At 36.3% G+C, this 57671-nt stretch carries 44 protein-coding genes, 2 tRNA genes and 1 pseudogene (1 of these 47 running past the window's edge); 38 read left to right on the forward strand and 9 right to left on the reverse strand.

Annotated features, from left to right (window positions below):
• Window positions 1-194, forward strand: a pseudogene (locus ACFIKY_RS03295) (XRE family transcriptional regulator); the annotation flags it as partial.
• Between the two features lie 89 nt (window positions 195-283).
• On the opposite strand, the gene ACFIKY_RS03300 reads toward ACFIKY_RS03295, so the two are convergent.
• Window positions 284-359: transfer RNA gene (locus ACFIKY_RS03300), tRNA-Val, on the reverse strand.
• A 173-nt stretch (window positions 360-532) separates the two neighbouring features.
• On the opposite strand from ACFIKY_RS03300, the gene ACFIKY_RS03305 reads away from it, so the two are divergent.
• The 23 genes from ACFIKY_RS03305 to ACFIKY_RS03415 all read left to right on the forward strand — a co-directional run bounded on the left by ACFIKY_RS03305 (window position 533) and on the right by ACFIKY_RS03415 (window position 27670).
• A tRNA-Asp gene (locus ACFIKY_RS03305) sits at window positions 533-609 on the forward strand.
• 298 nt (window positions 610-907) lie between these two features.
• Complete coding sequence (locus tag ACFIKY_RS03310) at window positions 908-1273, forward strand: NADH-quinone oxidoreductase subunit A (RefSeq protein WP_005773599.1); 366 nt, start codon at window positions 908-910, stop codon at window positions 1271-1273.
• The gene (locus ACFIKY_RS03315; protein WP_375636124.1) at window positions 1264-1845 is read left to right on the forward strand and encodes a NuoB/complex I 20 kDa subunit family protein; all 582 of its coding nucleotides are present in this window, start codon (window positions 1264-1266) and stop codon (window positions 1843-1845) included. The genes ACFIKY_RS03310 and ACFIKY_RS03315 overlap by 10 nt, the downstream gene beginning before the upstream one ends.
• A gap of 17 nt (window positions 1846-1862) precedes the next feature.
• Complete coding sequence (locus ACFIKY_RS03320) at window positions 1863-2456, forward strand: NADH-quinone oxidoreductase subunit C (RefSeq protein ID WP_375636129.1); 594 nt, start codon at window positions 1863-1865, stop codon at window positions 2454-2456.
• Between the two features lie 124 nt (window positions 2457-2580).
• A complete protein-coding gene (locus tag ACFIKY_RS03325; protein ID WP_273787995.1) occupies window positions 2581-3771 on the forward strand; it encodes an NADH-quinone oxidoreductase subunit D in 1191 nt (396 codons plus the stop codon).
• Window positions 3771-4424 (forward strand): NADH-quinone oxidoreductase subunit NuoE, encoded by a 654-nt coding sequence (gene nuoE / locus ACFIKY_RS03330; RefSeq protein WP_015856354.1) that lies wholly within the window; start codon window positions 3771-3773, stop codon window positions 4422-4424. The genes ACFIKY_RS03325 and nuoE overlap by 1 nt, the downstream gene beginning before the upstream one ends.
• Window positions 4425-4589: 165 nt before the next feature.
• On the forward strand, window positions 4590-5897 hold the full coding sequence (gene nuoF, locus ACFIKY_RS03335) for an NADH-quinone oxidoreductase subunit NuoF (RefSeq protein ID WP_375636123.1): 1308 nt from the start codon (window positions 4590-4592) through the stop codon (window positions 5895-5897).
• 63 nt (window positions 5898-5960) lie between these two features.
• The gene (gene nuoG, locus ACFIKY_RS03340; protein WP_375636122.1) at window positions 5961-8030 is read left to right on the forward strand and encodes an NADH-quinone oxidoreductase subunit NuoG; all 2070 of its coding nucleotides are present in this window, start codon (window positions 5961-5963) and stop codon (window positions 8028-8030) included.
• A gap of 21 nt (window positions 8031-8051) precedes the next feature.
• Window positions 8052-9098: an NADH-quinone oxidoreductase subunit NuoH gene (gene nuoH / locus ACFIKY_RS03345; protein ID WP_375644851.1), complete on the forward strand. Its 1047-nt coding sequence runs from the start codon at window positions 8052-8054 to the stop codon at window positions 9096-9098.
• A 14-nt stretch (window positions 9099-9112) separates the two neighbouring features.
• A complete protein-coding gene (gene nuoI, locus ACFIKY_RS03350; protein ID WP_375636121.1) occupies window positions 9113-9604 on the forward strand; it encodes an NADH-quinone oxidoreductase subunit NuoI in 492 nt (163 codons plus the stop codon).
• 94 nt (window positions 9605-9698) lie between these two features.
• Window positions 9699-10319, forward strand: coding sequence for an NADH-quinone oxidoreductase subunit J (locus ACFIKY_RS03355; RefSeq protein ID WP_375636120.1), 621 nt, complete (start codon window positions 9699-9701; stop codon window positions 10317-10319).
• Between the two features lie 14 nt (window positions 10320-10333).
• Entirely contained in the window at window positions 10334-10642 is a 309-nt protein-coding gene (gene nuoK / locus ACFIKY_RS03360) for an NADH-quinone oxidoreductase subunit NuoK (RefSeq protein WP_015856359.1), read from the forward strand.
• A gap of 6 nt (window positions 10643-10648) precedes the next feature.
• Window positions 10649-12613 carry an NADH-quinone oxidoreductase subunit L gene (gene nuoL / locus ACFIKY_RS03365; RefSeq protein ID WP_375644847.1) on the forward strand — a complete coding sequence of 655 codons (1965 nt, stop codon included), beginning with the start codon at window positions 10649-10651 and terminating at the stop codon, window positions 12611-12613.
• The gene (locus ACFIKY_RS03370; RefSeq protein WP_375661403.1) at window positions 12613-14082 is read left to right on the forward strand and encodes an NADH-quinone oxidoreductase subunit M; all 1470 of its coding nucleotides are present in this window, start codon (window positions 12613-12615) and stop codon (window positions 14080-14082) included. Before nuoL ends, ACFIKY_RS03370 begins: the two co-directional genes overlap by 1 nt.
• 17 nt (window positions 14083-14099) lie before the next feature.
• Window positions 14100-15554, forward strand: coding sequence for an NADH-quinone oxidoreductase subunit NuoN (gene nuoN, locus ACFIKY_RS03375; protein ID WP_375661404.1), 1455 nt, complete (start codon window positions 14100-14102; stop codon window positions 15552-15554).
• Window positions 15554-16363, forward strand: a complete 810-nt coding sequence (locus ACFIKY_RS03380) for a biotin--[acetyl-CoA-carboxylase] ligase (RefSeq protein WP_375636119.1) — start codon at window positions 15554-15556, stop codon at window positions 16361-16363. The genes nuoN and ACFIKY_RS03380 overlap by 1 nt, the downstream gene beginning before the upstream one ends.
• Before the next feature lie 46 nt (window positions 16364-16409).
• Window positions 16410-18086, forward strand: coding sequence for a ribonuclease J (locus tag ACFIKY_RS03385; protein ID WP_375656120.1), 1677 nt, complete (start codon window positions 16410-16412; stop codon window positions 18084-18086).
• Window positions 18087-18288: 202 nt separating this feature from the next.
• Window positions 18289-19614: a proline--tRNA ligase gene (proS, locus tag ACFIKY_RS03390; protein ID WP_375653131.1), complete on the forward strand. Its 1326-nt coding sequence runs from the start codon at window positions 18289-18291 to the stop codon at window positions 19612-19614.
• Between the two features lie 11 nt (window positions 19615-19625).
• Window positions 19626-20894, forward strand: a complete 1269-nt coding sequence (locus tag ACFIKY_RS03395) for a lipoprotein-releasing ABC transporter permease subunit (RefSeq protein WP_375647427.1) — start codon at window positions 19626-19628, stop codon at window positions 20892-20894.
• Complete coding sequence (locus tag ACFIKY_RS03400; RefSeq protein WP_375636116.1) at window positions 20894-21574, forward strand: ABC transporter ATP-binding protein; 681 nt, start codon at window positions 20894-20896, stop codon at window positions 21572-21574. Before ACFIKY_RS03395 ends, ACFIKY_RS03400 begins: the two co-directional genes overlap by 1 nt.
• Before the next feature lie 66 nt (window positions 21575-21640).
• Complete coding sequence (locus ACFIKY_RS03405; protein WP_375636115.1) at window positions 21641-21928, forward strand: succinate dehydrogenase assembly factor 2; 288 nt, start codon at window positions 21641-21643, stop codon at window positions 21926-21928.
• 5 nt (window positions 21929-21933) lie between these two features.
• Entirely contained in the window at window positions 21934-25434 is a 3501-nt protein-coding gene (gene mfd, locus ACFIKY_RS03410) for a transcription-repair coupling factor (protein ID WP_375636114.1), read from the forward strand.
• A 1624-nt stretch (window positions 25435-27058) separates the two neighbouring features.
• Window positions 27059-27670 (forward strand): invasion associated locus B family protein, encoded by a 612-nt coding sequence (locus tag ACFIKY_RS03415; protein ID WP_375661405.1) that lies wholly within the window; start codon window positions 27059-27061, stop codon window positions 27668-27670.
• Window positions 27671-27757: 87 nt separating this feature from the next.
• On the opposite strand, the gene ACFIKY_RS03420 is transcribed toward ACFIKY_RS03415, so the two are convergent.
• Window positions 27758-30388, reverse strand: a complete 2631-nt coding sequence (locus ACFIKY_RS03420; protein WP_375636113.1) for a ribonuclease E/G — start codon at window positions 30386-30388, stop codon at window positions 27758-27760.
• Between the two features lie 588 nt (window positions 30389-30976).
• Between ACFIKY_RS03420 and ACFIKY_RS03425 the strand changes: the two genes are divergently transcribed.
• The 3 genes from ACFIKY_RS03425 (at window position 30977) to prfB (ending at window position 36137) form a co-directional block, all read left to right on the forward strand.
• Window positions 30977-32206: an N-acetylmuramoyl-L-alanine amidase gene (locus tag ACFIKY_RS03425; RefSeq protein WP_375636112.1), complete on the forward strand. Its 1230-nt coding sequence runs from the start codon at window positions 30977-30979 to the stop codon at window positions 32204-32206.
• A gap of 168 nt (window positions 32207-32374) precedes the next feature.
• On the forward strand, window positions 32375-34840 hold the full coding sequence (locus ACFIKY_RS03430) for a penicillin-binding protein 1A (RefSeq protein ID WP_375636111.1): 2466 nt from the start codon (window positions 32375-32377) through the stop codon (window positions 34838-34840).
• Window positions 34841-35008: 168 nt separating this feature from the next.
• Window positions 35009-36137 (forward strand): peptide chain release factor 2 gene (gene prfB, locus ACFIKY_RS03435; protein ID WP_015856374.1). Its coding sequence is split into 2 segments (ribosomal slippage): window positions 35009-35077 and window positions 35079-36137, totalling 1128 coding nucleotides; the frame shifts between segments, so codons are not numbered across the junction.
• 336 nt (window positions 36138-36473) lie between these two features.
• Here prfB and ACFIKY_RS03440 read toward each other — a convergent pair.
• The 3 genes from ACFIKY_RS03440 to ACFIKY_RS03450 form a co-directional block, all read right to left on the reverse strand.
• The gene (locus ACFIKY_RS03440) at window positions 36474-36959 is read right to left on the reverse strand and encodes a peroxiredoxin (RefSeq protein ID WP_375636110.1); all 486 of its coding nucleotides are present in this window, start codon (window positions 36957-36959) and stop codon (window positions 36474-36476) included.
• 186 nt (window positions 36960-37145) lie between these two features.
• Entirely contained in the window at window positions 37146-38399 is a 1254-nt protein-coding gene (tyrS, locus tag ACFIKY_RS03445; protein WP_375636109.1) for a tyrosine--tRNA ligase, read from the reverse strand.
• A 316-nt stretch (window positions 38400-38715) separates the two neighbouring features.
• Window positions 38716-39396 carry an alpha/beta hydrolase gene (locus ACFIKY_RS03450; RefSeq protein ID WP_015856377.1) on the reverse strand — a complete coding sequence of 227 codons (681 nt, stop codon included), beginning with the start codon at window positions 39394-39396 and terminating at the stop codon, window positions 38716-38718.
• 161 nt (window positions 39397-39557) lie between these two features.
• On the opposite strand from ACFIKY_RS03450, the gene ACFIKY_RS03455 reads away from it, so the two are divergent.
• The 9 genes from ACFIKY_RS03455 to ACFIKY_RS03495 all read left to right on the forward strand — a co-directional run bounded on the left by ACFIKY_RS03455 (window position 39558) and on the right by ACFIKY_RS03495 (window position 52143).
• The gene (locus tag ACFIKY_RS03455; RefSeq protein ID WP_015856378.1) at window positions 39558-40703 is read left to right on the forward strand and encodes a cysteine desulfurase family protein; all 1146 of its coding nucleotides are present in this window, start codon (window positions 39558-39560) and stop codon (window positions 40701-40703) included.
• A 192-nt stretch (window positions 40704-40895) separates the two neighbouring features.
• A complete protein-coding gene (gene sufB, locus ACFIKY_RS03460; protein ID WP_375636108.1) occupies window positions 40896-42407 on the forward strand; it encodes a Fe-S cluster assembly protein SufB in 1512 nt (503 codons plus the stop codon).
• 159 nt (window positions 42408-42566) lie between these two features.
• Window positions 42567-43322: a Fe-S cluster assembly ATPase SufC gene (sufC, locus tag ACFIKY_RS03465; protein ID WP_375636107.1), complete on the forward strand. Its 756-nt coding sequence runs from the start codon at window positions 42567-42569 to the stop codon at window positions 43320-43322.
• An 11-nt stretch (window positions 43323-43333) separates the two neighbouring features.
• Window positions 43334-44596 (forward strand): Fe-S cluster assembly protein SufD, encoded by a 1263-nt coding sequence (gene sufD, locus ACFIKY_RS03470; protein ID WP_375644837.1) that lies wholly within the window; start codon window positions 43334-43336, stop codon window positions 44594-44596.
• 10 nt (window positions 44597-44606) lie between these two features.
• The gene (locus ACFIKY_RS03475; protein ID WP_375644836.1) at window positions 44607-45845 is read left to right on the forward strand and encodes a cysteine desulfurase; all 1239 of its coding nucleotides are present in this window, start codon (window positions 44607-44609) and stop codon (window positions 45843-45845) included.
• On the forward strand, window positions 45845-46246 hold the full coding sequence (locus ACFIKY_RS03480) for an SUF system Fe-S cluster assembly protein (RefSeq protein WP_375636104.1): 402 nt from the start codon (window positions 45845-45847) through the stop codon (window positions 46244-46246). Before ACFIKY_RS03475 ends, ACFIKY_RS03480 begins: the two co-directional genes overlap by 1 nt.
• 83 nt (window positions 46247-46329) lie before the next feature.
• Entirely contained in the window at window positions 46330-47970 is a 1641-nt protein-coding gene (locus ACFIKY_RS03485; RefSeq protein ID WP_375661407.1) for a site-specific DNA-methyltransferase, read from the forward strand.
• A gap of 21 nt (window positions 47971-47991) precedes the next feature.
• On the forward strand, window positions 47992-50742 hold the full coding sequence (locus tag ACFIKY_RS03490) for a DEAD/DEAH box helicase (protein ID WP_375661409.1): 2751 nt from the start codon (window positions 47992-47994) through the stop codon (window positions 50740-50742).
• Window positions 50743-51186: 444 nt separating this feature from the next.
• On the forward strand, window positions 51187-52143 hold the full coding sequence (locus ACFIKY_RS03495) for a COG2958 family protein (protein ID WP_375644831.1): 957 nt from the start codon (window positions 51187-51189) through the stop codon (window positions 52141-52143).
• A 572-nt stretch (window positions 52144-52715) separates the two neighbouring features.
• Here ACFIKY_RS03495 and sodC read toward each other — a convergent pair.
• The 4 genes from sodC to ACFIKY_RS03515 all read right to left on the reverse strand — a co-directional run bounded on the left by sodC (window position 52716) and on the right by ACFIKY_RS03515 (window position 55675).
• A complete protein-coding gene (gene sodC / locus ACFIKY_RS03500) occupies window positions 52716-53243 on the reverse strand; it encodes a superoxide dismutase [Cu-Zn] SodC (protein WP_375656114.1) in 528 nt (175 codons plus the stop codon).
• A 213-nt stretch (window positions 53244-53456) separates the two neighbouring features.
• Window positions 53457-53813, reverse strand: a complete 357-nt coding sequence (locus ACFIKY_RS03505; protein ID WP_375653116.1) for a hypothetical protein — start codon at window positions 53811-53813, stop codon at window positions 53457-53459.
• Window positions 53791-54135, reverse strand: a complete 345-nt coding sequence (locus ACFIKY_RS03510; RefSeq protein WP_375661410.1) for a hypothetical protein — start codon at window positions 54133-54135, stop codon at window positions 53791-53793. The genes ACFIKY_RS03505 and ACFIKY_RS03510 overlap by 23 nt, the downstream gene beginning before the upstream one ends.
• 313 nt (window positions 54136-54448) lie before the next feature.
• Window positions 54449-55675 carry a UbiH/UbiF family hydroxylase gene (locus tag ACFIKY_RS03515; RefSeq protein WP_375661411.1) on the reverse strand — a complete coding sequence of 409 codons (1227 nt, stop codon included), beginning with the start codon at window positions 55673-55675 and terminating at the stop codon, window positions 54449-54451.
• Window positions 55676-55857: 182 nt separating this feature from the next.
• Here ACFIKY_RS03515 and pcsA point away from each other — a divergent pair, with 182 nt between their 5' ends.
• Together pcsA and ACFIKY_RS03525 are read left to right on the forward strand one after the other, a co-directional pair.
• Window positions 55858-56670 (forward strand): phosphatidylcholine synthase, encoded by an 813-nt coding sequence (pcsA, locus tag ACFIKY_RS03520; RefSeq protein WP_375636099.1) that lies wholly within the window; start codon window positions 55858-55860, stop codon window positions 56668-56670.
• 25 nt (window positions 56671-56695) lie between these two features.
• Window positions 56696-57671, forward strand: the 5' portion of a protein-coding gene (locus ACFIKY_RS03525) for an enoyl-CoA hydratase/isomerase family protein (RefSeq protein ID WP_375661412.1). It continues 71 nt past the right edge of the window; 976 of the gene's 1047 nt are visible here — the first part of the coding sequence; it begins with the start codon at window positions 56696-56698; the stop codon falls past the right edge of the window.

Raw genomic sequence — 57671 nt, forward strand, 5'->3', positions numbered from 1 at the left:
AGGTAGCAGAAATTTTGAGAAGAGAATCGGATGCTTGTCGCAAAAGCATCATAATAAAGCCTTCTACTCCGTTGCAACGTGAAACTGTTGTTGCGTTTATGAGACTTTTAGATGGCTCACATCAAGAAACGTTAGCAGACTTCAAAGAAACATTAGAAACATTGTACGAAGCATGCTTTATAAAGAAATGTTAGAAAATCCTATACCATCACTTCTATTTACGCATCCCTCACAGTAAAAAACATATGAAATATCAACAACTTAATATGAATATAAAGCTATATGGTGGGCGATGAGAGACTCGAACTCCCGACATCCTCGGTGTAAACGAGGCGCTCTACCAGCTGAGCTAATCGCCCAATGCAATGATTAGCAATTGAATGGGAACTCTTTAAGGAAAAATTTTTCTAAACGCAAGAATAAAGATAGTATTTGATAATTTTTTTTAAAAATGCATAATCCTTCTTGACATAAACGCATGAACCCCTTACACGACCGCTTGTACCAAATTAAATTGGTTCGAAAAAAATGCGCGGGTGTAGCTCAGTTGGTTAGAGTGCTGGCCTGTCACGCCGGAGGTCGCGGGTTCGAGCCCCGTCACTCGCGCCATTTCGTGATTCCTTGTGAAATTTCCTTTTTAAAATATCCATATAGTATTGAGTGTGGTGGTGGAGTATTTGATTGGGGGATGATATGTTTTTTCTTTCTTTTTATATGGTTTATAATAATAGGGCTTGCGTCTTTCTTTGCTCTGCGTTACCTATGCCGACAAGAAAAGTATCGCTCTATATGCCTTTGAAGCAGTATGAATAGAATTAATAGAGCGATTATTAAATTTGTCTGTTTGGTCTCGCAATATTGAATCATTGTGTTAAACTCAGGCATTTCGTTACGATGGAAGAGGGTTATGGCTTATTTATTGAGCTCTTATTTACCGGTCTTGATTTTCATTATTGTGTCAGCTGTTATTGCTGGAGTTTTGTTGATTACACCTTACATTGTAGCATATCGTTCCCCTGATCCTGAAAAGTTATCGGCTTATGAATGTGGGTTTAATTCATTTAGTGATGCACGCATGAAGTTTGATATTCGTTTCTATTTGGTATCAATTTTATTTATTATTTTTGATCTTGAAGTTGCTTTTCTTTTTCCTTGGGCTGTTTCATTCGAATCAATAGGTATGTTTGGCTTTTGGTCTATGATTGTGTTTTTAGCAATTTTGACTATTGGGTTTATATATGAATGGAAAAAAGGAGCCCTTGAATGGAATTAGGATCTAATAATTCAACGATTGCTGCTCCAAAACCAAAAGGAATCATTGATCCCAATACTGGTGAGCTGATAGGGTCTGACGATAAGTTTTTTCGTGATCTTAATGCTGAATTATCAGATAAGGGATTTTTAGTTACCTCGGCAGATGCTTTGGTTACTTGGGCACGTACCGGTTCTTTAATGTGGATGAGTTTTGGTTTGGCATGTTGTGCTATCGAAATGATGCAATGCTCAATGCCTCATTATGATAATGAGCGTTTTGGATATGCGCCACGAGCTTCACCCCGTCAGTCAGATGTGATGGTGGTTGCAGGTACTCTAACAAATAAGATGGCTCCTGCTTTAAGAAAAGTGTACGATCAGATGCCAGAGCCACGTTATGTGATTTCTATGGGATCATGTGCAAACGGTGGGGGATATTATCATTATTCCTATTCAGTAGTGCGTGGATGTGATCGTATCGTGCCTGTCGATATATATGTTCCAGGGTGCCCACCTACAGCAGAGGCATTATTATACGGCATATTGTTGCTACAGAAAAAAATCCGTCGTACCGGATCCATAGAGCGATAGAGAGTTTTCTTGTCATGATGGATAAAACTTTGGTTGAACTTGCTGCTTATTTGGAAAACAAGTTAAAAAATAAGCTTGAAGAGACTGTTATTGCTTTTGGTGAATTGACCATTGTGGCACGTCTTGACGCAATTATCGATGTCTTAATGTTTGTTCGTGATGATTCGCGCTGTCAATTTATTAATCTCACAGACATTAGTGGTGTGGATTATCCTTCTCGCGATAAGCGCTTTGATGTTTCTTACCAATTGTTATCTCCTCGTGAGAATTTACGCTTACGTGTAAAAGTTCGTACGGATGAAAATACTCCTGTTGCTTCAGCTTGTACGGTTTATCCTGGCGCAGAGTGGTATGAACGTGAAACGTATGATATGTATGGGATTTTATTTTCAGGACATCCGGATTTGAGACGGATTTTAACAGATTATGGGTTTGAAGGATATCCTTTACGCAAAGACTTTCCTGTGACAGGATTTGTTGAATGTCGTTATGATAATGAAGCAAAGAGGGTAATTTATGAGCCTGTTGTTTTGCGTCAAGAGATGCGTAATTTTGATTTTCTTTCTCCTTGGGAAGGAGGACAGTATACTTTGCCATGTGATGAAAAATAATAATATTTGTTTTGATAAGGCATTATATTAGAGTACTGTATTTCTTAAATAATTAAATATTTTTTAGTATGATAGATTTTTTTGACATTTGATATGAAGTTTTTTAAAAAGCAAGGGGTTGATTGTGGCTGAGGTCAATGTTCGAAACTTTAATATCAATTTTGGTCCGCAGCATCCTGCCGCGCATGGGGTTTTGCGCATGGTTTTGGAGTTGGACGGTGAAGTTGTTGAGCGTGTAGATCCACATATTGGGTTATTGCATCGCGGTACCGAAAAATTAATGGAAACAAAAACTTATCTTCAAGCGGGTCCTTATCTAGATCGTTTGGATTATGTTGCTCCTATGAATCAGGAACATGCTTTTGTCCTTGCTATTGAAAAGTTATTGGATATTAAAGTTCCTAAAAGAGGGCAATTAATACGTGTTTTGTTTTCTGAAATTGGGCGTATTCTTAATCATTTGCTTAATGTAACGACACAGGCAATGGATGTTGGTGCTTTAACACCACCTCTTTGGGGGTTTGAGCAACGTGAAAGATTGATGATTTTTTATGAGCGTGCCTGTGGCGCACGTCTTCATGCAAATTATTTTCGTCCTGGTGGTGTGCATCAAGATTTACCAGAATCTTTAGTTGAAGATATAGGTAATTTTATTGATCCTTTTCTTGTTGCTCTTGGTAAACTTGATGCGCTTGTAACGCCAAATCGGATTTTTAAGCAGCGTAATGTGGATATTGGCGTGGTAACTATTGATGAAGCTTGGGCACGTGGTTTTTCTGGGGTTATGATTCGTGGGGCTGGTGTTCCATGGGATTTACGTAAAAGCCAACCTTACGAATGTTATGATGAAATGGAATTTGATATTCCTGTAGGTAAGAATAGCGATTGTTATGATCGTTATCTTATTCGTATGGAAGAAATGCGTCAATCAGCAAAAATTATGCGCCAATGTGTGGAGCGTTTGCTGAGTACTGAAAAAAATGGACCGGTTTCGAGCTTGGATCGCAAGATTGTACCACCGAAACGGAGTGAAATGAAAAGTTCGATGGAAGCACTGATTCATCATTTCAAGCTTTATACGGAAGGTTTTCATACGCCTCCTGGAGAAGTATATGTTGCTGTGGAAGCTCCGAAAGGGGAGTTTGGTGTTTATCTTGTTTCTGATGGAACCAATAAGCCTTATCGTGTAAAGTTGCGTGCTCCTGGGTTTGCGCATCTCCAAGCTATGGATTTTTTAACCAGAGGTCATATGCTGGCGGATGCTACAGCTATTTTGGGTTCGATTGATATTGTTTTTGGGGAGGTTGATCGCTAATGTCCGTACGCCGTCTTGCAGATGATGTTTATCAGCCCGCTGAGTTTTCTTTTACAAAAGAAAATCAGATATGGGTAAAAAATACTATAGAGAAATATCCTGTAGGGCGTGAGCAGTCTGCTGTAATTCCATTATTAATGCGTGCTCAAGAGCAAGATGGTTGGGTGACACGTGCCGCGATTGAGCATATTGCTCAGATTCTTTCCATGGCTTATATTCGTGTTCTGGAAGTTGCAACTTTTTACACTCAGTTTCAGCTTAAGCCTGTTGGAACAAAAGCGCATATTCAAGTTTGTGGTACGACCCCTTGTATGTTACGTGGATCTGGTGAATTGATTAAAGTTTGTCAGAAAAAAATTCATCATGAACCTTTTGTTACCAATCAGGATGGAACCTTATCATGGGAAGAGGTAGAATGTCTTGGTGCTTGTGTGAATGCTCCGATGGTTATGATTTTTAAAGATACTTATGAAGATCTTACAGCTGAGCGTCTTGAAGAAATTATTGATGCATTTGAAGCTGGGAAAGGTTCTGAGATAGCGGTTGGTCCGCAAAGTAGCCGTAAGTCGTCGGAACCGATTAGTGGTTTAACTTCTCTTATTGATGATGAGAAAGAAAAAAAGATCTCTCAAGTCTTCACCAAAAAAGGATAAGGAAAGAGTGGGAACATAATTAAGTATTTTTCTTGAAAAAATATTTTATTATTCTACCCATGATGACAACATTTAATGAAAAGTAAGAAGTCTTGAAAAGATATTTAAAAATTGCATTTGAGGAAAAGCGGAAAATGCTATGGGTAATAGAAAAAAAGGTGGGGTATGCTAGCTGATAAAGATCGTATCTTCACCAATCTGTATGGTTTAAAAGACAAATCATTAAAGGCTGCGATGTTGCGTGGGCATTGGAATGGTCTGAAAGAGATGATTGACAAAGGTCGTGATTGGATCATTGATGAGGTGAAGGCATCGGGTTTACGCGGTCGTGGTGGTGCTGGTTTTCCTACCGGAATGAAGTGGTCCTTTATGCCAAAGCAGAATGATGGTCGTCCTCATTATTTGGTTGTCAATGCCGATGAATCTGAACCTGGAACTTGTAAAGACCGTGATATTTTACGTCATGACCCCCATACTTTGATTGAAGGATGTGCAATCGCTACTTTTGCTATGGGAGCCAATGTTGCTTTTATTTATATTCGTGGTGAATATATTCGTGAACGTGAAGCGCTACAAGCTGCCGTTGATGAATGCTATGATGCAGGTTTACTTGGCAAAAAAACGAAATATGGGCATGCTTGTGATATTATTATTCATCATGGAGCTGGTGCTTATATTTGTGGTGAAGAAACAGCTCTTCTTGAAAGTCTTGAGGGAAAAAAGGGACAACCTCGGCTTAAACCACCATTTCCTGCCAATATGGGGATTTATGGCTGTCCAACAACAGTAAATAATGTAGAGTCCATTGCTGTTGTTCCAACGATTTTGCGGCGGGGTGCTTCGTGGTTTTCGTCAATCGGACGAGCAAATAATGTTGGAACGAAATTGTTTATGGTTTCAGGGCATGTTAATGCACCTTGTACATTTGAAGACGCTCTTGGTGTTTCATTCCGTGAATTAATTGAAAAACATACGGGTGGTGTTCGTGGTGGGTGGAATAATCTTTTAGCAGTTATTCCAGGGGGGGCTTCTTGTCCAGTCGTCCGTGGTGAGGATATGATCGATGCGATCATGGATTTTGATGGGATGCGAGATGTCGGGTCTTCTTTTGGCACGGGGGGGATGATTGTTATGGATAAATCAACCGATATTATCAAGGCAATTTGGCGTATAGCTGCTTTTTTCAAGCACGAGAGTTGTGGTCAGTGTACTCCGTGTCGTGAGGGGACGGGTTGGATGATGCGTCTTTTAGGGCGTATGGTTGAGGGAAGAGCACAAAAACGCGAGATTGATCTTTTGTTTGAAGTGTCTAAACAGGTTGAAGGACACACTATTTGTGCGCTTGGTGATGCTGCCGCATGGCCTGTACAGGGGTTGATACGTAATTTTCGTCCGGAAATCGAGCGTAGAATTGATGAATACACGCGAAATGTAGTCCAAAGCAAAAACATTGCTTTAGAAGCAGTAGGATAGAAGATTTTTTAAAGAGCAGCCGAATGCAAATTTTAAGTGGGTTATCCGCAGGTTGGATGGGTGATGATAAATATCAAAGTTGATGGCAAAGAGATTGAAGTTCCTGATTACTACACGTTGCTTCAGGCTGCTGAGGCGGCTGGGGCAGAAATTCCACGTTTTTGTTTTCATGAATCTTTGTCAATTGCTGGAAATTGTCGTATGTGTTTGGTTGAGGTTAAGGGTGGTCCTCCAAAACCTCAGGCTTCTTGTGCTATGGGGGTTCGTGATTTACGATTAGGGCCTAACGGTGAAGCACCTGAGATTTTTACCAATACGGCGATGGTAAAAAAAGCACGTGAAGGTGTTATGGAATTTCTTCTCATTAATCATCCTTTGGATTGTCCAGTGTGTGATCAAGGGGGAGAATGCGATCTTCAAGATCAAGCAATGCTTTATGGACGAGATTGTTCTCGTTATACAGAAAATAAGCGTGCTGTAGAAGATAAATATATTGGACCTCTTGTCAAAACTGTCATGACACGGTGTATTCATTGTACACGGTGTGTTCGTTTTACAACGGAAGTTGCAGGTATTTCTGAGCTTGGTTTGATCGGTCGTGGTGAAGATGCTGAAATTACGACGTATCTTGAAAAAGCTATGACATCTGAATTACAGGGAAATGTTATTGATCTTTGTCCGGTGGGAGCTTTAACTTCAAAACCTTATGCGTTTCATGCTCGTTCGTGGGAATTGGTAAAAACGGAATCGATTGATGTGATGGATGCGCTTGGTAGTGCGATCCGTATTGATAGTCGTGGCCGTGAAGTTATGCGGATTATGCCGCGTACGAATGAAGATGTAAATGAGGAATGGATCTCTGATAAAACGCGTTTTATTTGGGATGGATTACGGACTCAGCGGCTTGATAGGCCATATGTGCGCAAAGAAGGAAAGCTTCAACCTGTCAGTTGGACAGAAGCTTTTGCAAAAATTAAAATGGTGGTTTCTAAAACCTTGCCAGAAAAAATTGGAGCGATTGCTGGAGATCTCGCGTCTGTTGAGGAAATGTACGCACTTAAAACATTGCTTCTTTCATTGGGCTCAACGCTTTTTGATTGTCGCCAAAGAGGGGGGGCTTTATCGCCTGAGTTTGGGCGTTCGAGTTATATTTTTAATCCTACAATTGCAGGTATTGAACAGGCTGATGCACTGCTTATTGTGGGATCTAATCCACGTCATGAAGCGGCTGTTTTAAATGCGCGTATTTTTAAGCGCCAACGGATGGGAAATTTTCCTATTGCATTAATTGGAGAGAAAGTCGATTTACGTTATCCTTATTCTTATCTTGGATCTGGGAGTGATACATTAACGACACTTATTCGTGGAGAGGATGTTTTTTTTAATGTCTTAAAAGAAGCGAAGAGGCCCCTTATTCTTATCGGAGAGGGGGCTGTTTCAGGAAATGAAGGTTTATCTGTTTTAAAAAGTCTTGCTAAATTAGCTGACAATATTGGTGCTCTTAGTGAAGAATGGAATGGGTTTGGGGTTCTTCATAATGCAGCATCGATTGTTGGAGGATTGGACATAGGCTTTACTTCTAAACTTGGGGTTGCAAATATTCTTAAAACCTGTGAAGTTTTATTTTTACTTGGTGCTGATGAAGTAGAATTAGCCAATACAAAAGCTTTTACAGTTTATATTGGTAGCCATGGTGATAATGGTGCACATGCTGCTGATGTTATTTTGCCTGCATCTGCTTACACTGAAAAATCAGGGCTTTATGTGAATACAGAAGGACGTGTTCAAATGACAAATCGGGCTGGTTTTGCTCCAGGTGAAGCAAAAGAAGATTGGGCTATTTTGCGTGCTTTATCGGATATTTTAGGACAAAGGCTCCCTTTTGATTCTCTTTCTCAATTAAGACAATGCTTGTTTAATGATTATCCACACCTTTGTGCTGTTGATGATATAGTACCTTCTGATATAAGTGGTCTTAAGGCGCTTGGTTCAAAAATGGTTTCTCTAGAGAGTCAAATTTTTACTTCTATGGTTAAAGACTTTTATTTAACAAATCCGATAGCACGTGCTTCTGCTGTTATGGCTGAATGTTCATCTCTTACAAAAAACCGTGCTACGCAAACTGTAAAGTAAGGCAAAGGAAAAGGAATAATGATGTATGATTTCTTTATGACTTGGCTGTTGCCATTACTCATTATAGTTGGAAAAACACTTCTTCTTTTGGTCGTTCTTTTGATCTTAGTTGCTTATCTTCTTTACGCAGATAGAAAGATTTGGGCTGCGGTACAATTGCGTCGTGGACCAAACGTTGTTGGTCCATGGGGTTTGTTACAGTCTTTTGCAGATTTAATTAAATTTGTTGTTAAGGAGCCTATTATCCCTGCAGGTGCAAATAAGGGTGTTTTTCTTTTGGCTCCTTTTGTTTCAGCGACACTTGCTTTATCAACTTGGGCTGTTATTCCTGTCAATGAGGGCTGGGAAGTTGCAAAAATTAATGTTGGTTTGCTTTATATCTTGGCTATTTCATCTCTTGAAGTTTACGGTGTCATTATGGGGGGGTGGGCGTCAAACTCTAAATATCCTTTCTTAGGGGCTCTTCGTTCCGCTGCACAGATGGTTTCTTATGAGGTTTCAATTGGGTTTGTGCTTGTAACCGTCATTTTAGTGAGTGGTTCATTGGATCTTACAACAATTGTTCATAAACAAAGTTCTGGAATTGGTACAACTCTTGGTCTTCCTTTTAACAGCTTTCTCGATTGGAACTGGTTGGTCCTTTTTCCAATGTTTATTATATTTTTTATTTCTGCGCTCGCAGAGACAAACCGTCCTCCTTTTGATTTGGTTGAAGCTGAATCTGAACTTGTAGCTGGTCATATGGTAGAATATTCTTCAACGCCTTACATGCTTTTCTTTCTTGGTGAATATGTTGCGATTGTTTTAATGTGCGCATTAACAACCATTCTATTTTTAGGCGGTTGGCTGCCACCCTTAGATGTTTGGTGGCTTAATTGGGTTCCTGGTATCATTTGGTTTGTTTTAAAAGTCTGTTTTGTATTTTTTTGGTTTGCTATGGTTAAAGCATTTGTTCCACGTTATCGCTATGATCAGCTCATGCGGCTTGGTTGGAAGGTTTTTCTTCCTCTCTCACTAGCAATGGTTGTGATAACTGCTGCTTTTTTAAAGTTTACGGATTTCGTTTAAGAGGAGATTTTACGATGTCAGGTTTTATTCATGCGGCAAAGTCACTTCTTCTATTGGAATTTGTGAGTGCTTTTTTCTTAGCCATGCGTCAATTTTTTTCACCAAAGCCCACGATTAATTATCCTTATGAAAAAGGTTTTGTATCTCAGCGTTTTCGCGGTGAGCATGCATTGCGTCGCTATCCAAATGGTGAAGAACGGTGTATTGCTTGTAAATTATGTGAAGCAATTTGCCCTGCGCAAGCGATTACAATTGAGGCTGGACCGCGACGTAATGATGGTACGCGTAGAACTGTTCGTTATGATATCGATATGGTTAAGTGTATCTACTGCGGTTTTTGTCAAGAGGCTTGTCCGGTAGAGGCTATTGTTGAAGGTCCAAATTTTGAATTTGCAACAGAAACGCGTGAAGAACTCTATTATGATAAAGAAAAGCTTTTAATGAATGGAGATCGTTGGGAGCGAGAAATTGCTCGAAATATATTGATGGATGCGCCTTATCGTTAAGTGTATCGTTAAATGAGGTGTCGGATATTTTTCCGATAAATTGTAATCTGGTATGAAGTTTATACCAATTGTTTGAATATTTGAGGAGAAGCCTATGCTAACAGATCTAGCGGCGGCATTTTTCTATTTGTTTGCTTTTATTATGCTAACAAGTGCAGTTATTGTTATTACAGCACGCAATCCAGTGCATTCTGTTTTGTTTTTAATCCTCGCATTTTTTAATGCAGCGGCTTTATTTTTGCTTGCAGGAGCAGAGTTTTTAGGGCTTATTCTGCTTGTTGTGTATGTTGGAGCTGTCGCTGTTTTATTTTTATTTGTCGTTATGATGCTTGACGTTGATTTTGCTGAATTAAAGAGTGGAACTCTTCGGTATGCTCCTATTGGAGCTCTTATTGGTGTTATTATCGCTGTAGAATTGATTGTTGTTTTTGTGAGTAGCTATTTTTCTCCAGACTTGAGAACGCATGTTACCCAACCAATGCCAGATTTAGCGCAGCGAACAAATACACAAGCATTAGGTGATATTCTCTATACGGATTATGTTTTTTATTTTCAAATTGCTGGAATGATTTTATTGGTTGCAATGATTGGGGCTATTGTTTTAACACTTCGTCATAAATTAGGAGTAAAGCGGCAATCTATTGCGGAGCAAGTTTCTAGAACGGTAGAAAGTGCCATTGAAATCAAACAAGTTGAATCAGGCAAAGGTATGTAAGGGGGGCTATGTAGATGTATATTGATATTACACATTATCTCACTGTTTCTGCTTTGATGTTTACAATTGGTATTGCTGGAATTTTTCTCAACAGAAAAAACGTAATTATTATCTTGATGTCCATTGAGCTTATATTGCTTTCAGTTAATCTCAATTTTGTTGCATTTTCAGCATTTCTTCATGATCTCGTTGGTCAGATATTCGCTTTATTTGTCTTAACCGTAGCAGCTGCTGAAGCTGCCATTGGTTTAGCAATTCTAGTCGTTTTTTTCCGTAATCGTGGTTCCATTGCGGTTGAAGATGTTAATGTAATGAAAGGCTAACCAGTGATGTATTATACGATTGTCTTTCTTCCGCTTTTGGGTTTTTTAATTGCTGCACTAGGTGGAAAAACGATAGGAGATCGTGCGAGTGAATTGATAACATGTAGCTTTATGGTTGTTGTTGCCATATTATCGTGGATAGCATTTTTCAGTATTGCACTTGGTCATATTCCAGCGATTGATGTCTTGGTATTACATTGGCTTACTATTGGTGACTTAAGCTTTAATTGGGCTTTACATGTTGATACATTAACAGCTGTTATGCTTATTGTTGTGAATAGTGTTTCGGCATTGGTACATATTTATTCAATTGGTTATATGCACCATGACCCTTCAAGGTCTCGTTTTTTTTCTTATCTTTCTTTGTTTACATTTATGATGCTTATGTTGGTCACATCCAATAATTTGATTCAGATGTTTTTTGGATGGGAAGGTGTCGGACTTGCTTCTTATTTACTCATTGGTTTTTGGTTTCAGCGCGATTCTGCTAATAAGGCCGCAATGAAAGCTTTTGTAGTTAATCGTGTTGGAGACTTTGGTTTTCTCTTAGGAATCTTTAGTATTTTTGTTTTATTCCAATCGGTTGATTTTGCTTCCATTTTTGCAAAAGCTGCAAACAATAACCTTATACAAAATATGACATTTTTAGGTTGGCAATTTGATGGGCAGACGGCAATTACCATTACATGCCTTTTATTATTTATTGGTGCGATGGGAAAATCAGCACAATTTCTTTTACATACTTGGCTGCCTGATGCAATGGAAGGACCAACCCCTGTATCAGCGCTTATTCATGCCGCTACAATGGTAACGGCTGGTGTTTTTATGGTTGCGCGTATGTCGCCAATTTTTGAACTTTCTTCAACTGCTTTGACCGTGATTATTATTGTTGGAGCAACAACAGCGTTTTTTGCAGCAACTGTGGGGTTGGTGCAGAATGATATTAAACGTGTTATTGCTTATTCTACATGCTCTCAGCTCGGTTATATGTTTGTGGCATTAGGTGTTGGAGCTTATGGCGCTGCTGTCTTTCATCTTTTTACGCATGCTTTTTTTAAAGCCTTATTGTTTCTTGGTGCAGGTTCTGTCATTCATGCTGTATCTGATGAACAAGATATGCGAAAAATGGGTGGGTTACGCAAACATATAAAAGTCACCTATTGGATGATGATGGTCGGGACCATTGCATTGACAGGTGTTGGAATTCCAGGAACACTTTTCGGGACTGCAGGTTTTTTCTCAAAAGATGCGATTATAGAGTCTGCTTTTGTATCCCATAATATTGCTTCAGGATATGCTTTTTATCTTCTTGTTTTTTCAGCTTTATTAACAAGTTTCTATTCATGGCGGCTTATCTTTATGACATTCCATGGTAAACCACGGGCAACAGTTGATGTTATGCATCATGTTCATGAATCACCTCCAGTTATGTTGATTCCACTCTTTCTTTTATCTATTGGAGCAATATTTTCTGGTGTCGTTTTCCAACCTTACTTTTTTGGTGACTTGTATAATGCTTTTTGGAAGGGAGCATTATTTACAAGCAGCCACAATCACATTCTTCATGATGCCCACCATGTCTTTAATTGGGTAAAATGGTCGCCATTTATAGCGATGGTTCTTGGGTTTATTTTAGCTTATTTATTTTATGTTTCTATTCCATCTCTTCCTAAGAAAATGGTTCGTATTATGCCAGGAGCATATAATTTTCTTTACCAAAAATGGTATTTCGATCAATTATATAACTTTTTGTTTGTTCGTCCTACCTTTAGAATTGGTTCTTTTCTTTGGAAAGTAGGAGACGGTAAGATTATTGATGGTCTAGGTCCTAATGGTATCGCAGCGCGTGTTGTTGATATTACAAATAGAATTGTTCGATTGCAAACAGGCTATCTTTACCACTATGCATTTGCAATGCTTATCGGCGTTGCATTACTCATTACATGGATGATGATCGGGGGCGTAAACTAATGTCCGATTGGCCTATTCTTTCTACGGTTACATTTTTGCCACTTGTTGGTGTGCTTCTGATTTTGTTTATCAAAGATGATAGTGAAGTAGCACGCCATAATATACGTAATGTCGCATTTTTTACGACTTTATTTGTTTTTATTATTTCTTTAATTATTTGGATAGGATTTGATTCTAGCAACCCAAATTTTCAAATGGTTGAAAAGTCCAGTTGGTTAGGAGGGGGTATTAGCTATCATATGGGGGTTGATGGTATTTCTATTCTTTTTGTTGTTCTCTCGGCTTTTCTTTTGCCTTTTTGTATTTTAGCAAGTTGGGAAAATGTTAAAGAGAGATTAAAGGCTTATATGATTGCATTTCTTCTTCTAGAAGTTGCGATTATTGGCGTTTTTTGTGCTCTTGATGCAATGCTATTCTATGTTTTTTTTGAAGGCAGCCTTATTCCAATGTTTATCATTATAGGTGTATGGGGTGGAGCACGTCGTGTTTATGCAAGTATAAAGTTTTTCTTATATACTTTACTTGGTTCAGTGCTTATGCTGGTTGCTCTTATGGCTATGTATTGGGAGGCTGGGACACTTGATATACCAACTTTACTCAATTACCAGTTTCCTGCTCATATGCAAATATGGTTATGGCTTGCATTTTTTGCTTCTTTCGCAGTTAAAATGCCAATGTGGCCAGTTCATACATGGCTCCCTGATGCTCACGTGGAAGCACCGACAGCGGGTTCCGTTATTTTAGCTGGTGTCTTACTCAAATTAGGTGGGTATGGTTTTCTTCGTTTTTCTTTGCCTATGTTTCCTATCGCTTCAGCAGATTTTGCACCTTTGATTTTTACATTATCGCTTATCGCTATTATTTATACGTCGTTGGTTGCACTTGTTCAAAATGACATCAAAAAGCTTATTGCTTATTCTTCAATAGCGCATATGGGGTATGTGACAATGGGCATTTTTTCTGCGAATGAACAAGGGATACAAGGGGCTATTTATCAGATGCTATCCCATGGAATTGTTTCAGCAGCGTTGTTTCTTTGTGTTGGGGTTATCTATGATCGCTTGCATACACGTGAAATTTCAGCGTTTGGTGGTTTAGTGAATAATATGCCTAAATATGCTGTTGTTTTCTTAATTTTCACTATGGCAAATGTTGGTTTGCCTGGAAGCTCAGGATTTTTGGGTGAATTTTTAACCTTAATAGGTGTTTTTCAAGTAAATAAATTGGTTGTTGTTTTAGCAACAACAGGTGTTATCTTATCGGCAGCCTATGCCCTTTATCTTTATCGGCGTGTGGTTTTTGGTTCCTTGGATAAAGAGAATTTAAAAGTATTAATAGATCTTTCTTTAAGAGAAAAAATCATCCTTTATCCAATGGTTATTCTTACAATATTCTTTGGTATCTATCCAACGCCTATTCTTAAAGCAACGGCGTTTTCCGTAGAAACCCTCATCAATAAACTGCACTAGATAAGGGAAGAATGCACATGCAAACTGAAATAATAGCGCAATTAGTCTTAATTCTTCCGGAGCTTTTAATCGCATTAGGAGCTGTCGTGTTGCTTATGATTGGTGTTTATTCTAATACACGTGCTTCTTTAACAGTGACAGGTTTAGCCATGGCACTTCTTGTGGCAACCATTCTTATTCTTATAGTTTTTCCGAAAAATGGTTCATTTCAAACCAATGCGCTCGTTATCGATTCCTTTAGTCGTTATATGAAAATTTTAATGCTTATTGGTGCACTCTTTTCTCTTATCATGTCTGTTGGTTTTGCTAATGCACAAAAGTTTAATATATTTGAATTTCCAGTGCTTGTTCTTTTAGCAACTCTTGGAATGATGTTTATGATTTCAGCGGGTAATATGCTGTCGCTTTATATGGGGTTAGAACTGCAATCTTTAGCTTTATATGTTTTAGCAGCGATTAATCGTAATAATGTAAAATCTTCTGAAGCCGGTATAAAATACTTTGTTTTAGGAGCATTATCTTCAGGATTGCTGCTTTATGGTATTTCTTTGCTTTATGGTTTTACCGGCCAAATTGGTTTTCACGAAATTGCTCTTGCTTTAAAAGGTAAAAATTTACAATTGGGGGTTATTTTTGGAATTGTTTTTATTTTAGCTGGTTTGGCTTTCAAAATTTCTGCTGTTCCATTTCATATGTGGACACCTGATGTTTATGAAGGCGCGCCAACACCGATTACAGCATTTTTTGCTGGTGCCCCTAAAGTTGCTGCAATGGCTTTAATCATCCGTATTATTGTGATGACCTTTATTCCCCTAGGGCATGTTGATAATGTGATGCCTGCATGGCAACAAATTTTGGTCTTCATGGCGATTGCATCAATGATACTTGGTGCATTTGCTGCAATTGGTCAAAATAACATTAAGCGATTAATGGCTTATTCGTCGATCAGTCATATGGGCTATGCACTTGTTGGTTTATCTGCTGGAGATATGCTAGGAATAAAAAGTGTTATTCTTTATATGACGATTTATCTTGGAATGACGATTGGCTCGTTTGCTTTTATTCTTGGAATGCGCTCTCAGAATGGCAATGTTGAAAATATTTATGATCTTTCAGGGTTAGCAAAGACAAATCCGTTTATGGCTATTGTTATGACAATACAGCTTTTCTCGTTAGCCAGTGTACCACCTATGGCTGGTTTTTTTGGGAAGTGGTATACATTTTCTGCTGCTGTCCATGCTGGTCTGACGCCACTTGCAGTCGTTGGGATGATAGCATCTGTCGTTGGAGCTTTTTACTATTTACGAGTCATTAAAATTATGTGGTTTGATGACGCAAAAGCGCATTTTGTTGCTTTATCGAATGAGCTTCAATTTTGTCTCGGTCTTTCTGCATTGTTTATTTTATTTTATACACTTTTTGGAGTTTGGTTTGCTGAATTAGCAGAAAAAGCAGCAGCTGCATTGTTTTAATGAATATGGTTTATATTTTATCAGATTTTGCTCAAGAACAAGGATACACTATTGAAGTGTACGATAGTGTTGACTCAACAAATCTCATTGCGCAACGAAAAGCGCAAACTGGTCATCAAGGTAATCTTTGGATTGTTGCACAAGAACAATCACAGGGAAGAGCAAGAAGAGGGAGGACTTGGTCTAGTCCCAAAGGGAACCTTTATTCTAGTCTTCTATTAATTGATGATATTGTTCATCAAACTGCAGCTCAACTTGGTTTTGTTGCTGGAATAAGTGTGGCAGAGGCAATAAAACAATTGATAAAAGATGAAAAGCAGACAGACAATATTGTGAGTTTAAAATGGCCAAACGATATTTTGCTCAGAGGAGCAAAAAGCTCTGGAGTTTTGCTTGAGATTTTAAAATTGTCATCACAACAATATGCATTGGTTATTGGTATTGGAATAAATGTGAAATATAATTATGAAAATGCACCCTATCCCACTTCAAGCTTAAAGAATATCGGTTTGCATATTGAAGCAGAACAATTATTTACGGTTTTGACGGAGTATTTTTCTAAAAATTACCTTCTTTGGAAACAACCAAAAGGATGTGAAATAATCCGAAAAAAATGGCTTTTATATTCTGCTCACCTTGGGAAACATGTCAAAGTGGTGAATGATGAAAAAGTCATTGAGGGTGTTTTTGATGGTCTTGATAGTGATTTTAACTGCATCATAAAGCAAAAAAATGGTCAGACAGCCATTATAACAGCTGGAGATGTTCATTTTGGTTCGGCTGCTTCTATTAATGCAGGTCGTTATTAAAAAATTATTTTACCATCAGATACCTTAATGATTTTGGGAGATGTTTATGGTTGCAGCCAATAAGAATGAATTTGTTTTTTTACCTCTGGGAGGTGTAGGTGAAATAGGGATGAATTTAGCTGCTTACGGATTTGGTCCCCAACATCTTCGTGAATGGCTGCTGGTTGATATGGGAATTAGTTTTGCTGGTTCTGAATTACCAGGAGTCGACCTTGTTTTTCCTGATATTCGTTTTCTAGAAAGTGAAAAACATAATATACGGGGTCTTGTTTTAACACATGCACACGAAGATCATTATGGGGCCGTTCTTGATTTATGGCCAAAGTTACAAGTTCCAATTTACTGTACGCCTTTTACTGCAGGATTATTGGAAACTAAAAAACAATTAGATTTTGAATCTCAAAAAATTTTACTCAATATTTTTCAAGCTGGTGATTGTTTTCAGGTAGGTTCCTTTGCTGTAGAGTCTATAGCTGTTAACCATTCAATACCAGAATCTGTATCTTTAGCAATTACAACCTCTTTGGGGACTGTGATTCATACTGGTGATTGGAAAATTGATCATACTCCTTCACTTGGGGCTGTGACGGATGAAAAAAGATTTCGTGCGTTAGGAAAAAAAGGTGTTTTAGCATTACTTTGTGATTCTACAAATGCGTGTCGGGATGGTATATCTCCATCAGAGCAGCAGGTTCAAGCCAGTCTTTCTGAGATTATTTCCAAAGCTGAAGGGCGCGTTGCAATAGCAACTTTTTCTTCTAATATTGGTCGGATACGTTCTATTGCTCTTGCAGCTGAAGCTGCTGGACGTAAAGTGCTTGTTATTGGGCGTTCCCTTAAGCGAAGTATTATGGTTGCACAAGAACTTGGTTATATGAATGGTTTAGCACCATTTGTAACGGAAGATGATTATGGTTACATCTCGCGAAAAGATCTTGTTTTAATTGTTACAGGGAGCCAAGGTGAGCCATGTGCTGCTTTGGCTAAACTGTCACGTGATGGAATGAGAAATATTGCACTTTCTGCTGGTGATACCGTTATTTATTCATCACGAAGTATTCCAGGAAACGAAAAAGCGATTATTGAGGTACAAAATCGTTTCATTGATTTGGGTATTGAAATTATTACGAATGAAGATGCACTTGTTCATGTTTCAGGTCATCCCCGTCGTTCAGAACTTTTACAGATGTATGATTGGGTAAAACCACAGATACTTGTTCCTGTACATGGGGAAGCAATGCATCTTAAGGCTCAGGCAACTTTAGCACGTCAAGCGGGTATTAAAATTGTTACAGATATCAGAAATGGACATATGTTACGTTTTGCACCAGAGCCTGTAGAAGTTGTTGATCAAGTTCCTGTTGGCCGCATCTATAAGGATGGTTGCCTAATTGGAGATGAAAATGAACTAGGGATTCGTGAACGTCGCAAACTAAGTTATGCTGGTCATGTTACTATTTCTCTCCATATAAATAGTAAGCATGAATTATTAGGGGATATAGGTCTAACAACATTCGGGTTACCTGAAAGCAATGGAAAGGGAGAAAGTTTAAAAGATATTCTTTTAGATATTGTAGAAAATACAGTTTATAATATCCCACGCATGAAACAGAAAAATAATGAACTTATTCGAGAGGCAACACGACGTGCTGTGAGAGCGGCTGTTCATGAAATTTGGCAAAAAAAACCTATCTGTACAGTTTTTTTACATCGGTCAAAATAAGGAACTTTCATATTACGTTATTTAAAAAGAGAAGAGCATTTTTATTTTATTGCTAAATAAGAAAAATAGAGAATAAAGCCCAATAAATTTTTAAATAATAAGATCGTTATATTTGAAAGTATTCAGAATGCGGATATAGATGAATAGAGGGTGTGATAAATTGTTTCGATATGATAGGTGTGATTAGGAGTTAATTATTTCAATGCGTCTTTCTCAATATTTCCTTCCACTTTTAAAAGAGAATCCTAAAGAAGCAGAAATTGTTTCTCATCGCTTCATGTTACGCGCTGGAATGATTCGACAACAAACATCAGGGATTTATTCTTGGCTTCCTTTGGGAAAAAAAGTGCTTGATAAAGTTTGTAGAATTATTCGTGAGGAGCAAGAACGTGCGGGTGCAATAGAAATATTGATGCCTACAATTCAATCTTCTGATCTTTGGCGTGAAAGCGGTCGTTATGATGATTATGGTTTGGAAATGCTTCGCATTAAAGATCGTCAAAAGCGTGATTTACTTTATGGTCCAACCAATGAAGAGATGGTAACAGATATTTTTCGCTCATATGTTCGTTCTTATAAAGATCTTCCACTTAATTTGTATCATATTCAATGGAAATTTCGTGATGAAATTCGCCCACGTTTTGGTGTGATGCGGGCACGGGAATTTTTAATGAAAGATGCTTATTCTTTTGATCTTGATTATGAAGGCTCTAAAACATCTTATAATCGTATGTTTGTTGCTTATTTACGCACTTTTTCTCGTCTTGGCTTAAAAGCAATCCCTATGCGTGCAGATACAGGTCCAATAGGGGGGAAACTCAGTCATGAATTTATCATTTTGGCTGAAACGGGAGAGAGCGCTATCTTCTGTGATAAACAATTTCTTGAACTTACTGTTCCTGATAGTTCAATCAATTTTAGTGATAAAGCTGTTTTAGATGATATTGTTAAACAATGGACATCTTTTTATGCAGCGACGGAAGAAATGCATAATGAAGAGGAGTGGGCTAAAGTTTCTGATCATAGTCGTCTTTCAGCGCGTGGTATTGAAGTCGGGCATATTTTCCACTTTGGTACGAAATATTCTGCTCCAATGGGAGCAAAAGTTATGGGACAAGATGGAAAAGAGCATGTAGTCTCTATGGGATCTTATGGTATTGGACCTTCGCGTCTTGTTGCGGCCGCTATAGAGGCTTCTCATGATGAAAATGGTATTATTTGGCCAAAGTCGATGGCACCGTTTGATTTTGGGATTATCAATATGAAATCCGATGATGAAAAATGCACGAAGGCATGTGAGTTTCTCTATCAGGGATTAAAGGAGGCTGGTTTTGATCCATTATTAGATGATAGAAATGAACGTCCTGGATCAAAATTTGCAACAATGGATTTGATTGGTTTGCCAACGCAAATCATTGTTGGTCCTAACAGCATTGCACAAAATGAAGTTGAAATTAAAGATCGAAAAACAGGTGTAAAAAAATCTCTAAAGGTTGAAGATGTACTCAGCCAACTTTCTATGAATTAATAGGAAATGTTATGAAGAGGCTGAAAGACAAATGGTTTTCATCTTATGAGTGGATGATCGCTTTTCGTTACATGATTCCCAATAAAAAACATGTCGTTGCATCTGTTATTTCAATTATTTCTCTTATTGGGATTATGTTGGGCGTATTTGCTCTGGTTGTTGTTATGGCGGTGATGAATGGCTTTCGTACAGAGCTTCTCAATCGTATTCTTGGTATGAATGGGCATCTTATTGTTCAAACAGTTGATTCTGGTTTTTCTGATTATAAGACTCTTATTTCTTCTTTAGAATCTACAAATGGTGTAAAGTTTGCTTTGCCTGTTATTGAAGGTCAAGCGCTTGTTCAAGGTGAAGTTCAAGGTGGCTCTGGCGCATTAGTTCGTGGTATGCGCAAACAAGATCTAGAAAAGCTTAAAACAGTCTCTCAAAACATTAAATTAGGATCAATTTCTCGGTTTGATAAAGAAGAAGGTGTTGCAATTGGAAGTGGCTTAGCAGAAAAATTGGGGCTGACAGTTGGAAGAGATATTCGTATTATTACTCCAGATGGTGATGAGACTCCTTTTGGCGTTACACCACGTGTGAAAGCTTATAAAGTCGTTGCTATTTTTGAAGTTGGTATGTCTGAATATGATTCAATATTTATCTTTATGCCTCTCCATGAAGCACAAATGTTTTTTAATTTGGGAGATAAGGTTCAGTCTTTAGAATTATTTCTAAATGATCCTGATGCTGTTGATCAAATAAAACCTGTTGTAGAAAAAACAGTTGATCAACAGGTCTATTTAATTGATTGGCGTACACGCAATCAGGCTTTTTTTTCAGCCTTACAGATTGAACGAAATGTTATGTTTTTCATTCTTTCTCTGATCGTTCTTGTTGCTGCTTTAAATATTATTTCAGGGCTGATTATGCTTGTAAAAGATAAAAGTCATGATATTGCGATTTTACGCACGATGGGGGCTCAACAGAGTGCGATTTTGCGTATATTTATCATTACAGGAATGATGATTGGTTTTATTGGAACTATATTGGGTTTAGTTTTAGGTGTTATCGCGACCGCGAATATTAATCATATCCAAGACTTTATATCTTGGTTATTTAATGTCGACGTTTTTAATCCTCAACTTTATTTTTTAACAAAATTGCCTGCACAAATTGACTGGAAACAGACAATCTTGGTTGCTATGATGGCTTTATTTTTGTCGTTTCTTGCTGCTCTCATTCCGGCATGGCGTGCTGCTAAGCTAGATCCCGTACAAGCTTTGAGGTATGAATAATGACAGCTATTTTAGAGCTTGTAGAGATTGAAAGACACTTTTTCGAGAGTCATAAGCCGCTTATTGTTTTAGATAAAGCGAATTTTATTCTTAATCGTGGAGAGCTTGTCGCACTTGTTGCACCATCTGGTGCTGGAAAATCAACACTTCTTCATATTGCTGGATTATTAGAAAAACCAACAGCTGGTGATGTGATGTTACGGGGTGTTTCTTGTGCAAAGCGCTCTGATAGTGAGCGAACAGCTATAAGACGAAATGATATTGGTTTTGTTTATCAATTTCATCATTTACTTCCAGAGTTTACGGCGTTAGAAAATGTCATGGTACCGCAAATGATAGCAGGATTAAAAAAATCCATAGCAGAAGATCGTGCGCGCAAATTATTGACGTATCTGCGTATTTCTCATCGTGCTAACCATCGTCCCTCAGAGTTATCGGGAGGAGAACAACAACGTGTTGCTATTGCACGTGCAGTAGCAAATGGCCCTTCGGTTCTTTTGGCTGATGAACCTACAGGAAATCTTGATCCAGTAACTTCAGCTTATGTCTTTCAAGCTTTGTCTATCCTTGTTCGTCAGTCGGGTCTTTCTGCTCTTATTGCAACACATAATTACGCTTTGGCTAAGCAAATGCATCGTCGAATTACACTTAAAGAACAAAAGATTATAGAACTTCCTTAAAAGCAAGGTACAAATTTTATACGACTAATTGAATAGTTTATATTACTTTATTCAAGGAGATTTTTTATGACAGTTTTTGTCGTTGACAAAAATCAATTAGATGTGCGTCGTCGTCGATTGATTTTTCGTGCATGGCATCGCGGTATTCGTGAAATGGATCTCATTTTTGGACATTATGTCGATGCTCATATTGCTGAAATGAATGATAAAACGCTCTCTGAACTTGAATATATTATGTCTTTTGATGATCGTGATTTACTCACATGGATTACTGGAGAAGTTTTGCCACCCTCTGAAGTTGATAGTCCACTTTTTCGTGATATTGCCAATTATCGTATTTGCTTAAGTTATTAATCCTGATGCCTATATTTAAAAAAATTGTTATTCCCAAAAATAATTCTGTTCGTATGATTTTTGATGGAGTTCCTGATGGATTTGAAGCCTTTGCGCTTGCTAAATTAAGTTCAGAAATTGCACAAGGTAAACCACTCATCTATGTTGTCCGCGACGGAACAAAAATTGTTCATTTACAACAAGTTTTAAATTTTATTGAGCCCAATTTACCCATACTTCAATTTCCTGCATGGGATTGTTTGCCTTATGATCGTGTGTCACCAGGAATTGCTGTTATGGCACGTCGACTATCAGCATTGGCACACATAGCAAATTTACGTAAAGATCCACATCCTGCAATTATATTAACAACAGCAAATGCGATTATGCAAAAGTTACCTCCTCGTGAAATGATAGAAGCTCAGCTTATTCACGCACGTGTTGGCCAGCGCAATAACATGGGAAATCTTATTCAGTTTTTAGAAACCAATGGTTTTGAACGCGTTACGGTTGTCCGTGATGTTGGTGAGTTTGCTGTAAGAGGAGGAATACTTGATATCTTTTCTCCCATGGATGTTGAACCTTTACGTCTTGATTTTTTTGGAGATACCCTAGAAAGTATCCGCATATTTGATCCAGAAAGTCAAAGGACAACAGGTCAAAAAACTGAACTTTTATTACAGGCAATGAGTGAGGTTGTTCTTACACCAGAACGCATAAGCCGTTTTAAGAGCAATTATACCCGTACATTTGGTGTATCACAAAAAAATAACATGCTTTATGAAGCAATTGCTCAAGGTCGGCGTTTTGCCGGTATGGAACATTGGCTTCCATTTTTTTATGAAAACCTTGATAGTTTTTTTGACCATTGTGGTAACTTACCGATAGTTTTTGAGCATCTCATAGAAGAAGCCTTCATTGAGCGCTATCGTCTTATTGAGGACTATTATAACGCGCGCAAAGAGCGCGAAAATGATGAAAAAAATTCTACTTCTTATCACCCAATAGATCCTAGTCTTTTCTATTTAACGCCAGAGCGTGTTTTGGAGGGTGTGCAACAATCTTCACAGCGTATTGATTTTTCGCCTTTTAATATTCCACAAAGTTTGGAAAAAACTGTTATTCACACCAATGTTAAACAGGGATATGATTTTGTAAAAGAGCGTAATGCGCAGGAAAAAAATGTTTTTTCAAGTGTTGTTGATCATATCGCATCTTTACGCACTGCTGGTAAAAAAGTGCTTTTAGCGTGTTGGAGTGAAGGATCTCTCAATCGTTTGCTACAAGTTCTCGATGAGCATGGATTGAAAAAAATAGATGTTGCAAAATCCTTGCAAACTGTCAAAGCAACACCACGAGATCGCATATTAGCAGCTGTTATCATGATAGAACATGGTTTTGAGGCTGAAGATTTGGCTGTTATAGCAGAGCAAGATATCCTTGGCGATCGTTTTATAAGATCGCCAAAGCGGCGTAAAAATAATACAAATTTTATTTCTGAAATTTCTGCTTTAAATTCTGGTGATATTATTGTGCATATCGACCACGGTATTGGCCAATTTGTTGGTCTTAAAACCATCAAAACCACTGGAATTTTACGAGATTGTCTTGAAATTAGATATGCTGGAGGTGATTTACTCTTTTTACCTGTTGAAAATATTGAGCTTCTCTCACGTTATGGCTCAGAAGGAACAGAGGTAACTTTAGATAAATTAGGGGGTGTTGCTTGGCAAGCACGTAAAGCTCGGCTTAAAAAACATTTATTGGAAATGGCAGGGCAATTAATTCGTATAGCTGCAGAGCGTGTGACTCGTGCTGCGCCTGCTTTACTTCCACCAGTTGGACCATTTGATGAGTTTGTTGCTTGCTTTCCCTATGAAGAAACGGAAGATCAAATGAATGCAATTGATGCTGTTTTAGACGATTTAGCCTCAGGAAAGCCTATGGATCGCTTGATATGCGGTGATGTTGGTTTTGGAAAAACCGAAGTAGCCATTCGAAGTGCTTTTGTCGCAGCATTAAATGGATATCAGGTTGCTGTTGTTGTACCGACAACTTTGCTTTCACGTCAACATTACAAGACATTTATTTCGCGTTTTCAAGGATTACCGGTTAAAATTGGACATGCTTCAAGGCTTGTAAAAGCGAAAGAACTTGCACAAGTAAAAAAAGGTGTTTCAGATGGTACAATAGATATTGTCATTGGAACCCATGCATTATTAAGTGGTGCAGTTAATTTTTTACGGTTAGGCCTTCTCATCATTGATGAGGAGCAGCATTTTGGTGTCAAACACAAAGAGCGTTTAAAAGAGCTTAAAAGTGATATTCATGTTCTCACACTTTCAGCAACTCCCATACCACGCACTTTAGGGTTAGCATTATCGGGTGTACGTGAACTTTCATTGATAACAACGCCCCCCATTGATAGAATGGCGGTTCGTACTTTTATTTCACCTTTTGATGCACTTGTTATACGAGAGACCCTGCTTCGAGAATATTATCGTGGCGGACAAAGTTTCTATGTTTGTCCTCGTATTTCTGATCTGGCTTTTGTAGAAGAATATCTCAAAACACATGTGCCAGAACTGAAATTCGTTGTGGCTCATGGACAAATGCCGGCTGGACAACTTGATGATATTATGAATGCATTTTATGATGGGCAATATGATGTTTTGCTATCGACAACCATTATTGAATCTGGTCTTGATATTCCAACAGCCAATACCCTAATTGTGCATCGCGCTGAGATGTTTGGTCTTTCTGCACTCTATCAGTTACGAGGGAGGGTAGGGCGCTCAAAACAACGTGCTTATGCACTCTTTACATTTCCTGCTGGTAAAGTTTTAACAGCTGCTGCTGATCGCCGTCTTAAAGTTTTACAATCTCTTGACACCTTGGGGGCCGGTTTTCAATTGGCAAGCCATGACATGGATATCCGCGGTTCAGGCAATTTTTTAGGTGAAGAGCAATCGGGACATATTAAAGAAGTTGGATTTGAACTCTATCAAAAAATGCTTGAAGAAGCTGTTGCTGAATTAAAAGATGGAGAGCTAAATGAAGATAAGCAATGGTCTCCTCAAATTTCACTTGGTACAACAGTGATGATACCAGAAAGTTTCGTGCCTGACTTGCCATTACGTATGGGGCTTTATCGTCGTTTAACAGAACTTGATGATTTAGAACAAATTGATGAATTTGCAGCGGAGTTAATTGATCGCTTTGGTCCTTTACCGCTTGAAGTTCAACACCTTCTTAAAGTCTTTTATATCAAAACATTGTGTCGAAAAGCGCATGTAGAAAAATTGGATACTGGACCAAAGGGGATTGTTATACAGTTTCGCAATAATTATTTTGCAAATAGTGTTGCTCTTGTTCAGTGGGTTGGAAAACAAGGTTCGATGGCAAAAATTCGACCAGATCAAAGTATCGCTCTTATTCGTGATTGGTCCACAGCGGATGAAAGGCTTGTTGGAGCAGCGAATATTATGACACAGCTTGTCGAAATGGCAGAACAACATTCTGGTTAAAAACTTCTTTGTTGTTTCAGAATTGTTACTCATTTTTATAAAATTATTATAAAAAACAAATAGTTATTGATTTTTTATAAGAATAAAATTTAAGTTTATAATAAAAGAACTTCTTACATATTCATTTTGCGTTCTTCATCATAAGACATATTGATACAATGAAGAAAATAGCTTAGACGGTGTAACCGTAATAAATAGAACGTGCATATAAGTACATTCTCTAAAAAGCAAAAATTTAAGCCAAGATAACATGCTTTCTTCATTACAAAAGTTGCTAACGATAGTTTTTTACTCCCTGTAATATATGGCATAAAAACGCTCACGCTGATTTATCTTCTAAGGAACAATACCAACATAAAAAAACAAAAGAAAGAATACTAAAGATAGCATACAATTTATTGAAGATAAGTATTTATATTTAGATATTTTGGGAAAAAATTTTTCTAAAGCAGAATACTATAAGCGTTTGCAGGAACGAAATAAGTTTTTAAAAGAACTGAAAAATCTGAAGAATGAATATTATAATCTTGGTTCGAAATTACAGGATCTATTTGAAAAAAATAAAAATTTATCTCTAGGGTAGATATAGCGAGAGAGTACGAAGTAGGAGAATACGAAGAAAAGCTGAATTATTTAATAAATAGAAAATTATCCTCATATTTATTATTAGTTGCAAAGTTTTAGCGGATATATTGCAGAGTGATATAGGTGCTATTTTACGCAAAGATTTTGATTGGAAAGATAAAGATTTTTATTGAGTAAAAGACGCAATTAATTCGATAAGCCCCAGTTTCTAGCAATATAAAAGAATTGCTAACAGAAGGCTCTTAATAGCTATGAAAAACAAACATTTGATGATGTAAAAGATAAATTATTATTATAAATAAAATATTTTCAACAGTTATAAATTTTCTCTCTAAGAAAATATGTTGTTTAATTAAGAAAAAAGCACTTCTTTAGTAGCGTATTTTTAAACTAAAATTTTTGGTTAAAAGCTGTAGAATATAAAACTTTTATTACAAAAATGTATCGCCCTTGTTTTGTAAACAAGGGCAGAAAATTGTCCATTAGCAAAAAGTTCTCTTACAATTATGCAGAAATTTTAGACAATCAGTGGTTTTAATTTATGAAATGTTTCAATAATACCGTAAATGATTTTATTTTTGTGTATCACACGAATCACATAAAGAAAAAAGTAAAATTTATCTGATATTTTGAAGCTTCATGCATTACAACAGCTGTTGCTAAGGCTCTACGAGCTTAACATGAAGAGTAATAAATGTAAAAAGTTTAATTAGTAAGATTTTTAGAGTAGTACAGGAGTTTATTTTAATTAATATTGCAATATTGATTCGTTTGTGTAATCTTAGCTTAAATGCACAGAGGTGTTTTATGGATAGATTGCATCAAACACCAATATGATAAAGAGGGGAATTATATGGGTGTATAAAAATTAGAATAGCTTGTCGTATTTTTTTCTCTAAATTTGACTTTTTTTTTTATATTGAAGTAAAAATAGTAAAATTAAGTGTTATTTCATTATAATTTAATAAATTTAAGTTGGAATTATATTTAATATTTTTTTGAAGTTACTTAAAAGCGCGTTGAAAGGATTAACTTAATCATGTCGCATAAAAATGTTTATTCTGCTGTTTCAGTATTAGTTGGAGCCGCTGCCCTTTTTCTTATAGCTGGTATTTCTGCAAATGCGCAAACTTTATCACAAGGTTGGTACAAAGTTTGCAGTAAGCAGCATGATGTTGATATTTGTAATACAATGAATACTGTATTATCGAATACGGGACAACCTTTAACGGCTTTTAATCTTGTTGAAATAAAAGGGAAGCAAAATGAAAAACGTATAGGTATTCAAGTACCTACAGGTCGTTTTTTGCCAGAAGGTGTTCACATTAAAATTGGTGACGACTTCTCTAAAAAAATTCCTTATATTATTTGTAATGGACCAAGTTGTATTGCCAATGATGTCTTAGATGATAAGCTTATAGCTGCTATGAAAAGTGGTACAAAAATGGTTGTAACCACAGTTAATTTCCGTGGTTCAGCTAATCCTATTGAATTTTCTCTTAATGGGTTTACAGCAGCCTATACCGGTTCTGGTATGGAGGAAAAAGATTTCCAACAAGAACAAATAAAGATGCAGCAAGCTATTCAATCAAAGCAAAAAGAAATTGAAGATCGTATGCGGGCTGAGCAAGAAAAAGCAAAACAAAAGTGATAAACCCACACCATAGAATTGGTTGAAACGTCTTCTATAATTATTTATTTAAACCGTCACAGAAAACTGTGGCGGTTTTTTTAATCTTTAATTTTTCGAAAGAATTCTGCGTTTCCACCAACCAATACGTTCAGTTTTGGAAGAATCATTAGGCGTTGATGAAACAACAACGGGTTGATTAATTGTTTCTTCAATTTGGGAAGGAGAGGTTTCGACAACTTCCTCCATCTCGATTATAGTTTCTTTCTCTAATATTTTTTGTATTTGCGTTGCCTCTTTAGAAGATGATTTTTTACGTGTTCCACGTGTTGACTTTTTACTATTTTCAAGAGTTTTATCTTCTACTTTATGAATAGATTTGTCTGCCTTTTTTGTTTTAGCTTTACGTACTGAACTAGTTTTAGGTTTTTCTTCAAGAGATTTTTGTTCTACGACATTTTGATCATTATCTAAAGAAAGTTGATTTTCTACTACTTTTGAAGAACGTGTTTTACGTTTTTTAGGTTTAATACTTGTATCATTTTTTTCAGATTCACCCTGTTGTTGTATATCTAGAGCTTGTGTATTATTTTTTGTTTCTTCAAGTTCAAAAGATTTAGCAGGTGAAACACGATGTTTGCGGTGTGCTGCTTTAATTTCTGCTAAAGCCTGCTTAGCAAAATCTCCCACTGGTTCTGCGTAAGGAATGCGAATCTGATGAAAACTATTATCTTGATTGCGTCGACCACCACGACGTCCTCGACGACGTCCTCGACGATAAGAATCATCACTCAAGGTATCTTCTTTTTTATGAACGTTGGAGAGAGAATGATCAGTAATTTCATCGTGACGATTTTTGCGCCGACGCTTTTGGTTTGTTTCAATGGGAGAAGGATTTTCAATAGATTCACTTTCTGTGAAAACAGAATCTTCAATTTCTTGCTTATTAACATCTTCCAATGAAGATCGAGAAATGCTCTCTGCTATTGAGCCTTTAGAAATAACAAGATGTTGCGTTCCAATACTATCATCTGCTTCAATACTAATATTAAGCTTAAAGCGAGTTTCTAAATTAACAAGAATGTTGCGTTTATGATTTAATACATAAAGCGCTGTTGCTACGGGTGTGCGCACGATAATATTATATTGCGAATTATGAAGAAGATATTCTTCAATTGAGCGCATGACATGTAACGCAATTGATGATTCAGAACGTATATTTCCTGTTCCTGCGCAATGCGGGCAGGGCTGTGTTGTACTTTCTAAAACCGATATGCGAATACGTTGACGACTCATTTCTAAAAGGCCGAAGTGTGAAATATGACCTACTTGAATACGAGCACGATCATTTTTTAAACAATCTTTTAATTTTTTTTCGACCAGCTTTACATTGCGTTCTTCAAGCATATCAATAAAATCAATCACAATTAAACCAGCAAGGTCACGCAAGCGTAATTGACGCGCTACTTCTTCAGCAGCTTCAAGGTTAGTTTGTAAAGCTGTCTTTTCGACAGAGAATTCTTTCGTAGAGCGGCCAGAATTTACGTCAATAGCAACAAGTGCTTCTGTTTGATTAATAACAAGATAACCACCAGATTTTAAAGAAACCTGTGGTTGCAACATTTTATCAAGTTGAATTTCAATATTATTTCTTGCAAAAATGGGTGTAGGATCACGGTAAGGTTGCACAACTTTTGCATGACTTGGCATAAGCATACGCATAAAGTCTTTCGCTTCACGATATCCTTGGTCTCCAGAGACAAGAATTTCACTAATGTTCTTATTGTAAAGATCTCGTATAGAACGCTTGATGAGATTACTTTCTTCATGGACAAGGCATGGCGCCGTTGACTCGAGTGTCAAAGTGCGAATAGTATCCCATAACCGCATAAGATATTCATAATCACGTTTAATTTCAGCTTTTGTTCTATTGGCACCAGCGGTTCGTAAGATAACACCCATACCTTTTGGAACGGCTAATTCTTTTACGATTTCTTTAAGACGCTTACGGTCTTGTACGTTCGTAATTTTTCGTGAAATACCACCACCACGTGCTGTATTGGGCATTAGAACAGAATAACGACCTGCTAAAGACAGATATGTTGTAAGGGCAGCACCTTTATTACCACGCTCTTCTTTAATGACTTGTACCAACAAAATTTGACGTCGTTTAATGACTTCTTGAATTTTATACTGGCGCCCTTGTTTTCTTTGATAAATTGGGAGCTCTTCACGGATGTCCTCAGCACCAACCATTTCGATCTCATCATAAGAGATATCGGCATTTAATGCTTCTTCTGTATTATCAATTATTGTTGATTCAGATGTGATATCATTTTCAATATCGGCTGCTATGACATTGTTTTTTCCATTTTTTTTTGTTCTTCTGGAGCGTTTTTTATTTTTAGTTGCTTCTTCCGTAAAGGCATCTATAGAATTTTCTCCTACAGCTGCTTTTTCCTCTTCTTCAAGAAGAGCAAGGCGATCAGCAATAGGAATTTGATAATAATCAGGATGAATTTCAGAAAATGTTAAAAAACCATGTCGGTTTCCACCATATTCAACAAAAGCTGCTTGGAGAGACGGTTCTACACGCGTAATACGTGCGAGATAAATATTCCCCTTGAGCTGTTTTCTATGTTCTGATTCAAAATCAAGTTCTTCAATTTTGTTGCCGTGAACAACAACAACACGTGTTTCCTCCGGATGGGAGGCATCTATAAGCATTTTGTTTGACATAAGCTAATATCCTGAAGGCGACATGCACAATTTTACTCAAACGAACGCTATAACTATTCGTAAATATAAAAGGCTGTCTGCCATAAAAGGGAGGTACCAGAAAAACAGGACGGAACACCACGTGCAAAGGCATGACTGCATTTACACCATTTCTCATCATTATCTCCATCTGTTTTTTATGACTCATATTTCTTAAAAGTCTCCGGTAAAATAATCTTTAAAACAGTTCGGATATCCGAACCAACGAATCTTAAGTAATGCAATCCTAATGTTATAACATAGAAATTTTTCATCCATAAAAAAGTCTCAATGCATAATAGGCAAAAAACCTCTAAAGACAACTTAATATGAGTTACAGATAATTTAGATGACTATTATCAGCTAGGAAGCATAAATATTCTTTTATGTTGATATCATGCGTTTGGCAAGTAACAATGTAAATCATGTATAATGATAATGTCTTTAATGACCTTAATTTCGTTTTTGGGTGTTTATTTAGCTTTTATTGAAAAATAGAGAATAAATTGGTGTATCGTTTTTATATAACCAAGATAAATTATTACAAATGTAATGTAGAGTATTTTGCTTATGATAAGAGTTTTCTTTACCAAAAAGCTGAAAACAGCTTATGGGAATGTTATTGTGCTTGTCACATACTTTTTATTATTATTTTTGCTATTCCAAACCAGTGTTCAAGCCGCAGATCCTCTGAGACTTATTAATTTTCGAACCATTGGTGATAGTGTTCATACGCGTATTATTGCGGTTTTCAATTCAAAACCAAATGTTCGTTTACAGATTTTGGACAGGCCAGCACGGTTGGTTATCAATTTACCTACAATTGACTTTTCGATGCAAAATACGCCTTTAAAGAAACAGAATACATTATCCGTTATGCTTTCAGATGTGCGTTATGCTTTTTCTGACATACAGACTTCACGCATTATTTTGACAAGTAAAACGGCCTTTGTAATTGAAAAAAGTGTCGTAAAAAAATTAAATAATGATTTATGGCAGTTGCTGATTGATATTCGTAAAACTACACTAGAAAAATTTGATGAAATATTAAAAAAACAGCAAAAGACCAATTTTGATACAAAAACGCAGTTAATGCCAGCATATAATTTTCGTGTTGTTCTTGATCCTGGTCATGGTGGTATTGATGGCGGTGCACGGGGTGTTACTGGAGTTTTAGAAAAAGATGTGACTTTAGACTTTGCGCGTGCATTGCGAGACGAATTACAAAAGGATTCTCATATTACTGTTGCTTTAACGCGAGATTCCAATATTTTTTTAAGACTAAGTGAAAGAGTTAAAAAAGCGCAAGAGCTCGATGCTGATCTTTTTATATCTATTCATGCAGATACGATTGATCTACATTCTCTTCGCGGTGCTACAGTGTATACCATATCAGACAAAGCCTCTGATGCCATTGCAAAATCTTTAGCTGAAAATGAAAATAAAGTTGATTTGCTGGATGGTTTGCCTGCAGATGAAACACTCGAAGTTACAGATATTTTGATGGATCTTACACGACGTGAAACACATACATTTTCGGTTAATTTTGCAAATAGTGTTATTTCAAGTTTATCAAAGAATCATATTAACTTGATTAATAACCCACATCGGTATGCTAATTTTCAAGTTTTAAGAGCTTCAGATATACCCTCCGTCTTGATAGAGATAGGTTATTTATCCAATAAAGAGGACGAAAAGTTATTAAATGATCCTCATTGGAGAAAACAAATGGCAGCCTCTATTGCTCATTCTATTCGTCAATTTGCTCATTATAGGCAGAAAATGATACAGCCTCTTTAAATTTGTGAGAAAATAGAGTATCAATATGGGGTTCTAGTGTACCTTAGTATAAATAAAAGATAGAAAATAATTTCTCTTGATCTCAATCTTGTGGTGATATCCGCTTGGTGTGTTTGAAGTAACGTATTTTTTCTTTGATTAATTCTTAAGAAAGCGATAGCCGTTTTTATGATGATTTTTTTGAGATATCTTCTTCGTTTTTTTGTTGCTATTGGACTTTGTGGAGCAATAACATGGGGTGTTATGACCAGTGGTCAAGCAAATGCACTCCCTGATTATGAAGTTCTTTCACTTTATGAGCCGCCGGTAATGACCCGCGTCCATGCTTCTGATGGCCGTCTTATGGCAGAGTTTGCAACAAAACATCGCCTCTATTTACCAATTCAATCAATACCAAAGCTTGTTATAAATGCTTTTATTTCGGCTGAAGACAAAAACTTTTATCATCATTTTGGTTTAGATCCCGAAGGACTTTCTCGAGCTTTGATCAATAATATTCGTAATATTGGTTCTGGAAGACGTCCAGAGGGTGCATCAACTATAACGCAACAAGTCGCTAAAAACTTTCTTTTAAGTTCAGAAACAACGTTAGAGCGTAAATTTAAGGAAGCTATTTTAGCAATGCGTATTGAGAAAACTTATTCAAAGGATCATATTCTCGAACTTTATCTCAATGAAATTTATTTGGGTCGTGGTACTTATGGTATAGCCGCTGCTTCTTTGACCTATTTCAATAAATCCGTCAATGATCTGACGCTAGAACAATGTGCTTATTTGGCTGCTCTTCCAAAAGGGCCAGCAAATTATGATCCATTTAAGAATACACAACGTGCTATTGATCGGCGCAATTGGGTTATAGATCGGATGATTGCAAATGGATATGTAACGCGTGAACAAGGTGAAAAAGCGAAAGCTAAACCTTTAGGAGCGACAATACGTGGGAGTGATAGCTATGTTTTTGCGGCTGATTATTTTACTGAAGAAGTGCGACGTCGTTTAATACATCGCTATGGGGCTAAGACACTTTATGAAGGTGGGCTTTCCATTCGTACAACGCTTGATCCGCATTTACAACTTATTGCGCGACGTGCTTTGCACGCTGGATTAATTAGATTTGATCATTCGCAAGGATGGCGTGGAGCTTATGCGCATATCGATAAAAAAGGTGATTGGGGGATAGAACTTGCAAATATCACGGGGCTAAGTGATGTTCCTGAATGGCGTTTAGCTGTTGTTCTTTCTGCTAATCCCAATAAAGTAGAGATTGGTTTACAGCCACAGCGCGAAGCTTCAGGTATATTATCAAAAAAACGGGAAATTGCTGTTTTATCTGAATCTGATTCAAAATGGGCACTCCATGTTGTAAAAGAAAATGGTTATCGAAAAACTGTTCAGAATTTATCTCATGTTCTGCAAGTTGGGGATGTCATTTTTGTTGAAAAACTATCCAATACAAACAACACTTATCGTTTACAACAAATTCCAAAGGTTGAAGGTGCAATTGTTGCTATGGAACCTCATACAGGGCGCGTTCTTGCTATGGTGGGAGGATTTTCTTTTGCTGCATCTGAATTCAATCGTGCAACCCAAGCTTATCGCCAACCGGGGTCTGCTTTTAAGCCTTTTGTTTATGCAGCAGCTCTTGATAACGGGTATACACCAGCATCCGTTGTTTTAGATGGCCCCATTGAAGTTCGTCAATATAATGGGGAAGTTTGGCAACCAAAAAATTATGGTGGTACATTTGCAGGACCTTCAACGTTGCGTTATGGTATTGAGCGTTCTCGTAATCTTATGACAATACGGCTTGCCAATGATATGGGAATGCCTCTTGTCGCTGAATATGCAGAACGCTTTGGCATAGTGGATAAATTGCAGCCTTATCTTCCCATGGCTTTAGGGGCTGGTGAAACAACAGTATTACGAATGGTTACAGCTTATTCAGTTATTGCCAATGGGGGACGCTCTATTAAGCCTTCTCTGATAGACAGAATTCAAGATCGTTATGGAAAGACAATTTATCGTCATGATGATCGTATTTGTGAAAATTGTAATACGCCTTCATGGAATAATCAACGTGAACCCACATTGATTGATGAGCGAGATCAAGTTCTTGACCCTATGACTGCTTATCAGATTACATCCATGATGGAAGGGGTTGTTCAGCGTGGTACTGCAGCACGTTTACGTTATCTTAATCGACATATTGCCGCTAAGACAGGGACAACCAATGACTCTAAAGATGTCTGGTTTATGGGATTTACTCCTGACATTGTCGTTGGTATTTTTATCGGCTACGATCAACCTGCTCCATTAGGATATAATGGAACCGGAAGTTCATTAGCTGCACCTATTTTTGGTGAGTTTATGGCAAATGCTCTTAAAGGAAAGCCAGATGTTCCCTTTAAGATGCCAAAGGGTATGATTTTAATGCCAATTAATCGGAAAACAGGAATGCTTGCGGAAAGAGGAGATCAAGATGTCATTATAGAAGCATTTAAACCAGGGACTGGTCCTGCTGATATATATCAAGTTATTGGGAGTACAAATTCTTTTCAAGAAGGTGTTCCTGCAGTAACCACTTCTCCACAAGTCAATAAAGCCCTTGAAAGTGGGACAGGTGGGCTGTATTAATCAACAAAATCTCCTTTTGCCATGAGTCTATAGTTTTTATTTTTTTTACAGTGTCGGTCCTGTAAATAGAATGATAAGTCCATGCTATTTCCTCATAGCAGCTATCAAATTTGTATAAAATTCTAGTGACATAACCAGAAAGAGTGTTAAAAAATACGGTGTTAAATTATGCGAGCAGAAATAGAAACATTAGTTGATGAAATCCAGAAAGCAATTCAATTGCTAAGGGGGCATCTTTGACTGGGATCAATCACTAAAACGTCTCGAATATCTTAATCAAAAAGCGGAAGATCCGTCATTATGGGATGATGCACAACAAGCACAGGATATGATGCGTGAGCGTCAACGTCTTGATGATTCAATCAATGGTCTTTTATCATTTACAAAAACACTTGAAGAATGCATTGAGCTTATCGCGATGGGCGAAGAAGAAAGTGATGTTGAAATTATTGCTGATGCAGAAAATTCAATACGTAATCTTAAAAATGAGATAGATAAAAGGCAAATTGATGTACTTCTTTCAGGAGAGGCAGATCCGAATGATACCTATTTAGAAGTTCATGCTGGAGCAGGGGGAACAGAAAGCCAAGATTGGGCTTCTATGCTCTTACGTATGTATATGCGCTGGGCTGAACAGCATGAAATGAAGGTTGAAATTTTAGAAATTCATGATGGAGAAGAAGCAGGAATAAAGTCAGCGACTATTCTTGTAAAAGGGCATAATGCTTATGGAATGTTAAAAACAGAATCAGGCGTTCATCGCTTGGTGCGGATTTCTCCATTTGATTCGAATGCAAAGCGCCATACCTCTTTTGCAAGCATTTGGGTTTATCCAGTTATTGATGACAATATTGAAGTTGATGTTTCAGAGGCAGATGTGCGTATTGATACATATCGTGCATCGGGAGCAGGAGGACAACATGTTAACACGACAGATTCCGCTGTTCGCATCACACATATAAAAACGGGTATTGTTGTTCAATGTCAAACAGAGCGTTCTCAACATAAAAATCGCGCTACTGCTTGGTCGATGTTGCGTGCACGGCTTTATGAAGAAGAGCTTAAAAAAAGAGAAGAAGAAACCAATGCTGCTGAATCTTCTAAAACAGAAATCGGATGGGGACATCAAATTAGATCTTATGTTCTTCAACCCTATCAGCTTGTCAAAGATTTGCGTACAGGGATTGAAAATACGGATCCACAATCCGTACTGAATGGTAATTTAGATGCATTTATAGAGGCAGCACTCGCACGGCGCATTTATGGACAAGACAAAGAAATTGAGGATATTCGTTAATTATATATCCTTCCTTCAAGCCATGTAGATTTTTTTCTTAAGTTGTTTGTTTTATTGATGTTGTGATATTACGATAGTTCTTGATACTTTAAAGGTTCAAAGAGGGATTTTCTTGTTCCTTTCTTCAATTTTTTCTCACACGCCAATCCTGCTTATGATATTGCAAGTGATAGAAAGCTGAAATAAGAAAAATTTGCGATATTCGGAGGACTAATATAAATATAAAACAATTCATTATCCTTATAAATCAATATATTGTAAAAATTGAATCCATTGAAAAACTAAAATCAATTCGGAGGATGACTTTTGCTTTTTAAGATAAATCAAACACTCAATTTATAAGTTAGCGTTATGATGTAAAAGTGTTGCAGTAGCTAAAACATTTTCAGCATGCCCAGATACGCTTACTTTGCGCCATTCTTCTGCTATTATTCCATTTGCATCAATTAAAAAAGTGCTCCGTTCAACACCCATATATTTGCGTCCATACATGCTTTTCTCAACCCAAACACCATAAGCTTCGAGGGTTGTTTTTTCTTCATCAGAAACCAAGATGACATCAAGTTCATATTTTACTTTAAATTTATCATGTTTTTTTACATTATCTGGAGAGATTCCAATAACAGCAACACCAATTTCATCAAATTTCATCTTTAATTTTGTGAAATCAAGTGCTTCGCTTGTGCAACCGCTGGTGTCATCTTTTGGATAAAAATATAAAACAACAGGTTTTCCTTTAAAGTCAGAAAGACATACTGTCTCTCCTCCATCGCGAGGCAAATTAAAATCAGGAGCAAGAGCACCTTTCATTGATCTTGTCATTGTTTTCATCTTTCTTGTGTAATAAGTATAAGATATCAGAATACACAGAAGAAAAGAACTATTCAACTCTCTAGAATATTATTGTTTTTAAGAGACCTTTATTTTCCTAACAAAACTCGCTCTATCACAACGATTGGATTGAAAGAACAAGATCGGCGTGAACAACATAAACAAAACAACAAAAGATTATACTGGTTTTATCACAATATGTTTTTTCTTACCGAAAGAAAGCTTAATGATTCCTTCCGCACTGACATCCCCTTCAATAATAAGATGTGTTTCATCCTCAATAATTTGATCATTTACACGTACACCTCCACCTTGAACGTGTCGGCGTGCCTCACTATTAGATTTAGCGAGTCCTGCTTGTACTAAAAGAGTGAGCAATCCAACACCTTTTTTTAATTCTGAGGCATTAATTTCAACAGTTGGAAGATTTTCTCCCAGAGTTTTTTCTTCAAACGTTTTGCGAGCAGTCTCTGCTGCTGCATTGGCAAGAGCACGTCCATGCAACATTGCTGTAACTTCTGTTGCAAGAATTTTTTTTGCTTCGTTAATTTCTGTCCCTTGTAGTACAGAAAGTTTAAGAATCTCATCCATTGGCAATAGGGTATAGAGCTTTAGAAATCGTGTTACATCAGCATCTTCTATATTGCGCCAATATTGCCAAAATTGATAAGGTGAAAGCATATCCGCATTCAGCCATACAGCCCCATTCAATGATTTACCCATTTTGGCACCGGAAGAGGTTGTCAACAATGGTGATGTTAACGCATATAATTGTGGTGTTCCTAAACGATGCCCTAATTCGATTCCGTTAATAATGTTGCCCCATTGATCAGAGCCCCCCATTTGCATACGCAACCCATAACGTTTATAAAGTTCAACAAAGTCATAAGCTTGCAGAATCATATAATTAAACTCTAAGAATGACAAAGAGTGCTCACGCTCAAGTCTGAGTCTGACAGAATCAAATGACAACATACGGTTGACAGAAAAATGTTTTCCCACATCACGCAAAAATTCTAAGTAGTTTAAATTGCATAACCATTCAGCATTATTCACAATACAAGCATCAGTTTCTCGGTCACCGAATGTCAAATAGTTAGCAAATACCTTTTTAATACCATCGATATTTGCAGCAATATCATCTTGTGTCAGAAGACGTCGCGCTTCATCTTTGAAGGAAGGATCACCGATTAATCCGGTTCCTCCACCCATTAAAGCAATGGGACGATGACCCGTTTTTTGTAACCAATAAAGCATCATAATCTGAAGAAGACTTCCAGCATGTAAACTCGATGCTGTTGGATCAAATCCAATATAAGCGCTTACAGTTTCTTTTGAAAAAAGATCATCTAAGCCTTTTTCATCTGAAATTTGGTGGATAAAACCACGTTCGCTCATAATGTGTAAAAAATCAGATTTAAAGGCAAACACAGATTCAATTTCCTAATTTTAAGAGTGCATTCATTTCATATAATAGGTGATTATATGATGGAGCGTTATCTATCATAACTGATGCACACATCACAAGAGAAAGAGACATATTGATAATATAAAGATAATAATACAGGTATTATTTCCTTTTTACGCTAAAAAAGAGATTTCTAGGTGATAGAAAAAATGCATTCTGTTATTCTCATTTCTATCCTAGAATAAAATTTAGAAAAGTTTTAAGTACAGACTAAAAAAATTACTTTAGTTATGATCAAAGACGATTTTTTCTGATTTTTTATAAATCCATCGTGTTTTCCTAAGTTAGTGAAAGTATTTCAGGAGGAGGAGCGAGAAGTTCATTGGTGATATGGTTATCCAAATAGTGGGCACATCGTTCAATAAGTTCTTCATGACATCCACTGAAAAAGTGATTAGCCTCTTCCAATATTTCTTGTGTGATGATGATTCCTTTTTGTGTTTTCAATTTATCGACAAGTATTTGAACATCTTTTGGGGGGGAAACTTTATCGATACCGCCATGAATGATAAGTCCAGAAGATGGACAAGGTGCAAGAAATGAAAAGTCATAAACATTAGGCTGAGGGGCAACTGAGATAAATCCCTCAATTTCCGGTCGGCGCATTAAAAGCTGCATACCAATCCATGCTCCAAATGAATATCCTGCTACCCAACAATTTTTAGAGTCTGGATGTTGTGTTTGCACCCAATCGAGAGCAGCAGCAGCATCTGAAAGTTCTCCTATTCCATAATCAAATTCACCCTGACTACGACCAATACCACGAAAGTTAAAACGTAAAGTTGTAAAGCCACGTTGTTGGAACATATAAAAGAGGTCATAGACAATTTTATGATTCATAGTTCCACCAAATTGGGGATGAGGATGCAAAATGATCGCAATGGGTGCATTTTTTTGTTGTGAAGGTTGATAACGCCCTTCGAGCCGACCCGCGGGACCGTTAAAAATAATTTCTGGCATAAAATGCTCCTTAAATGCAATAAAAGGCTTTCATTGACCTTGGTCGACTTTTACCATAGAATCTCTTAAATAATTATTAGATATTCTTTTTTTAGTGCACTTTTCAAGAAAATTGCGCTATTTTTTTAATCAATTCATAAGATTAATGATTGCGATGTAAAATGGTTATAAGACGCCGATATTTTGATCATAACGCAACAACACCGCTCAAAAAAATGGCACGGATGGCGTTAGTGGAATCTTTAGAGATATTTGGTAATCCATCATCGGTTCATAAGGAAGGGCGTGCGGCTAAAACCTTGTTGCAAAAGGCACGTCGACAAATCGCTGAAAATCTTAAAACAGATCCAGATCACGTGGTATTTACCTCTGGTGCGAGTGAAGCAGCGATGACTTTGTTAACACCCTTTTACAATATGGGGAATGCAAAAGTTCAATTTTCTCATCTTTACCTTGGAGCGACTGAACATCCCTCTGTTGCAGAGGGAGGGCGTTTTTCTAAAGAATTGATAAGCGTCATTGCTGTTGATCAAGACGGGCTCATTCAACAAGATAAATTAACATCACTCTTAACGGTTCACGATAAAACAAAAGGTTTACCTCTTGTTGCTATTCAAGCTGCAAATAGTGAAACGGGTGTTATTCAACCGTTAACAGAAATCGCCGCTATTGTTCGGGATTTAGGAGGTACTCTTATTGTTGATTTGACACAATATGTCGATAAAAATTTCGTGGATATTAATCAGCTAGGAGGAGATTTTTTTATACTGTCTGCACATAAAATTGGTGGTCCTAAAGGAATAGGTGCTTTTGTTTCATGTGGTAATCTTCTTATGCCACAACCTCTTATTATTGGGGGAGGACAAGAAAAAGGTCTCCGTGGAGGAACAGAAGCATTGCCCCTTATTGCTGCTTTTGGGGCAGCAATGGCTGATTGTTTCACACAGGAAGAAATAAAACAGTTAATATATTTACGCAATAAATTAGAAGATGGACTACAAAAAATAAGTAAAAATGTTGAAATTTTTGGCAAAAGAGTTCAACGTTTGCCAAATACAACTTACTTTACCGTGAAAAATATAAAAGCTGAAACGATGCAAATTGCTTTTGATTTAGAAGGGTTTTCTATATCATCCGGCTCGGCTTGTTCTTCGGGAAAAGTAAAACAAAGCAAAGTGTTGGAGGCAATGGGGTATCATGTTCCAAATGGTGCCATTCGCATTTCGCTAGGGCGGGACACAACTTCTGAGGATATTGATGATTTTCTATCGTTTTTTTCTCAAATTATAAGCAAGAAAAAAGGGTAAGATTTATCATCAGAAAGTTATAAAATTAGAATTATTTTAAAAATAAGATAAGTTTGATTGAAATTTTTGCACTTTACCTATAGCCTAGGAAATAACTTGCTACTTTAATCTTGTAAAAAAACAAGACTTTTAGTTACCGGTTTTTGACGCCAATAGTTACCGGTTTTTGACGCCAAAAAATGGAGAAAATTGATGCCGGCAGTACAAGAAACAATACGCCAAGTACGTGAAATAGATGTTGACCAATATAAATATGGTTTTGAAACCAATATTGAAACAGATAAAGCTCCAAAAGGCTTAAATGAAGATATTATCAAATTTATTTCTGCTAAAAAACATGAGCCTGAATGGATGCTAACATGGCGCTTAAAAGCTTACCGACGTTGGCTGACAATGCAAGAGCCTCATTGGGCGCGTCTTGAATATCCTAAAATTGATTTTCAGGAGCTTTATTATTATGCTGCTCCAAAAAATCATACAGGACCAAAATCTTTGGATGAAGTGGATCCTGAGTTATTAGCAACGTACGAAAAACTTGGCATTCCCCTTAAAGAACAAGAGATTTTGGCAGGAGTAAGAAAACAGTCTGATCCCTCTACTTTCGATGACAGTATGTCTGTATCGGGGCAGGTGGCTGTTGATGCAGTCTTTGATTCTGTTTCTGTTGTAACAACATTCAAAAAAGAGCTGGCACGTGCTGGTGTGATTTTTTGTTCTATTTCAGAGGCGATTATTGAACATTCTGAGCTTATTAAGGAATATTTAGGAACAGTTGTACCTATAAGTGATAATTATTATGCGGCCTTAAATGCAGCTGTCTTCACAGATGGTTCATTTGTTTATATTCCCAAAGGGGTTCGTTGTCCTATGGAGCTTTCAACTTATTTTAGGATTAATGAACGCAACACTGGCCAATTTGAACGAACATTGATTATCGCCGCTGAAGATTCCTATGTTTCTTATCTTGAAGGGTGTACAGCACCCCAACGTGATGAAAACCAACTTCATGCGGCTGTCGTTGAACTTATTGCCCTTAAAAATGCAGAGATTAAATATTCTACAGTACAAAACTGGTATCCTGGCGATAAAGATGGAAAGGGCGGTATTTATAATTTTGTGACGAAGCGTGGAGATTGTCGAGGTGATAGCTCTAAAATCTCATGGACACAAGTTGAGACTGGTTCTGCGATTACTTGGAAATATCCATCCTGCTTACTCCGTGGTGATAATGCGCGTGGAGAATTTTATTCTATTGCTGTTGCAAACGGTCATCAACAAATTGATTCCGGTACAAAAATGATTCATTTGGGAAAAAATACATCCAGTCGTATTATTTCCAAGGGCATTTCTGCAGGTTTTTCAAATAACACTTATCGAGGACAAGTTACAGCATATCGAAAAGCACAAAATGCGCGTAATTTTACGCAATGTGATAGTTTGTTAATCGGAAATGATTGTGGTGCGCATACAGTTCCTTATATTGAAGCAAAAAATGCAACAGCTCAGTTTGAACATGAAGCCACAACATCAAAAATTTCTGATGACCAACTTTTTTATGTTATGCAGAGAGGAATTCCCGAAGAAGAAGCTATCGCATTAATTGTAAATGGTTTTGTAAAAGAGGTCATTCAAAAACTTCCCATGGAATTTGCTGTCGAAGCACAAAAGCTTATTGGTATCAGCCTTGAAGGTAGTGTTGGATAATTTATTGTAATTAGATAAATAGAAGACTTGATGTAAAAGGGCTGTAACAGTAGCAAATAATGCTAAAAATGACCTCTATGGTAATTACAAAAGTAGATGGATGCTAAGGCAAAATAATACGCATTGGTATCTGAAAAACAGCCAAAACAGGATTAAATTATGTTAGAGATAAAAAAATTGCACGCCCGTATTGCTGGGACCGATACAGAAGTTATTCGTGGTTTAAACTTGACAGTTCAAGATGGAGAAGTTGCCGCTATCATGGGACAAAATGGAGCCGGAAAATCAACTTTGTCTTATTTGCTTGCTGGTCGTGATGATTATGAAATAACAGAAGGAGATATTCTCTATAATGGAAAATCGCTTTTAGAAATGGATCCAGCAGAACGTGCTACATATGGTGTTTTTCTTGCATTTCAATATCCAATGGAAATACCAGGGGTAGCAACGATGGAATTTTTAAAAGTTGCGATGAATTCTCAACGCAAAGCGCGTGGTGACAAAGAGCTTAAAATTCCTGAATTTATAAAATGTGTTAAAGAAGTTTCAGCCAAACTTGAAATAGATATGGATATGCTAAAGCGTCCATTAAATGTAGGTTTTTCAGGTGGAGAAAAAAAACGCGCTGAAATTTTACAAATGGCACTTCTTGAACCTAGACTTTGCATTTTAGATGAAACGGATTCTGGTTTAGATATTGATGCATTAAAAATTGTTGCAGATGGTGTTAATAAACTTCGGGATTCAAAACGTTCATTTTTGGTGATTACCCATTATCAACGGCTGCTTAATTATATTATTCCTGACACGGTACATGTTCTTTATAAAGGACAAATTATCAAAAGCGGAGATAAATCCTTAGCGCTTTATTTAGAGCAAAATGGGTATGCTGATCTTATCAGGGAAGCGGTTTGAGGTTATTGAATATGAATACACAGCAAAACTTGTTAGCAGTTGAAGAAAATATACTCAGTAATTTCAATCAGTATGTAAACGACTTACCTGGTGATAAAGCTGTACAGGAAATCCGCAAGAAAACTATTGAGCAGTTTCAAACAACACGGCTTCCTTCCCGTAAAATCGAAAGCTGGCATTATACCAATCTGCGTACCTTACTGAAGTCTATTAGCAATTTTTCAAAAGTTCAAAACAATCAATTGGTTGATTCTTTGCTTTCAGAAAGTGCTGTTTTCTCCATAAACAATGGAAAAACATCGATAGAGTCAAAGGTAGATAATATTACAGTAAAACGCCTTTCAGACGCATTAGAAGATAATTCTGTACAGATAAATCAAAACATTTCTGATGAGGATTTTATTGGACAGTTAAATACAGCTTTTGTTACAGATGGTTGGCTTTTTCACATCCCTGAAAATACAAAGTTAAATATACCCATTGAATTACAAAATATACAAATGGGGGGACAGTCTCATATTTTTTCGGATATAAAAATTGATAAAAATAGTCAAGTTATGTTTATTGAACATCAGATTGGCAATGATAAAGATACCTTTATCAGTTCAATATTTTCATTAAATGTTGCTGCTGATAGCGATGTTACGTGGATTCTCATTCGCAATCGTGATTTTAATTCTACACAATTTGGTCGATTTTGTGCTGTTCTTGATCAAAGAGCGAAGTTATCACTTTATGTCATTAATATAGGGAGCCAATTAAATCGCCAAGAAGTCGATATTGAATTACAGGGAGAAGAATCTGATTTTCAATTACGCGTTATAAATTTATTATCAGGACAAACACATAGTGATCTTACAATGACTGTTCGTCACGTGGAAGAAAAATCAACATCAACCGAAATTATACGCAATGTGGTCACAGATAAGGCTGTTGGTGTTTTCCAAGGAATAATACGTGTGTCTCAAAAAGCGCAAAAAACAGATGCACGCATGGCTTGTAATAGCCTTATTCTTTCAGATGATGCAGAATTTAATGCAAAGCCTGAACTGGAGATTTTTGCTGATGATGTTGCATGCGGTCATGGTGCAACAGTTGCTAATATTAATCATGATTATCTTTTTTATCTTATGGCGCGTGGTATCCCATTTAAAACGGCTCGTGCACTTTTGATTAAAGGATTTATCTCTGAGCTCATTGATGAGATCAAGCAAGATAATATTCAAATTGCTTTGGAGAATATCATTAGTAAATGGCTTGAAAAAAATGTTTAAGGTAGAAAAAATGGAAAATAACGTAAAAACATTTACTTATAATGTCGAAGAAATTCGGCGTGATTTTCCTCTTTTGCACCATCAAGTTTATGGAAAGCGATTAGCATATCTTGATAGTAGTGCTTCTGCCCAAAAACCAATGTCAGTACTCAATGCAATGAATAATTATTATCACTATAGTTATGCTAATGTGCATAGGGGAATGTATTTTTTAGCCAACATAGCAACACAATCATATGAAAATTCTCGTGAAACCGTTCGTGTTTTTCTAAATGCTCAAAAAGCTGAAGAAATTGTTTTTACGAAAAATGCAACAGAAGCTATTAATACCGTTGCTTATGGTTGGGCTATGCCCAAACTCAAAGAAGGTGATGAGATTGTTCTAACGATCATGGAACATCATTCAAATATTATTCCTTGGCATTTTCTCCGTGAACAAAAAGGTGTTAGACTTATTTTTGTTCCTGTCGATGAAAATGGTGTTCTGCACATTGAAGATTTCCAAAAGGCTTTAAGCAAAAAAACGCGGCTTGTTGCTATAACGCATATGTCCAATATATTAGGAACTGTGCCTCCTGTCAAAGAGATTATTAAGCTAGCACATCAAAATTCTATTCCTGTTCTTGTTGATGGTTCTCAAGGAGCAGTACATTTAACCGTTGATGTGCAAGATCTCGATTGTGATTGGTATGTCTTTACAGGTCATAAGCTTTATGGTCCCACTGGTATTGGTGTTTTGTATGGTAAGGAAGATAGATTAGAAGAAATGCGTCCTTTTCAAGGAGGAGGGGAAATGATCGAGGAGGTAACAACCGATAAGGTTTTTTATAATGCTCCTCCTTACCGTTTTGAAGCAGGCACTCCTCCTATTGTTGAAGCTATTGGATTAACTGCGGCTATTGATTATATACAAGAGAAAGGTCGTAGCACGATTCATGCCCATGAGAGGTCCCTTTTAGCTTATGCGCAGGAAAAACTTAAAACTGTTGAGTCATTGCGTATTTATGGTCATTCTCCCAATAAAGGAGCTATTATATCATTTACAATTGAAGGGATTCACGCCCATGATATCGCTATGTTTATTGATAGAAAAGGAGTTGCAATACGCGCGGGAACCCATTGTGCACAGCCTTTATTACAGCGCTTTGGTCTAACATCTATTTGTCGGGCATCGTTAGCCATGTATAACACTCAAGAAGATGTAGATCAATTAGTAGAAGCATTGAAAGAAACAAGGACATTTTTTTAATGGCTGAATCAATTGAAGAGCGTCATTCTACAGAATCTGTTGAAACTGTAAGCGAAAATAAAAAGTCTTATGTATCAGCGATTCCAGCAGATGAAATTGATCGTATGACAAATGATATTATTGCTGCTCTCAAAACAGTTTATGACCCAGAGATTCCTGCTGATATTTATGAGCTAGGACTGATTTATCGTATTGATATTGAAGATGATCGTTCAGTAAAAATTGAAATGACTCTTACAGCACCGGGATGTCCTGTTGCTGGTGAAATGCCGGGGTGGGTAGAAAATGCAGTCAGTGCAGTTGAAGGGGTTTCGTATGTTGAAGTCACTATGACTTTTGATCCACCATGGACACCTGATTGTATGTCAGAAGAAGCTCAAATTGCTGTCGGATGGTACTAAAAATATTGTTAAGAGACTCTAATTTAGCCATTCATGAATAAGCTGTTTACTTTTCACAAGCGTTTAAATTTAAGGACAATCGCATGAGTTATAATAAACAAAAATTAGAACTTAACTGGATTGGAAAAGAAAAACGCCCAAAACTAGAGCCTCGTATCTTATTAGAAGATCTTGAAAAATCTTATCACGCTTCGCATCAAATATCATCCCAAGATATTTTTGATAATAAACTTATTTTTGGTGACAATTTGCTCGCACTCAAAGCGCTTGAACAAGAATATATGGGGAAGGTAAAATGCATCTATATCGATCCACCTTATAATACAGGCAATGCCTTTGAACATTATGAAGATGGTTTAGAGCATTCCCTATGGCTAAGCCTTATGAGAGACAGGCTAGAATTGTTACATCATTTACTGGCAGATGATGGAAGTATCTGGATATCAATTGATGATGACGAGCAAGCTTACCTTAAAGTGTTAATGGATGAAATTTTTGGTCGAAAAAATTTTATAAACAATATCATTTGGCAAAAAAAATATGCTCCACAAAATGATGCAAAGTGGCTTTCAGACAACCATGATTTTGTAATGGTTTATGCTAAAGATAAAACTGTTTGGCGCCCTCAATTGCTTCCTCGTTCAAGCGATATGGATGCGCGCTATAAAAACCCTGATAATGATCCTCGCGGTCCTTGGAAATCAGATAATCTTTCAGTTAAGACTATGAATTTAAAAGATGTTTATGAAATTGTTACGCCTTCTGGGCGCAGTGTGATGCCTCCTGCTGGAACGAGTTGGCGCGTTAGTAAACAAAAATTTGCTAAGCTATTAGAAGATAATCGTGTTTGGTTTGGTCCAACAGGAAGTAATGTTCCTTCTATGAAGCGTTTTTTATCAGAGGTAAAAAATGGTATGGTTTCAATGACCATTTGGCCTTATCAGGAAGTTGGCCATAATCAAGATGCAAAAAAAGAAGCCAAAGTCTTCAATTCTGATAGTGTCTTTACAACTCCTAAACCTGAGCGTTTAATGGAACGCATTATTCAACTTGCCACTAATCCCGGTGATCTTGTACTGGATTCTTTTGCTGGTTCTGGCACAACCGGTGCTGTTGCCCATAAAATGGGAAGAAAGTGGATTATGATTGAACTTGGTGAGCATTGTCACACCCACATTATCCCTCGTTTAAAACAAGTCATTGATGGAACTGATCAAGGGGGAATTTCCAAAAGTGTCAATTGGCAAGGTGGCGGTGGATTTCGCTATTATCGCCTTGCACCTTCTCTGTTACAAAAAGATCCATGGGGACAATGGATTATTAGTCGCGAATATAATGCTGCGATGCTTTCAGAAGCAATGTGCAAACATATGGGATTTACCTACGCACCTGATGAAAATCATTATTGGATGCAAGGGTATTCAACCGAAACAGATTATATTTATGTCACAACAAGCGCTATGACCCATGAACAACTCCGTATAATGAGTGAAGAGGTAGGCTCTCATCGCACGTTGCTGATTTGTGGTACAGCCTTTGATACAAAATCAGCATCCTTTGAAAATCTGACACTCACTAAAATCCCCCGTGCAGTATTAGAAAAATGCGAATGGGGAAGGGACGATTACAGTTTAAATGTAGCCAATCTTGAACCAGTGATTGTGGTAAAAGAAAACAACAAAAATAAAGATATTGTGCAAGCAGAATTAGATTTATTTGAATAGTATATAAAAGCGGAGTTTTTCATGAACACTATTGAAAAAAGGATTTCTGCTCGCTTATCGTTACGTGATCCTCAACGTGAATCTTTAAATATTTTGGTAAAAATCTTAGAAAATATAGAGCTTTCTAAAAATGCTGATTTGGTTGCAGAGTTAGAAGTGATAAAAAATCTTTATCCTTCTGTACAAGATTTTGAACGAAACTTTCCCTCTTTTTGTTTTGCCTTAGCAACGGGGGTTGGGAAAACGCGACTTATGGGTGCTTTTATCAGCTATCTTTATTTAACAGGTCGCAGTCGCCATTTTTTTGTTTTAGCGCCAAATTTGACTATTTATGAAAAGTTAAAACAGGATTTTAGTCCCCAAAGTCCGAAGTATGTTTTCAGTGGAATGAGTGAATTTATTGCCAATAGACCCGTTATTATTACAGGTGAAGATTATGAAAGTGGTAAAGGTATTCGCGCTGATGAACACTATTTTCAAGGACAAAAGCGTTTGTTTGAGAATAGAGATACGGCTTTTATCAATATTTTTAATATTTCTAAAATTAATACAACAGATAATAAAAAAGGCGCACTAAAATCTAGTATGCCGAGGATTAAACGCTTACAAGAGACAATTGGCGAAAGTTATTTTGATTATCTCGCAAATCTTCCTGATTTAGTTTTGTTAATGGATGAAGCACATCGTTATCGTGCTTCTGCTGGTGCAGCGGCAATTAATGAGTTAAAACCTGTTTTAGGAATAGAGCTTACAGCGACACCAAAAACAATAGGTGCAAAACCCGTAGATTTTAAAAATGTTGTCTATAGTTATTCACTTGCAGAGGCTATGAGGGATGGTTTTGTAAAAGAACCTGCTGTTGCTACACGTAAAGATTTTCAAGCTCAAAATCATACATCTGAGCAATTAGAACATATCAAATTACAAGATGCAATTCATGCCCATGAAAATGTGAAAGCAGATTTAATTGTCTATGCAAAAGATTATAACAAAAAGTTCGTTAAGCCTTTTATTTTAGTTGTTGCTCAAGATACAAATCATGCACAAAAACTACGGAATTTATTGGAATCAGATGAATTTTTTGCAGGGGCTTATAAGGGAAAAGTTTTAGAGATTCATACAAAACAGTCAAATATAGAAGAAGATCAAAATATTCAAAAGATTATTGCTATTGAGGATCCTCATGAGCCAACGGAAATTGTTATTCACGTTAATAAATTAAAGGAGGGGTGGGATGTTACTAATCTCTATACTATTGTACCGTTGCGTGCATCGGCTTCAGAAATTTTAACAGAGCAAACAATTGGGCGTGGATTGCGTTTGCCTTATGGGTATAGAACAGGCATGGAAGCTATTGATCGTTTAACAATTATTGCGCATGATCGTTTTCAAGATATTATTGATCGTGCAAACGATCCAAACTCAATTATAAAAAAGCATATTGAGATTGGAACAGGAGGGGATATCCCCTCTGAAAAGACAGATATAGTGACAGTTCCATGTCAAGTAGAAGCTTTATTGATGCAAACGATGGTAACACGTAATTCCGATATAAATGGAGCATCTGATTTACAAGGTATCATATTACGTAATACAGATTCCCCTACATTAACGCCTGAAGAGCAAGAAATTGCAGCGATCGCGTGGGATCTTATCAAAGAGAATGATAAATTGCCAAGTTCTCAAATGCTTTATTCTGCACCGATACAAGAAAAAATTGCTAATAAAGTTATGAATATTAAGCCTTCATCACAAAAGTCTCTTGTATCAAAAGTGGTTACAATTTTGACAAAACAATTAGCAGAATTGATGATAGATATTCCTAATATTGTATTCATACCTTCGCGTGACGTGACTTATGGTTTTTCTGATTTCGATTTGAAAAATCTAGAAAGCTTAAATTTGCAACCTGTTAGTAAAGAACTTTTAATTCGAGAATTGCGTACCCATAAAAGTATTTTTCTCACTTCTAAGAATGAATATGTCAAAGAGCCTTATCTTGAAAACTACATCATTCGTGGTTTAATTGATAATGATTTTATCGATTATGATAGCCATACGCTCTTATTACGAAAATTAGCTGGTCAGATGGTAGAACATTTCCGATCTTATTTACCCAATGATACAGCTGTTGAAAACGTATTAATTCACTATCAGAATAAGCTTACTAATTTTATTGTTGCGCAATTAAGAGAACATCAATGGGAAACACAAAAAGATTATGAGGTTAAAGTGACACGAGGTTTTACAACTTTAACACCTATCCATTATGTGTTGCCGCAAGGGACGTCTCCTCTTGATTTTCGTAATATTCCTGCCATTAAAAGCGATATTAAAAAACTTGTATTCAGCGGCTTTAGAAAATGTTGTTATCCTTTACAAAAGTTTGATTCAGTAGAAGGGGAATTACGATTTGCTCAAATATTAGAGGATGATGTACAAGTATTGAAATGGATGAAACCCGCTCGAGGTTTTTTCAAGATAGAATATGATAAAGGATCAATCTATGAACCGGACTTTGTTGTAGAAACGAAGGATGCCAAATATCTTTGTGAGCCTAAAAAAACCTCTGAAATGCAAAATCCTATTGTGTTAAAAAAGAGAGAAGCTGCAGTTCAATGGTGTTGTCATGCAACGCGCTATGCGGCTACTTCTGGCGGTAAAAAATGGTATTATATTCTTATTCCCCATGATGCTATTAAAGCAAATAGTAGTTTTGAAGGTTTGTGTGCAGAGTTTACCATTGCAGAATCTATACTTGAGAGCTCATAACTTATTTGCGTCAAAAATAAAACACATAAGTTTTTTAATTGACAGATGTGAGGTTCAATCAAATGTTTGAATAATTATTTTTAATTTTTTGCACTATCGCATCATTAATTTAAAAGTATTAATGGGTTCTTAAATCATAAAATTAATATTTTTTTCTAACAACATTAAAATAAAAGGAAAAATGTATAGAAAAGTTACACAAGATTATGATTTTTTATGGGGATTTTTAGCACATTTACAATTTTTGATAAAAGTACAATCTTACTTTCCTTATGTGAAAAGATCTTTGAGTTTATAGTCACAAATTAAAAAAAATATTTTAATTTCATTGGGTAATTTTATAAATATGCTTTTTTTAAAAAACTTAAATAGTTTATTGTTCTTTCATTTAAAAAACCTGAATATAATGAAATACCCAGAGGATAAAAGGGGGGAGTTTTTCATATGACTTTGAATTTAACAAACACTGTTTTTAATTTTTTAAAGAAAAACCCGACAAAAAAATTTACAGCTCGAGAAATTGCTCAATGGATATTTGAAAATTACCCAGAAAAATGCCGTCAAAAACAAAAGCATTCAACGGCAATAATTACTCCCCTTAATAGTGATGCAGCTCTTATTCAGCAAATTGTTGCTGAAATAGGAGCAGGACGCCCTCAGTTACAAAAACGTTATTCAGAAATTAAAACCACTGAAGGACGACCACGGCAATATTATTTTACTAAACAAACAGATAGTGCTGAAATTGATGCAGTAGAGGACATTGATGCAGCAGAGGACAATGCAAAGAGTAGAACAGAAGATGGCTCTGTTAAAGAGCATGATCTTTATCCGTTATTATCTAAATTTTTATGGTCAGAGCTTGCAGTTTACAGCAAGCGCATTAATGAGAAATGTTCTCGTAATAAACATGGTGCAGGCGGAAATAAATGGCTTTATCCAGATCTCGTAGGAATGCAAGATTTAAGCAGTGAATGGAATCGTGAAATCAAAGATTGTGTTTTGCAATATTTTGATAAAAAAACGAAGCTTTGGTCTTTTGAAGTAAAAATTCTCATCAATCGTTCAAATTTACGAAAAGCATTTTTTCAAACAGTTAGTAATTCGTCATGGGCTAATTTGAGTTATTTAGTTGCTAGTGAAATTGAAGGAGTTGATACATTAAAAGAGCTTCGAATGCTTTCAAGTTTGCATGGAGTTGGATTTATAAGACTTAATAAGGAAAACTCTTCCGAGAGTGAGATTTTAATTCCTGCCAAAGAACGTAGTGATATTGACTGGGATACTGCTAATAGACTAGTGGAGGAAAACAAAGACTTTCTTGATTATATTAAGCTCATTCGTCAATTTTATCAAACTGGCGAGATGCGTCCACTAGACTGGGATCATATGTATCCATGAGAGGTATTTTAAAAAAGACTCTATTGTTTAAAAGCCTTTTTTTCAGAGTGATAAAAAATTACTCTAACTATTTTATTTGACTTATTATATTGATATAATATATTGATTTATAATGATAATTATTCATTTGTTTTAAACTTAAATGAGGGGGGTAAATATCCTAGCATTCAATCTTTTAAAACCACCTTATATTGATATTGTATCAATCAAAATTGTTTGCGTGCATCTCATGAGTGGGCTTGAGTAGGGGAAGAGTAAAAATTCTGTTTTAGACCCGTTCTATTTTGTACGTGAGGCGTAATTCCATTAGATACTAGACTTAATAGTTATAATTTATTACAAATTTGATATTTTAGAAAGTGAAATTCAATTTTCTTGCTTTGTTTACATCAAATATTGAAAATATTACTTCCTCATATTGAAGTCTTCTTACGGAGAATATACACTACTATTTCTTTAATTTTCATTGTTTTTCGTTTTTATTATTATTAAGTTTTTTGTTATCCAAATTAAACATTCAAAAAAAACTTTACTCTTATAAAATATTCACACAGTTTGCCACAATATTCTCTTTATTTTTCAATAATACCGCACGCCAAACGCGCACCACCTCCGCCAAGCGGTAATGGTTTGTCTGATTGATTATCTGCTCCTAAATGAATGACTAAAGAGTGCCCTTTAATTTCAGAGATTTTTTTTAATCGTGGAGCAAGAACGCTCATCATAGCATACCCTTGCTTATCAACATAAAGTGCTGGTAAATCACCAAGATGACCATTGACATTATAAGGTCCTAAATGTTTTCCGGTATGTTCCGGATCATAATGTCCACCTGCGCTTCCACCAATTATGCCATCTTTTGTATCACATGAAGGATTTACATGTATATGAAAACCATGCATCCCTTCTGATAAAGTAGATAAATTAGGGATGAAAATCAAACCGTATGTGTTTTCTTCAATTTTAATGCTACCAATAGCCTTTTTGGAATTATTATATTCTAATTTATAAATATTTACTTGTGTTGATAGTGCTAATGCAGAATTTTTATGAATTAAAAATGCCATAAAAACCAATAATGATAATAATATTTTTTTCATAAAATTCCTTTATACTTATATTTAAATAAATTTTATCTATAAAAATAATCTATATTATTAAATATATATGATTGTATTAAATTGAAATTTAAGAAAAATAATTTACATAGAAATATTATTTCATTTATAACACGATAATTATTTCATCAAAAACAGAACATATAATTTGTTGATGACTTAATTATTTTTCATAGAAAAAATGACGAAAAATTTTTATTCATTATGAAATTTATAAGAGAAAGAATTATTATGATTCATATAAATTTCCCATAAAATACAGCATATACCGACACTTCCTCCCATTCCTGATCCTATCAGTGTTCCTATTATCATTCCGGCAGAAAGTGCTACTCCTATACCCATTGCGATAACTGGACCAAATCCTGGAAGAGCAATATAACCATAAGTTGCAAGAGTTGCTGCGATAGCTCCTGATATGCTACCATTTAAACCGCCAATGAAAGCAAATTCTTTAATAGAATGGCAGCACTTTTTTAATTTTTTTTCCTTACAGCTATGAACAAAAACGTTGCTGTAAGTTTTAAAATCAATCATATTTTTTTCTTTCATTTTGAATGCTAACTATTCCTGAATAGTCAACGGATACGAAAAAATGGGACTTTTTAAATTTTACTAAAGCACGCCAGATGCCTTTGTCATCTAAACGCAATCGTTTAATATTCTCAAAACCATTTTGCATAAGACAATTTTTAACTTGTGAAGCAGTAAATGAGTTCTGACCTATTTTAGTGACATTTTGAGTAGAGCTATAGGTAAAGGCTTGACAATAAGGAAGATGAAAAACCTCACTGATTGAAGTAGTGACTGTCAACGAGACACATACAATCATTATAAAAAAAATACTTAATTTCAAAAATTTATTTAGTTTCATCTTGTCACCATTTGTTGAAACAACACTTCATTAACCTCTGTGTTACTAACAAGTTCCCAAGATGATTTTATTTTTAATAATATACTTAATGATAAAAAATTTTGAAACTCTATTGATTAAATAAAAATGTTTTTTATTATTTTATATTAGTATGCTAAATATATATAATAATTTTTAATAAAAAATGATGTATAGTACTACTAATTTTACATGTTTTATTACAAAATCTCAAATATAAATAATTTTTCTGTGGTTATTGATACCTTATTCACTTATTATTATTTGTTTATTTTACGTTATTATCCATTATTGCTCAGTAGAGCTGTTTAGATGATTTTGTTGGAAATATTTGCATAATTTCCTTGAATCCACAACTGGGATACATTCCTTCGCGCATAAATAAATTACGTAATGGTGAAAAACTATGTAACAAACCAAGCCCAACGCTTCGTATGATATGAATAGGCAACATATGAGAAAGTAGAGCAGAGTTAAGTGTATGAACAGCTCCACTTCGGATTAATATATCTGGTTTGCGGCATTTGTTATAATGCGCAACAATCATTTCAGAGTTAGAATTGGACATTTTATTGAGTAAAATATCAATCAAAGTTTGGACATCACGGAATCCTAAATTCAATCCCTGTGCCCCAATAGGGGGTAAAACATGAGCGGCTTCACCCACTAAAATTGTTCGATTAGCAGCAAAATGATGAGAAAGAAGTCCTGAAAGCGGCCATGCTTGAATTGATGTTTCTAAGCGTAGCTTTCCAAGCATTGATTGCATTTGGTTTTCGATCATTTTTGCAATTTCTTTTGGTTCTATATTCCACAATTCCTCAGCACGAGAAGGATGAACAACCCATACAAGACTAGATCTTCGCCCTGGTAAAGGAACCTGTGTAAATGGACCATGTTCTGTATGAAATTCGGTTGATGTATTTTGATGAGAAAACTCATGAGAAAAGTTGAGAACAAGTGCTTTTTGTGGATAATTCCACTGTTTGACACTTATTCCTGCTGCGGCACGTGTAAGAGAGTGACGTCCATCAGCAGCAACAACAAGTGGTGCTTGAATGACTCTATGATCAGCAAGAGTAATACATACATGGTTTTTTGTGTGATGAAAAGATTTGGCTGCCGAAACAAATCTTGTAATATTGGGCGTATGTGCAACAGCATCGACTAAAGCACTGTTCAATTTTACATTAGGTATATTATAGCCAAAAGCTTTTTCACCAATTTCAGCAGAAGAAAAATGCACCGTAGGAGCATGCACAATTCTAGAAGTTATATCTACAATTCTCATATAGGATAAAGAAGCAGCATATTTTTGAATATTATTCCAAATATTGAGTTTTTGAAGCATGCGTATTGCAGGCATCATAAGAGCAGTTGTCCGTAACTCATCTGTATGAGCAGGGGGGCCGACAAGAAAAACAGAAAACCCCTCATGTGCAAGACTCAGTGCGGACAACATTCCCACAGGACCTGCACCAATAACAGCAATATCTTTATGCTCTTTCTTTTCAAATATCACAACGATTTGAACCTTTATCCATTGAGAAAATATTTTAACATTTCCAAATGATCACTCTCTTTTTATTATATGAAGCTCTTCTATTATAGTATGTAATAAATAATGCGATATAAAAAAGTAACCTTTTTATGATTTTTTTAAATGCTGGGTTATATCATCGGTAAAAAATGGCGTATTAATAGATGGTTGAAGACTTTAAAAACGAGGATAAGAAAACCTTGAAACGTAAACTAACAAAGAAAATCAAAACAAATGCTAAATTATTACGCCATAAAAAAGTAACAATGCCACAAGCAAAGGCTTTTTCTGTTCATTTACTAACAGCTTCGGGATCATTTTTAGCGTTTCTTTCTCTTATATCAGCCTCTCAAAAAGAATGGACAGCTATGTTCTGTTGGCTTGGGCTTGCACTTCTCGTCGATGGTATAGATGGACCAATTGCACGCAAACTTGATGTTAAATACGTTCTTCCAACATGGTCTGGAGAGCTGTTAGATAATATTATTGATTACGTGACTTATGTCTTAATTCCTGCTTTTGCACTCTATCAAAGTGGTTTTATGGGGGTAGGGTTATCGTTTTCATTGAGTGCAATTATTGTTATTTCATCTGCTATTTATTATGCAGATACTAGCATGAAAACCAAAGAAAACTTTTTTAAAGGATTTCCTGTTGTTTGGAATATGATGATTTTTACGCTTTTTGTTGTAAGACCGGGAGAGTGGATTACTTTTATCATTATTGTTTTATCGGCGATTATATCTTTTTTGCCAATTTATTTTATCCATCCAGTAAGAGTCCTTCGTTTACGCAGAGTTAATTTTCCAATTTTTCTCTTATGGTGTTTTTTTGGTGTTTCTGCATTCTTTTATCAACTAGAGGCTCCCTCTTGGGTTAAAATAGGAATTTCAGTAACAGGATTTTATATATATTGTATTGGCGCAATCATGCAAATATTTCCTCAACTTGGGGCAAAAAATATAAAAAAACAATAAATAGTTGTTTTAAGAAGGGTGTAAGATGCAAATTGATTTTGGAGCAGATGATGATATTTCTTTTACGAAAGAAGGGCGTGCTGGTATTATAAAGCTCACACGCCCTTCAGCATTAAACGCTCTGAATCAACGAATGGTTTCAGCTTTAAAAAAAGCTCTCAGGACATGGGAAATAGATGATAATGTTTCTTGTGTTTTAATTGAAGGGGAGGGGCGTGCTTTTTGTGCTGGTGGAGATGTTGTAGAAATCTACCATATGGGGAAAAGTGCCTCTGCTTGTCAATACTTTAGTGATGAATATAGTTTAAATGCTTATATTAAACATTTTTCAAAGCCCTACATTTCTTTCTTAAACGGTATTTGGATGGGAGGAGGGGTAGGTATTTCTCTCTATGGTTCGCATCGAATTGTTACAGAAAATACAGTTTTTGCTATGCCAGAAGGTGCAATTGGATTTTTTCCAGATGTAGGTGCAAGTTTTTTCTTACCATCTCTTCCCAATCATTTTGGCATCTATCTTGCATTAACGGGCGCACGCATAAAGTGGGGAGATTGCTTAAATTTAGGATTAGCAACACACGCCGTTGCCGAAATTGAATTCGATATGATTAGAAAAGCTATTATTGAGCAAGGAGATCCTACTTTAGCTTTAAACGAGCGAGCAATTACAAAAGACTATGAAACGAGTCATGAAACACGTTGTATTATTAACACTTGTTTTAGTGCCCATACCTTAGAAGAATGTCTTGAGTTGCTACATAAAAAAAGTAATGAAGGTATTTTATTTGCTAAAGAATGTTATGATATTTTGCAGTCACGTTCTCCGATAAGTTTAAAAGTTATCTGGAAACAAATGAAACAAAATTCATCTCAAACGTTGGAAGATTGTATGAAAATTGAAAACCGTATTGCACATCATATGATTAATTCACATGATTTTCATGAAGGTATACGTGCTATGTTAATCGATAAGGATAAAAGACCTCAATGGCAGCCAAATA

Source organism: Bartonella sp. CR127HXZ, assembly GCF_042194555.1.
In the GTDB taxonomy this organism is placed as follows: Bacteria; Pseudomonadota; Alphaproteobacteria; order Rhizobiales; family Rhizobiaceae; genus Bartonella; species Bartonella grahamii.

Bases quoted from the DNA above. Each gene is read 5' to 3' on its own strand.
- ACFIKY_RS03310 (WP_005773599.1), top strand. From the start codon at position 908: ATGGCTTATTTATTGAGCTCTTATTTACCGGTCTTGATTTTCATTATT.
- ACFIKY_RS03315 (WP_375636124.1), top strand. From the start codon at position 1,264: ATGGAATTAGGATCTAATAATTCAACGATTGCTGCTCCAAAACCAAAA.
- ACFIKY_RS03320 (WP_375636129.1), top strand. From the start codon at position 1,863: ATGGATAAAACTTTGGTTGAACTTGCTGCTTATTTGGAAAACAAGTTA.
- nuoE (WP_015856354.1), top strand. From the start codon at position 3,771: ATGTCCGTACGCCGTCTTGCAGATGATGTTTATCAGCCCGCTGAGTTT.
- nuoF (WP_375636123.1), top strand. From the start codon at position 4,590: ATGCTAGCTGATAAAGATCGTATCTTCACCAATCTGTATGGTTTAAAA.
- nuoG (WP_375636122.1), top strand. From the start codon at position 5,961: ATGATAAATATCAAAGTTGATGGCAAAGAGATTGAAGTTCCTGATTAC.
- nuoH (WP_375644851.1), top strand. From the start codon at position 8,052: ATGTATGATTTCTTTATGACTTGGCTGTTGCCATTACTCATTATAGTT.
- nuoI (WP_375636121.1), top strand. From the start codon at position 9,113: ATGTCAGGTTTTATTCATGCGGCAAAGTCACTTCTTCTATTGGAATTT.
- ACFIKY_RS03355 (WP_375636120.1), top strand. From the start codon at position 9,699: ATGCTAACAGATCTAGCGGCGGCATTTTTCTATTTGTTTGCTTTTATT.
- nuoK (WP_015856359.1), top strand. From the start codon at position 10,334: ATGTATATTGATATTACACATTATCTCACTGTTTCTGCTTTGATGTTT.
- nuoL (WP_375644847.1), top strand. From the start codon at position 10,649: ATGTATTATACGATTGTCTTTCTTCCGCTTTTGGGTTTTTTAATTGCT.
- ACFIKY_RS03370 (WP_375661403.1), top strand. From the start codon at position 12,613: ATGTCCGATTGGCCTATTCTTTCTACGGTTACATTTTTGCCACTTGTT.
- nuoN (WP_375661404.1), top strand. From the start codon at position 14,100: ATGCAAACTGAAATAATAGCGCAATTAGTCTTAATTCTTCCGGAGCTT.
- ACFIKY_RS03380 (WP_375636119.1), top strand. From the start codon at position 15,554: ATGAATATGGTTTATATTTTATCAGATTTTGCTCAAGAACAAGGATAC.
- ACFIKY_RS03385 (WP_375656120.1), top strand. From the start codon at position 16,410: ATGGTTGCAGCCAATAAGAATGAATTTGTTTTTTTACCTCTGGGAGGT.
- proS (WP_375653131.1), top strand. From the start codon at position 18,289: ATGCGTCTTTCTCAATATTTCCTTCCACTTTTAAAAGAGAATCCTAAA.
- ACFIKY_RS03395 (WP_375647427.1), top strand. From the start codon at position 19,626: ATGAAGAGGCTGAAAGACAAATGGTTTTCATCTTATGAGTGGATGATC.
- ACFIKY_RS03400 (WP_375636116.1), top strand. From the start codon at position 20,894: ATGACAGCTATTTTAGAGCTTGTAGAGATTGAAAGACACTTTTTCGAG.
- ACFIKY_RS03405 (WP_375636115.1), top strand. From the start codon at position 21,641: ATGACAGTTTTTGTCGTTGACAAAAATCAATTAGATGTGCGTCGTCGT.
- mfd (WP_375636114.1), top strand. From the start codon at position 21,934: ATGCCTATATTTAAAAAAATTGTTATTCCCAAAAATAATTCTGTTCGT.
- ACFIKY_RS03415 (WP_375661405.1), top strand. From the start codon at position 27,059: ATGTCGCATAAAAATGTTTATTCTGCTGTTTCAGTATTAGTTGGAGCC.
- ACFIKY_RS03420 (WP_375636113.1), bottom strand. From the start codon at position 30,388: ATGTCAAACAAAATGCTTATAGATGCCTCCCATCCGGAGGAAACACGT.
- ACFIKY_RS03425 (WP_375636112.1), top strand. From the start codon at position 30,977: ATGATAAGAGTTTTCTTTACCAAAAAGCTGAAAACAGCTTATGGGAAT.
- ACFIKY_RS03430 (WP_375636111.1), top strand. From the start codon at position 32,375: ATGATGATTTTTTTGAGATATCTTCTTCGTTTTTTTGTTGCTATTGGA.
- ACFIKY_RS03440 (WP_375636110.1), bottom strand. From the start codon at position 36,959: ATGACAAGATCAATGAAAGGTGCTCTTGCTCCTGATTTTAATTTGCCT.
- ACFIKY_RS03450 (WP_015856377.1), bottom strand. From the start codon at position 39,396: ATGCCAGAAATTATTTTTAACGGTCCCGCGGGTCGGCTCGAAGGGCGT.
- ACFIKY_RS03455 (WP_015856378.1), top strand. From the start codon at position 39,558: ATGGTTATAAGACGCCGATATTTTGATCATAACGCAACAACACCGCTC.
- sufB (WP_375636108.1), top strand. From the start codon at position 40,896: ATGCCGGCAGTACAAGAAACAATACGCCAAGTACGTGAAATAGATGTT.
- sufC (WP_375636107.1), top strand. From the start codon at position 42,567: ATGTTAGAGATAAAAAAATTGCACGCCCGTATTGCTGGGACCGATACA.
- sufD (WP_375644837.1), top strand. From the start codon at position 43,334: ATGAATACACAGCAAAACTTGTTAGCAGTTGAAGAAAATATACTCAGT.
- ACFIKY_RS03475 (WP_375644836.1), top strand. From the start codon at position 44,607: ATGGAAAATAACGTAAAAACATTTACTTATAATGTCGAAGAAATTCGG.
- ACFIKY_RS03480 (WP_375636104.1), top strand. From the start codon at position 45,845: ATGGCTGAATCAATTGAAGAGCGTCATTCTACAGAATCTGTTGAAACT.
- ACFIKY_RS03485 (WP_375661407.1), top strand. From the start codon at position 46,330: ATGAGTTATAATAAACAAAAATTAGAACTTAACTGGATTGGAAAAGAA.
- ACFIKY_RS03490 (WP_375661409.1), top strand. From the start codon at position 47,992: ATGAACACTATTGAAAAAAGGATTTCTGCTCGCTTATCGTTACGTGAT.
- ACFIKY_RS03495 (WP_375644831.1), top strand. From the start codon at position 51,187: ATGACTTTGAATTTAACAAACACTGTTTTTAATTTTTTAAAGAAAAAC.
- sodC (WP_375656114.1), bottom strand. From the start codon at position 53,243: ATGAAAAAAATATTATTATCATTATTGGTTTTTATGGCATTTTTAATT.
- ACFIKY_RS03505 (WP_375653116.1), bottom strand. From the start codon at position 53,813: ATGAAAGAAAAAAATATGATTGATTTTAAAACTTACAGCAACGTTTTT.
- ACFIKY_RS03510 (WP_375661410.1), bottom strand. From the start codon at position 54,135: ATGAAACTAAATAAATTTTTGAAATTAAGTATTTTTTTTATAATGATT.
- pcsA (WP_375636099.1), top strand. From the start codon at position 55,858: ATGGTTGAAGACTTTAAAAACGAGGATAAGAAAACCTTGAAACGTAAA.